This window comes from Paenibacillus sp. EKM211P (genome assembly GCF_011066175.1).
Taxonomy (GTDB): Bacteria; Bacillota; Bacilli; order Paenibacillales; family Paenibacillaceae; genus Paenibacillus; species Paenibacillus polymyxa.
In genome coordinates, this window is sequence record NZ_JAAMNS010000013.1 from 1 (window position 1) to 57,671 (window position 57,671).

52 protein-coding genes, 1 pseudogene and 1 riboswitch (1 of these 54 running past the window's edge) are annotated in these 57,671 nt (G+C 46.1%); of the genes and pseudogenes, 16 read left to right on the top strand and 37 right to left on the bottom strand.

The window, feature by feature from the left end; all coding sequences use genetic code 11:
- Nucleotides 1-391: 391 nt before the first annotated feature.
- The 4 genes from G9G57_RS17525 to G9G57_RS17540 all read right to left on the bottom strand — a co-directional run bounded on the left by G9G57_RS17525 (nt 392) and on the right by G9G57_RS17540 (nt 3,915).
- Nucleotides 392-1,762: an NCS2 family permease gene (locus G9G57_RS17525; RefSeq protein WP_016819288.1), complete on the bottom strand. Its 1,371-nt coding sequence runs from the start codon at nt 1,760-1,762 to the stop codon at nt 392-394.
- Between the two features lie 220 nt (nt 1,763-1,982).
- Nucleotides 1,983-2,372, bottom strand: coding sequence for a hypothetical protein (locus tag G9G57_RS17530; protein WP_102999196.1), 390 nt, complete (start codon nt 2,370-2,372; stop codon nt 1,983-1,985).
- A 37-nt stretch (nt 2,373-2,409) separates the two neighbouring features.
- The gene (locus G9G57_RS17535) at nt 2,410-2,883 is read right to left on the bottom strand and encodes a MarR family winged helix-turn-helix transcriptional regulator (protein ID WP_164965330.1); all 474 of its coding nucleotides are present in this window, start codon (nt 2,881-2,883) and stop codon (nt 2,410-2,412) included.
- Nucleotides 2,884-3,069: 186 nt separating this feature from the next.
- Complete coding sequence (locus G9G57_RS17540; protein ID WP_164965331.1) at nt 3,070-3,915, bottom strand: LysR family transcriptional regulator; 846 nt, start codon at nt 3,913-3,915, stop codon at nt 3,070-3,072.
- 129 nt (nt 3,916-4,044) lie between these two features.
- Here G9G57_RS17540 and G9G57_RS17545 point away from each other — a divergent pair, with 129 nt between their 5' ends.
- On the top strand, nt 4,045-5,175 hold the full coding sequence (locus G9G57_RS17545; protein WP_164965332.1) for a Gfo/Idh/MocA family protein: 1,131 nt from the start codon (nt 4,045-4,047) through the stop codon (nt 5,173-5,175).
- A 598-nt stretch (nt 5,176-5,773) separates the two neighbouring features.
- Here the strand turns inward: G9G57_RS17545 and G9G57_RS17550 are convergent.
- From G9G57_RS17550 to guaA, 4 genes are all read right to left on the bottom strand, one after another.
- Nucleotides 5,774-6,895: a DUF262 domain-containing protein gene (locus tag G9G57_RS17550; protein ID WP_164965333.1), complete on the bottom strand. Its 1,122-nt coding sequence runs from the start codon at nt 6,893-6,895 to the stop codon at nt 5,774-5,776.
- Nucleotides 6,885-7,505, bottom strand: a complete 621-nt coding sequence (locus G9G57_RS17555) for a hypothetical protein (protein ID WP_164965334.1) — start codon at nt 7,503-7,505, stop codon at nt 6,885-6,887. The genes G9G57_RS17550 and G9G57_RS17555 overlap by 11 nt, the downstream gene beginning before the upstream one ends.
- Before the next feature lie 18 nt (nt 7,506-7,523).
- Nucleotides 7,524-8,624, bottom strand: coding sequence for a DNA cytosine methyltransferase (locus G9G57_RS17560; protein WP_164965335.1), 1,101 nt, complete (start codon nt 8,622-8,624; stop codon nt 7,524-7,526).
- Nucleotides 8,625-8,844: 220 nt separating this feature from the next.
- Entirely contained in the window at nt 8,845-10,383 is a 1,539-nt protein-coding gene (guaA, locus tag G9G57_RS17565) for a glutamine-hydrolyzing GMP synthase (protein ID WP_017428420.1), read from the bottom strand.
- A gap of 145 nt (nt 10,384-10,528) precedes the next feature.
- On the opposite strand from guaA, the gene G9G57_RS17570 reads away from it, so the two are divergent.
- The 6 genes from G9G57_RS17570 to G9G57_RS17595 all read left to right on the top strand — a co-directional run bounded on the left by G9G57_RS17570 (nt 10,529) and on the right by G9G57_RS17595 (nt 16,961).
- Nucleotides 10,529-11,185 (top strand): DedA family protein, encoded by a 657-nt coding sequence (locus G9G57_RS17570; protein WP_164965336.1) that lies wholly within the window; start codon nt 10,529-10,531, stop codon nt 11,183-11,185.
- Between the two features lie 515 nt (nt 11,186-11,700).
- Entirely contained in the window at nt 11,701-13,242 is a 1,542-nt protein-coding gene (locus tag G9G57_RS17575) for a spore germination protein (protein WP_017428422.1), read from the top strand.
- On the top strand, nt 13,239-14,447 hold the full coding sequence (locus tag G9G57_RS17580; protein WP_016819306.1) for a Ger(x)C family spore germination protein: 1,209 nt from the start codon (nt 13,239-13,241) through the stop codon (nt 14,445-14,447). The genes G9G57_RS17575 and G9G57_RS17580 overlap by 4 nt, the downstream gene beginning before the upstream one ends.
- 5 nt (nt 14,448-14,452) lie before the next feature.
- On the top strand, nt 14,453-15,562 hold the full coding sequence (locus G9G57_RS17585) for a GerAB/ArcD/ProY family transporter (RefSeq protein ID WP_016819307.1): 1,110 nt from the start codon (nt 14,453-14,455) through the stop codon (nt 15,560-15,562).
- Between the two features lie 31 nt (nt 15,563-15,593).
- Nucleotides 15,594-15,830: a hypothetical protein gene (locus tag G9G57_RS17590; protein ID WP_016819308.1), complete on the top strand. Its 237-nt coding sequence runs from the start codon at nt 15,594-15,596 to the stop codon at nt 15,828-15,830.
- A gap of 15 nt (nt 15,831-15,845) precedes the next feature.
- Nucleotides 15,846-16,961 carry a GerAB/ArcD/ProY family transporter gene (locus tag G9G57_RS17595; protein WP_164965337.1) on the top strand — a complete coding sequence of 372 codons (1,116 nt, stop codon included), beginning with the start codon at nt 15,846-15,848 and terminating at the stop codon, nt 16,959-16,961.
- Between the two features lie 63 nt (nt 16,962-17,024).
- Here the strand turns inward: G9G57_RS17595 and bcp are convergent, their stop codons facing one another.
- The 4 genes from bcp to G9G57_RS17615 are packed head-to-tail and all read right to left on the bottom strand — an operon-like array spanning nt 17,025 to nt 20,164.
- Nucleotides 17,025-17,501: a thioredoxin-dependent thiol peroxidase gene (gene bcp, locus G9G57_RS17600; RefSeq protein WP_044788125.1), complete on the bottom strand. Its 477-nt coding sequence runs from the start codon at nt 17,499-17,501 to the stop codon at nt 17,025-17,027.
- Nucleotides 17,502-17,543: 42 nt separating this feature from the next.
- Entirely contained in the window at nt 17,544-18,332 is a 789-nt protein-coding gene (locus G9G57_RS17605) for an ABC transporter permease (protein WP_080902359.1), read from the bottom strand.
- 4 nt (nt 18,333-18,336) lie between these two features.
- Nucleotides 18,337-19,131, bottom strand: a complete 795-nt coding sequence (locus G9G57_RS17610; protein ID WP_016819311.1) for an ABC transporter permease — start codon at nt 19,129-19,131, stop codon at nt 18,337-18,339.
- The gene (locus tag G9G57_RS17615) at nt 19,124-20,164 is read right to left on the bottom strand and encodes an ABC transporter ATP-binding protein (RefSeq protein ID WP_107734909.1); all 1,041 of its coding nucleotides are present in this window, start codon (nt 20,162-20,164) and stop codon (nt 19,124-19,126) included. The genes G9G57_RS17610 and G9G57_RS17615 overlap by 8 nt, the downstream gene beginning before the upstream one ends.
- Nucleotides 20,165-20,267: 103 nt before the next feature.
- On the opposite strand from G9G57_RS17615, the gene G9G57_RS17620 reads away from it, so the two are divergent.
- From G9G57_RS17620 to G9G57_RS17630, 3 genes and pseudogenes are all read left to right on the top strand, one after another.
- On the top strand, nt 20,268-21,389 hold the full coding sequence (locus tag G9G57_RS17620) for an LCP family protein (protein ID WP_044788127.1): 1,122 nt from the start codon (nt 20,268-20,270) through the stop codon (nt 21,387-21,389).
- 82 nt (nt 21,390-21,471) lie between these two features.
- Complete coding sequence (locus G9G57_RS17625; protein WP_029514832.1) at nt 21,472-22,788, top strand: glutamate-1-semialdehyde 2,1-aminomutase; 1,317 nt, start codon at nt 21,472-21,474, stop codon at nt 22,786-22,788.
- A gap of 207 nt (nt 22,789-22,995) precedes the next feature.
- Nucleotides 22,996-23,945 (top strand): annotated as a pseudogene (locus G9G57_RS17630) (DMT family transporter).
- Between the two features lie 102 nt (nt 23,946-24,047).
- Here G9G57_RS17630 and G9G57_RS17635 read toward each other — a convergent pair.
- The 14 genes from G9G57_RS17635 to G9G57_RS17700 form a co-directional block, all read right to left on the bottom strand.
- The gene (locus G9G57_RS17635) at nt 24,048-24,449 is read right to left on the bottom strand and encodes a sensory rhodopsin transducer (RefSeq protein ID WP_025364029.1); all 402 of its coding nucleotides are present in this window, start codon (nt 24,447-24,449) and stop codon (nt 24,048-24,050) included.
- Nucleotides 24,450-24,501: 52 nt separating this feature from the next.
- Entirely contained in the window at nt 24,502-25,536 is a 1,035-nt protein-coding gene (locus G9G57_RS17640) for a glycoside hydrolase family 88/105 protein (RefSeq protein WP_025364028.1), read from the bottom strand.
- 73 nt (nt 25,537-25,609) lie between these two features.
- A complete protein-coding gene (locus G9G57_RS17645; protein ID WP_164965338.1) occupies nt 25,610-26,722 on the bottom strand; it encodes a rhamnogalacturonan acetylesterase in 1,113 nt (370 codons plus the stop codon).
- A 116-nt stretch (nt 26,723-26,838) separates the two neighbouring features.
- Nucleotides 26,839-27,678: a carbohydrate ABC transporter permease gene (locus G9G57_RS17650; RefSeq protein WP_013369435.1), complete on the bottom strand. Its 840-nt coding sequence runs from the start codon at nt 27,676-27,678 to the stop codon at nt 26,839-26,841.
- A 5-nt stretch (nt 27,679-27,683) separates the two neighbouring features.
- Nucleotides 27,684-28,592 (bottom strand): carbohydrate ABC transporter permease, encoded by a 909-nt coding sequence (locus tag G9G57_RS17655; RefSeq protein ID WP_016819319.1) that lies wholly within the window; start codon nt 28,590-28,592, stop codon nt 27,684-27,686.
- Nucleotides 28,593-28,782: 190 nt separating this feature from the next.
- The gene (locus tag G9G57_RS17660; RefSeq protein ID WP_016819320.1) at nt 28,783-30,075 is read right to left on the bottom strand and encodes an ABC transporter substrate-binding protein; all 1,293 of its coding nucleotides are present in this window, start codon (nt 30,073-30,075) and stop codon (nt 28,783-28,785) included.
- 174 nt (nt 30,076-30,249) lie between these two features.
- Complete coding sequence (locus G9G57_RS17665) at nt 30,250-31,809, bottom strand: response regulator transcription factor (protein WP_164965339.1); 1,560 nt, start codon at nt 31,807-31,809, stop codon at nt 30,250-30,252.
- Complete coding sequence (locus G9G57_RS17670) at nt 31,787-33,517, bottom strand: sensor histidine kinase (protein ID WP_238799317.1); 1,731 nt, start codon at nt 33,515-33,517, stop codon at nt 31,787-31,789. Before G9G57_RS17670 ends, G9G57_RS17665 begins: the two co-directional genes overlap by 23 nt.
- Nucleotides 33,518-33,688: 171 nt before the next feature.
- Nucleotides 33,689-33,925, bottom strand: coding sequence for a hypothetical protein (locus G9G57_RS17675; RefSeq protein WP_107734913.1), 237 nt, complete (start codon nt 33,923-33,925; stop codon nt 33,689-33,691).
- 37 nt (nt 33,926-33,962) lie between these two features.
- Nucleotides 33,963-34,829, bottom strand: coding sequence for an inositol monophosphatase family protein (locus G9G57_RS17680; protein ID WP_029514326.1), 867 nt, complete (start codon nt 34,827-34,829; stop codon nt 33,963-33,965).
- Between the two features lie 173 nt (nt 34,830-35,002).
- Nucleotides 35,003-36,004: a UV DNA damage repair endonuclease UvsE gene (uvsE, locus tag G9G57_RS17685; protein ID WP_025364023.1), complete on the bottom strand. Its 1,002-nt coding sequence runs from the start codon at nt 36,002-36,004 to the stop codon at nt 35,003-35,005.
- Nucleotides 36,005-36,143: 139 nt separating this feature from the next.
- Entirely contained in the window at nt 36,144-36,467 is a 324-nt protein-coding gene (locus tag G9G57_RS17690) for a hypothetical protein (RefSeq protein WP_016819326.1), read from the bottom strand.
- Between the two features lie 102 nt (nt 36,468-36,569).
- Nucleotides 36,570-37,658: a D-alanine--D-alanine ligase gene (locus G9G57_RS17695; protein WP_164965340.1), complete on the bottom strand. Its 1,089-nt coding sequence runs from the start codon at nt 37,656-37,658 to the stop codon at nt 36,570-36,572.
- Between the two features lie 73 nt (nt 37,659-37,731).
- On the bottom strand, nt 37,732-38,727 hold the full coding sequence (locus G9G57_RS17700; RefSeq protein ID WP_016819328.1) for an amidase domain-containing protein: 996 nt from the start codon (nt 38,725-38,727) through the stop codon (nt 37,732-37,734).
- A gap of 421 nt (nt 38,728-39,148) precedes the next feature.
- Between G9G57_RS17700 and acnA the strand changes: the two genes are divergently transcribed.
- Complete coding sequence (gene acnA, locus G9G57_RS17705) at nt 39,149-41,860, top strand: aconitate hydratase AcnA (RefSeq protein WP_016819329.1); 2,712 nt, start codon at nt 39,149-39,151, stop codon at nt 41,858-41,860.
- A 171-nt stretch (nt 41,861-42,031) separates the two neighbouring features.
- On the opposite strand, the gene G9G57_RS17710 is transcribed toward acnA, so the two are convergent.
- Nucleotides 42,032-42,868, bottom strand: coding sequence for a YitT family protein (locus tag G9G57_RS17710; protein WP_013369422.1), 837 nt, complete (start codon nt 42,866-42,868; stop codon nt 42,032-42,034).
- 506 nt (nt 42,869-43,374) lie between these two features.
- On the opposite strand from G9G57_RS17710, the gene G9G57_RS17715 reads away from it, so the two are divergent.
- Nucleotides 43,375-43,527 (top strand): hypothetical protein, encoded by a 153-nt coding sequence (locus tag G9G57_RS17715; RefSeq protein ID WP_010348453.1) that lies wholly within the window; start codon nt 43,375-43,377, stop codon nt 43,525-43,527.
- Nucleotides 43,528-43,734: 207 nt separating this feature from the next.
- Here G9G57_RS17715 and thiC read toward each other — a convergent pair whose 3' ends face one another.
- Together thiC and G9G57_RS17725 are read right to left on the bottom strand one after the other, a co-directional pair.
- Nucleotides 43,735-45,579, bottom strand: coding sequence for a phosphomethylpyrimidine synthase ThiC (gene thiC, locus G9G57_RS17720; protein ID WP_126666923.1), 1,845 nt, complete (start codon nt 45,577-45,579; stop codon nt 43,735-43,737).
- Nucleotides 45,580-45,765: 186 nt separating this feature from the next.
- Nucleotides 45,766-45,877, bottom strand: a riboswitch (TPP riboswitch).
- Nucleotides 45,878-45,994: 117 nt separating this feature from the next.
- Nucleotides 45,995-46,738, bottom strand: coding sequence for an IclR family transcriptional regulator (locus G9G57_RS17725; protein ID WP_016819332.1), 744 nt, complete (start codon nt 46,736-46,738; stop codon nt 45,995-45,997).
- 298 nt (nt 46,739-47,036) lie between these two features.
- Here G9G57_RS17725 and G9G57_RS17730 point away from each other — a divergent pair, with 298 nt between their 5' ends.
- Both G9G57_RS17730 and G9G57_RS17735 read left to right on the top strand, forming a co-directional pair.
- On the top strand, nt 47,037-48,074 hold the full coding sequence (locus G9G57_RS17730; protein WP_164965341.1) for an alpha/beta hydrolase: 1,038 nt from the start codon (nt 47,037-47,039) through the stop codon (nt 48,072-48,074).
- A gap of 250 nt (nt 48,075-48,324) precedes the next feature.
- Entirely contained in the window at nt 48,325-49,704 is a 1,380-nt protein-coding gene (locus G9G57_RS17735; protein WP_025677460.1) for a Fe-Mn family superoxide dismutase, read from the top strand.
- Between the two features lie 11 nt (nt 49,705-49,715).
- On the opposite strand, the gene G9G57_RS17740 is transcribed toward G9G57_RS17735, so the two are convergent.
- The 7 genes from G9G57_RS17740 to G9G57_RS17770 all read right to left on the bottom strand — a co-directional run bounded on the left by G9G57_RS17740 (nt 49,716) and on the right by G9G57_RS17770 (nt 55,257).
- On the bottom strand, nt 49,716-50,561 hold the full coding sequence (locus G9G57_RS17740; RefSeq protein WP_164965342.1) for a lipoate--protein ligase family protein: 846 nt from the start codon (nt 50,559-50,561) through the stop codon (nt 49,716-49,718).
- A gap of 198 nt (nt 50,562-50,759) precedes the next feature.
- Nucleotides 50,760-51,353: a GTP cyclohydrolase I FolE gene (gene folE / locus G9G57_RS17745; RefSeq protein WP_013369415.1), complete on the bottom strand. Its 594-nt coding sequence runs from the start codon at nt 51,351-51,353 to the stop codon at nt 50,760-50,762.
- Between the two features lie 54 nt (nt 51,354-51,407).
- Nucleotides 51,408-51,662, bottom strand: coding sequence for a YneF family protein (locus tag G9G57_RS17750; protein ID WP_013369414.1), 255 nt, complete (start codon nt 51,660-51,662; stop codon nt 51,408-51,410).
- 105 nt (nt 51,663-51,767) lie between these two features.
- On the bottom strand, nt 51,768-53,501 hold the full coding sequence (gene queG / locus G9G57_RS17755) for a tRNA epoxyqueuosine(34) reductase QueG (protein ID WP_102999208.1): 1,734 nt from the start codon (nt 53,499-53,501) through the stop codon (nt 51,768-51,770).
- A 95-nt stretch (nt 53,502-53,596) separates the two neighbouring features.
- Complete coding sequence (gene rnhA / locus G9G57_RS17760; RefSeq protein ID WP_016819337.1) at nt 53,597-54,034, bottom strand: ribonuclease HI; 438 nt, start codon at nt 54,032-54,034, stop codon at nt 53,597-53,599.
- Between the two features lie 93 nt (nt 54,035-54,127).
- Complete coding sequence (gene lepB / locus G9G57_RS17765) at nt 54,128-54,712, bottom strand: signal peptidase I (protein ID WP_016819338.1); 585 nt, start codon at nt 54,710-54,712, stop codon at nt 54,128-54,130.
- Between the two features lie 119 nt (nt 54,713-54,831).
- Nucleotides 54,832-55,257 (bottom strand): GNAT family N-acetyltransferase, encoded by a 426-nt coding sequence (locus G9G57_RS17770; RefSeq protein ID WP_013369410.1) that lies wholly within the window; start codon nt 55,255-55,257, stop codon nt 54,832-54,834.
- 521 nt (nt 55,258-55,778) lie between these two features.
- On the opposite strand from G9G57_RS17770, the gene G9G57_RS17775 reads away from it, so the two are divergent.
- Nucleotides 55,779-56,393 carry a superoxide dismutase gene (locus G9G57_RS17775; protein WP_016819339.1) on the top strand — a complete coding sequence of 205 codons (615 nt, stop codon included), beginning with the start codon at nt 55,779-55,781 and terminating at the stop codon, nt 56,391-56,393.
- A 137-nt stretch (nt 56,394-56,530) separates the two neighbouring features.
- Nucleotides 56,531-57,019, top strand: a complete 489-nt coding sequence (locus G9G57_RS17780; RefSeq protein ID WP_164965343.1) for a DinB family protein — start codon at nt 56,531-56,533, stop codon at nt 57,017-57,019.
- Nucleotides 57,020-57,104: 85 nt separating this feature from the next.
- Here G9G57_RS17780 and G9G57_RS17785 read toward each other — a convergent pair whose 3' ends face one another.
- A protein-coding gene (locus tag G9G57_RS17785) for a PTS transporter subunit EIIC (protein ID WP_016819341.1) crosses the window boundary here: on the bottom strand, nt 57,105-57,671 show its 3' portion. It continues 873 nt past the right edge of the window; 567 of the gene's 1,440 nt are visible here — the last part of the coding sequence; its start codon lies off the right edge, out of view; its stop codon occupies nt 57,105-57,107.

Here is a 57,671-nt window from a genome sequence, read left to right on the forward strand (position 1 = left end):
GCATGTACCAAAATTTCAGCATTGGATTTTATAAATAAAATCCGTACTCACTCGTTGTTCAGTTTTCAAAGATCAAAATTTATTTCGAATCAGCTTGTCGCTTCATCAACTCTTATATCCTACCACATCCCAACCAACTTTGCAAGTTTTGTTTCAAAAGTCTTTTTGAAACATTCGCTCACAACCTTGTGTTTCTTGGCCGGAATTAGAATATACCATATGTAATTTTAGTTTGCAAGTATTATTTATATAAATTTTCACAACACATATTTATTAATCGTTTTCTTTCATATATTAACTCTTTTGTTTTTACTCGTGCTTAACTATAAAAAAGAACCTCCTCCCTTTTAAACCAACAGGAAAGAGGTTAATGTATTTTATATCTACTGAATTATTCGGAGCCCATAAAGGCAAAGCGGATTACTACAATTATAGCAAGCACCCACATAAGCCAGTGAATTTTAACTTTATTGCTGGTAAACAAATTACTGAACACAGCCAGCACAACGTAAGACAGAATACCAGCAGAAATACCATTCGCAATTCCACCTGTAAAAGGCATCAAAACAATAGTCAGAAACGCTGGGAATGCCAACAGGAAGTTATCCCAGTCAATATTACGAACCTGACTCATCATCAACACCCCAACGATAATCAGAGCCGGAGCGGTAGCCGCAGAGGGCACAACCAGTGCCAGCGGCGCAATAAAGAGGGCCAACAAGAACAGAACGCCTGTCGTTACAGCAGTGAGACCTGTACGGCCACCTTCTTCTACCCCTGCGGAGCTTTCTACAAATGCTGTAATTGTACTTGTACCCAATACCGCACCAGTACTTACGCCAACAGCATCTACCAGCATCGCTTTACCGATAATTTTCTCGCCTTTTTTCTTATCTTTCATTATGCCTGCGCGTGTAGCTGTACCTACCAACGTACCGAACGTATCAAACAACTCTACAAATGTGAAGATGAAAATAATATCAAACAAACCAATATGCAAAGCTGCCTTCAGGTCTAGCTGACCTACTGCCAAATTGCTGAAATTTGGAATCCAGTGGCCTGTTGTCAAGCTACTCAGATTCGTTACACCCATCGGAATACCGATTAATGTAGTAGCTACGATTCCAATCAGCAATGCGCCTTTGACCCGAACGACCATCAACGCTGCGATAATGAGCAACCCGATTAGCGCCAGCAGCGCATCCTTTTGATGTACCAGGCTACCCAGAACCAAATTAAAAGCATGACCCGGAACCGGTTGACCAACATCTGTCCCTGGAACAATACTCACCATAACCAGATTACAAAGCTTGAAGCCAACAATTGTGATAAACAAGCCGATACCAACTGTAATAGCGGTTTTTAAATTTTCCGGAACTGCAACAAGCAGCATCTGTCTAACCCGGGTAACAGTTAAAATCAGAAAGACGATACCGGATATAAATACAGCGCCAAGTGCCGCTTGCCAAGTAATCATCCCATTAGAACTCAAGACTACAGTCATAAAATAAGCATTCAAGCCCATCCCTGGTGCCATACCGATCGGCACATTTACAAACAAGCCCATCAGAATGGTTACTAAACCTGCACCTACTGCTGTCGCAAAGAAAACAGCTTCACTAGGCATCCCCGCTCCAGTTGGTCCCAAAAAGGTATTGTTGACCACCAGGATATAAGCCATGGTCATAAAAGTAGTGATCCCCGCAATAATCTCGGTGCGGACGTTCGTGCCATGTTCCTTTAATTTAAAGAAACGCTCCATGAGTCGTAATTCCTCCTACGCAAAGCATACTCGTATTGTTGTCGTTCAATTGCTGTAATATTCGCCTTCATATACGCTATATTACATCCGTTATTTTAGGCTCTCGCCTACGGCTTGTCAACAGAAAAAACGAATGTTACAAATTGAACACATATGTATTGTTCGGAAAATAGATAACCCGCAAGCTATTATACAGCTGGCGGGTTATTATTTAGGATAATCAGATATTTTTATACTTATCAAAAGCATCCGCTGTATCTGGTATATTTTCCAGATAAACGATCTTCCCTTCTGTATCTAGTCGGGCTTTGTCCACTCCAGTAAGTGTATAAACTTCGCCTGTTACTTTTTTACCGCACACTGCCCATTTAGTTTGATAGGTATCAGCTTCTTCGGAAACAAGCTTCCACCCCTCATACATATGCTTGATTTCGAGCGTCCACTCGAAGAACATGTTCAAAAAGCTTTTCCAACTGTTCATGCCTTGTTTTCGATTACCATTCAATACAAACTCAATCTTCTCGGAAAAAAGGCTGATTAATCGTTCTCTGCTCGTCTCATCATCTTTTGCTAAATCATAGTAGTGAAAATAGTCTTCTAAAATCTTCATCGAGTGGCCTCCAAAATCATTTTGTCCTCGCATATTTTTACATATTCTTCACATTGCTAGACATACGATGTAGTGTATTTGTTAAAGCCACAATTTCCTCATCGTCAAACTTAGAAAGGAGCTTTTCTTGAAAGGCTTCTCTTTGCTCTGTCAAAACTTGCAGCTCTTGAACCCCTAATTCGGTTAAACGTATATAGGTCACACGCTTATCCTGCTCTTTTTTACTGCGTAAAATAAGACCTTCCTCTTCCAGCCTTTTTAAATGCCGGGTCACTGCTGCGCCATCCAAGACGAGCAGATGTTGAAGCTCCAGCTGACTTAGTTCCTGACGATGATTAATATGATACAAAATTTCGACCTTGGTAAAGCTGGTTTTTAACTGTGCTTCAAAAGCATTATTCATTTCTTTACATAAAAGATGCATGCGATAAAATAACTGGCTTTTTTCAGAGCAATGTTCGATGACTACCTCGCCTCCTTTTGATACTTGACGCCTCAATTGATATATCAAGTATTATACACCCTCACTATAAATAAACAAGCCATGAGACAAGTCTACATATACAAAAAAGTTGGGGCTATGGCTTTTCTCCATCACGCAATTCATATCCAAACGTAATGCTATCGCCCAAAAATACAGCATGGCTACTTTGGTATTTGCCTTGATTAATTGGCATTTGATGTCTCTCCTATTCTATTAGATCGTATTATTGATTTCGATAAATTTATGTTCAATTGCTGTCATTTTGTGATTGGGACGGGATATTAAATATGTATCCATGTAGCCAAAAACCGGAGGAACGAGTAGATAGGATGCTACTTTAAATTGCCGGGCCAGCTTTTTGGACATAAGGGTAATTCCCATTCCCATTAGAGCGAATTCCACCATCGTATCAAATATTCCAACCTCGACAACCTCACCATGGGTCAATTGCATGTCCTGATACATCTTCTCTAAATGCGTGAGGTATAGGCAGCTATCCGACAATATGATAATAGAAGCTCCTTGTAGTACTTGCTGGAGATCCGAACCTTCGTGTATACCTTTCCCCACCAGCACCAGCTCTTCACGGCATATTTTTTGATAATGAATATATGGGTTGGTAGGATATCCTGTAACAAAAGCAATATCAAGCTCTCCGTCGAGGATGAATTGTTCCATTTCCGTGGTGGTTCCCGTTTTTAATGTCACCGAAACCTGCGGATACATCTCATATACCTTCGTTAGCGCCCTTGTTGTTTCGCCTGCTACAATGGACTGCATCGTGCCGACGCGCAGTTTTTCCTCCTGGGGTCTCATTTTCATCTCCGTGTCTTGCCATAGCAGCAAAATTCGCTTGTACTGAGCGTATAAAATTTCGCCTGCGGGTGTCAGTTCCATACCACGAGGCTTTCTGTAAAATAACGCTGTGCCATAATAGGTCTCCAGCTTCTTTATTTTTGCCGTCATATTCGATTGCAGATGATTCAGCTTCTGGGCAGCTTCTGTTAGACTTCTAAGCTCTGCCACCGAAACGAATGCCTGCATATTTTGAATATCCACCGCTTTACCTCCCATCAAATAAAATGATATCTACATCATTAACAAGCATTATTCTTTATGAGTTAAGTGTATTATATTGGGCTTGAGCGTTATTTTCTACTCACATTTTAAAATTAGGAGGGATGGCACATGGTTAAACAGAAGATTCGTGCAGGTATCATAGGAGGTTCGATGAATAACAAATGGGCCAGCCAAACGCATATTCCTGCTTTGCTCAAGCACCCGAGCTTGGATATCACGGCCATCGGCACTTCCCGTATAGAGAGTGCACGAAAAAGTGCAGAGGACGTAGGAGCAACATTAGCTTTTGACGATGCCAAAAAGCTCACAGCTTCCGAGGATGTGGACATGGTCGTGGTGAGCGTAAAAGTTCCCCATCATTATGAGGCGGTGATGGCGGCTATTCAAGAGGGAAAGCATATTTTTTGTGAGTGGCCTCTGGGTGCCAACACTGCGGAAGCTACTGAAATGGCTAAGACGGCGGAACTGGCGGGCATCCATCATACCGTCGGCTTGCAGGCACGTCAGGATTTTGAGGTGCAAATGATGAAAAAGCTGGTGGAAGACGGGACAATTGGTGAAATAGTATCCTGTCATATGCAAGTAGCTACTCCCGGCAAAGGAGGACGAACAGATCAGGATACGGCTTATCTGCTGAATAGAGCCAGTGGTGCCAACCTACTGACCATTAACGGAGGGCATTCCTTGGATGCGCTGCAATACATCGTTGGCGAATTCCGTGAGCTATCGGCCATCACATCCTCCCGTTATAACGAAGCCACTATTCATGAAACGGGCGAAGTCATTTCCAAGGATACTGCCGATCAGATTCTGATTCACGGACTAATGGAAAATGGAGCACCGACATCCGTTCACATTCAAGGTGGAGTGAATTCTAAGTTTGAGCTAGAGATTCAGGGGAAAAAGGGCATTTTGCGTTTGTCACAGAATCCTTCGCTTGGGCATATTCAATTTGGGAATCTGACGCTTGAAAAACTGATACATGAGCCAAGTAATGAGCAGAGTCATGCGCCTAACGGTGATTTTGAAACAATCAGTATAGCTCATGAACCTGATAGTACCCTCTATTTCCCAAAAGAAGGGGTAACCCTGAATGTAGCCAAAGCTCATCATGTATTTGCCAGGGATATTTTGACGGACACCCGTCTCGCCCCCGATTTCAACCATGCCTTAAAACTACATCAGTTACTGGACCGCATCGAGGAATCGGCTGCAACCGGGAAAAGGATCGTATGGTAAAAGTAGACTCTCAGACATCATATATAATTTTTATAATGAAAATAGACTCTAACTCATATGATTTGATCAATTATCGAAAACATTATGTAAAATGATGTTTCGAGCAGGATTGAAAAACGGTTATCACCAAATTAACTTATAAAAAGAATGTAGATAGATACTCTCCTGTTTGAACACCTCTCTTTTTTGGGAGACTATTATTCACAAAAAATTTATAGTATTTGAAAGAAGAGAGACCCGGATTGGAGGATCATTATTTTAAATGAATTTTGATAGATGAAGCATTGAAAAAATGAAACAAGATCTCCTCTACGTAAATGGAATTGCTGATTATATATAATTAAGATATTCCCACTACAACAATAAGAGCCTTAAAAACCTTTATAGTAAGGGTTTTTTAAGGCTTTTTCACTTATGCCCACTCTTTCGTTGCTGGCAGTTAGGAGGTTATGCACGATACGGTCACTACCTTGACGATACAAACGGAGATTTTCTTTCAGTACGTCACAAGGAACGCCCTCAGTCGGCGTCATACCGCAATGGAGATTACCGAATATCTACGGTGTAGGAATACATTCATTAAAAACTAGTTTTATGATTATTTTAGTTTTTCATAAACTGAGTCCATTATTTTTTGGGGATATTCGTTTTCTAATAAAAACTTTTTCAAAACGTCAAATCTAGCAACTCTATTAGAAAATTTATTTATACCTTCTGAAGAAGCTTGTTTATATTTTTTGAACAAATCATATATTTTGTTTTCTTCACCATTAAGAGACAAGGCAGCAATCTCTTCATTTTTATATTTGTTATATATTTTAACAAAATTCTTGAATTTATCAATAATATCATTATTTATATGAATATCCTTTCTAATCATATAAAAACACACAGAAAAAATCGTATATATCTGAGTTTTTCTTTTTATGAAAGTTTTTGTATCTTCATCGTATAACTCCCATATCATTTCCATAGCTTTTATAATGTTATTATGGTCCCTCTCTTTATCGGGATAATTCACTTTAAATTCTTCATAGGACTTATTGATCGCTAAAGATGCATTTGACTGTTCTATTATTCCGTTTCTCCATAACAATATAATAGTCGCACTAAACTGAACATCGTTCATTCTTCTCACATCTTGCCCCGTAAAAAAATTTATGTCATTCCAAAAATTATTAGATGCTATTTCTTCTGCTAATTCATGAAATAACCCTTTAATAGCATTACGTTTTTCTTGCTCATTCAAAGTATATTCAGTTAGATTCAATCGATCAAACATTTTAATAATATCACTTTTTTTTGCCTCTAAATCAATTTCAATAACTGATAATCTATAATTCCAAATACTTTTTTTCTCTTCGTCATTTAAATCTCGGAAATATTTTTCACTAAAAGATTTTTTCATCGATTCTTCTAATAAAGAGTTTTCTTTCAAACAAAACTCATTATCAATAAAATTGATTATCGCTTTGATTCTTTGTTGTCCATCCACAATATGTGTTATGGCATCACCAGTATCAGGGTCAGTTTCGCTTTGCCAGAAGTAAATAGATGGTATTACAAAATTTAATAGCATTGTCTCTACCAATCGAATCTGATCTTTTTCTATCCAAACAGATCTTCTTTGATAAGAATTATCCACTATTAATTCTTTCTTTTTGAACATTGCATGAATCTCTCTTACAGATTTAGTATTCTCAGTAAATTTAAATTGCACAATTAGCACTCCTTGCTTTTTCGATACTAGTAAGTTGATATTCCTCCAAATCTTCCCATGACCTATATATTCTATAAGATATTGGATGAATAATTGATAACTCTTCTATTAATTCTCTATTAGTATTATTAATCATAGTTTCTATTTCAGAATTAAAGTTAGGCATATTCGTAAAATCTTTATCATTTATATATCCTAAAAACACTGAATTAGCAACTCTTTGGTAGTTTGACATATAGTAAGTTGATTTATATTTTCTCATCGCTCTCCATATCTCTTCAAATAAGGAGTCTGAGACTATTGCCAAATCTATATCAGAAACTTTGTCATTATCATTTATTGATTGTTTTACAAATTCACGAAGTCCTTTATGTGGAGACAAACTAAAACCTATTTTAGCACTCCCCACCATCTGAACACTATGAAAACTAATTTCAAAATTTTTTGTGACTATTTCTTTAAAAGTATCAATTTTCTCAGTTACTGTCTCGTTCTCGCCATTTGAATATTCTTCAAAATACCAGTTATATGATTTCACTATATACTTCATATAAAATTCAGCTGGTTTTAATTGTGTTAATTCACTTTTCATTAAGCTATATTCGTACATGTTGTTCGCACTCCAATATTAAAATATGTTAGAAATTAACTTATATAAACTCTTAGCAATTCCATGTGACATATAATACGGAACACCATTACCTATTGTTTTAAATTTATCTGTTAAAGTCATTGATTCAGGCAAAACGAATTCTTTTGGTAATGATTGAATAGCTAGTGCTTCAGATGCAGATATTCTTCTACTCTTATAAGGATGTAGATGTACTTCATTATTCCCGTAAGCCGCCGTTGGAGAATATCTCCATCTGTGCAACCGTTTAAAAGATTTTTTTGAAATATCTCCTTCTGAAATAGTATTAAATTTTTCTAAGGCCTGCCGAGGCTTGAAATAATCAGCTGAATTAAAATGATTATATACATCATTTTCTTTAAACCAATACTCAATAGTTAATTCAGGTCTAATGTTATTAGGCATATCTAAATCCTCGTCAACCAAATAATCGGAAAGATCTGGCCAGTTATAGTTTTTTATTTCTTCTAGATTATATTGCTTAACTCCCCATTCAAAATTCTCAATCAGCTTTTCAACTTTAATATAATTTTCTTTCAAAGATTTTTTTAAGAAGCCCACCATAAATATTCTTTCTCTATCCTGTGGCACCCCATATTGTAAAGCATTTAATAATCTATCCTGAAGAATATAACCATTCATATTAAGCATATTCTTCATTTCGTCATAAAAAATTTTATGTTTTTTTGTTCTCAATAGTCCTTTAACATTTTCAAACAGAAAAAAATCCGGCTTTTCTTTCACTATTAGTTCAAAGTAGGTTTTTGTCAATTTACCATTATCACCATCACTCCCCTTATTTTTTCCCGCCGAGGAAAAATCGGGGCAAGGGGGGCCGCCAATAAATCCAACTACTCCTTCTTTTCTCTCATTTATAATCTTTTGTTTCAAACTATTGCTATCTAAATAAGTACTAATATCTTCAGCATGATAACCATATTTAGGAGACTGTATTTGCATTTCTTGACGTGAAAATTTATATGCTTTTAAAAAAGGTTCATAAAATTCATTTACCTCAACGATTTTATACCCAGATTTTTCAAATCCTAAATCTAAAAATCCAGAACCCGAAAAAAAAGAAAAGATACTTACATTCATACTTATTACCTACTTTTCCCAATCATTTTATAAATAAATTTTAAGACACTGAAGAATAACCATCGCTTCAACCCATTAAATTATATATTTTATATATGATATTAGTCCATGCTAAATTCTATCTTCCAATTAAATAATTAGGAACATATGTTTTCAATGTATTAATAAAAGAGGTTAAGAACTTTGACTAAAAAAGTTCTTAACCTCTTAACTTTAGTGCCTATTCCCATTCGATCGTTGCTGGTGGTTTGGAAGTTACGTCGTACACGATACGATTGACGTTGTCCACTTCGTTGACAATACGAACGGAGATTTTCTCCAACACGTCCCAAGGGATACGTGCCCAGTCGGCGGTCATACCGTCGATTGAGGTTACTGCGCGAATACCTACAGTGTAGGAATACGTACGGGCATCGCCCATAACGCCAACACTCTTCATATTCGGCAGAGCGGTGAAGTATTGCCAAATCTCCCGATCCAGACCCGCTTTGGCAATCTCCTCGCGCAAAATAAAGTCAGAATCACGGACAATCTTGAGCTTGTCCTCTGTCACTTCGCCCAATACACGGATGGCAAGACCCGGACCTGGGAATGGCTGACGCCATACAATTTCGGCCGGAAGTCCACATTCTTCGCCGACTTTACGCACTTCATCCTTGAACAAAGCATTCAGTGGCTCGATCAGTTTGAACTTCATGTCTTCCGGTAAACCGCCCACGTTATGGTGCGACTTGATAGTTTGTGCCGTTGCTGTTCCGCTCTCTACAATATCTGTGTACAACGTGCCTTGTGCCAGGAAGTCAAAATCATCGAATTTAGCGGATTCTTCTTCAAAGACGTAAATAAACTCGTTACCGATGATTTTACGTTTTTGTTCCGGATCATCCACTCCTGCCAGTTTGGACAGGAAACGCTCACGTGCATCAATTTTGACAACTTTCATATCAAATTTACCAACGAACGTCTCCATTACACTTTCGGCTTCACCTTTGCGCAGCAGTCCGTGATCAATGAACATACATGTCAGTTGGTCGCCGATAGCTCTGTGAATAAGCATGGCTACGACGGAAGAATCCACGCCGCCACTTAAAGCGCACAGTACTTTCTTGTCGCCTACTTGCTGGCGGATTTCACGGATTTGCTCTTCAATGAACGATTCCATGGTCCAGTTGCCTTCACAACCACACACTTCATACAGGAAGTTGCTAATCATCTCATTACCTTGAACAGAATGACGCACCTCTGGATGGAATTGTACCGCATACAGATTCCGCTCCAGGTTACTCATCGCAGCAATCGGAGCACTCTCTGTTCCCGCATCCAGTGTAAAGCCAGTTGGCAGATCTGTAACGTGATCGCCATGGCTCATCCATACCGTTTGACGAGAATCCAGCCCTTTAGTCAAACGGGCATCCTCATTGAATTGCACGTCTGCTTTGCCATATTCACGCTTGCCCGCACGTTCTACTTTACCGTCCAGTTGGTGGGCCATCAGCTGCATGCCATAACAAATACCAAAGATAGGGATGCCAAGATCATAAATTGCCCGATCCACCTGAGGAGCATTGTCTGTGTATACGCTGGAAGGTCCGCCTGAGAAAACAATTCCTTTCGGCGCCAGCTCTCTCAGCTTCTCCGCAGGCGTATTGTATGGAAGGAGCTCGCTATATACGCCGAGATCCCGAATTCTTCTTGCAATTAACTGGTTGTATTGTCCTCCAAAATCGAGAACTACAACGATTTCATTAGGCTTATTCATTACCGTGCCTCCCTCAATTGTTCGTTTCATTATACGCAACGATAAAACAACACGTCAAGAAATCAACCATAGTTGAGTGGTCATGAAAAGATTGATAAAATAAATTGATTCTAAATTACTTAATCTGCCCGTAGGAGTGTACACGATGGATGTGCTGAAATGGATTGCGCAATTGTTCGAAGAATATGGATACGGCGTCCTTTTTTTCGGCTTGCTGCTGGAGTTTATTGCCTTGCCTTTTCCCGGGGAAACCACGATGGCTTATGCGGGATATCTCTCCTATGCCGGTGCTCTGGATTTCAGCAAGCTGGTGCTGTTAGCTTTTTTGGGCACAACCATCGGTATGACCATTACCTACTTTATTGGAAAATGGGCTGGACTTCCCTTTATTCAGAAATATGGCAAATGGGTTTTGTTATCGCCGGACAAGCTACAGAAAACACAAAAATGGTTTCAACGTTATGGATACTGGCTTATTTTCCTTGGATATTTCATCCCAGGTGTCAGGCATTTTACCGGCTATTTTGCTGGAATTATAGCTCTTTCTTTCCGTAAATTTGTCCTGTATGCTTACAGCGGTGCTTTATTCTGGGTCGTCCTCTTTCTAAGCATCGGCAAGCTGTTTGGCCCGCAATGGGATGCTATTTTCCATTTGGTAGAGCTGTACGCACTACGAATCGCAGCAGCGGTTGGATTCGTAATCCTGCTGTATTTTATATATCGATGGAGAAGCTTCCTGTTTGGATCGCTATACAAATCCAAAAAATCAGTAAAAACCAGCCACAAGGATGACACGGAATAGTTAAACTCCTTCAGCCGAGCCCACATTCGCGGCTCATGATTCGAGCTACCCCTGCTCCAAACATAGACAATCCGATGATACCTTGGTTCTACGTCGTCAGCATACCCAACAATGGACCCTGTAAATACAATGGGGTCTCCTGCATTAATAATGTTTCCAAATATGCGGGTAATAAGCAGACCCTCCGTAGATGACAGGACCAAAAAAGGAATCACCCACTAGACAGTAAGACACCTACGCTAAATCCCGAACCCATAAGCCGTTATATTAAAGCCAACAAAGCTATACGGAGAAACGCCCCCCCAATTCCATTAATGTTACCTGCAGCGAATAACTCCCTGTACTGCCAATCTACCATTCTAATCAGTTCTAATACGACAGACTCCATAAATTAAACAAAAATATAATTAACCATTTAGCACTAATCATCAGATTACTTTGCAGCCGTCAAGGCATAAATCCATATATTCAGAGCATACTAAGCCAACAAACTCCAATATCGGAGGATTTTACGTATGCCAAATCAGAATAAAAGTTGTCCACTTACTCATGTATCCTCTAACTTGAAAGATAATGTAAATCATATCGAGAGCTCCTTTGGAAACAGCGGAGATGTAATCATTAAAGAGCTATTATGGATGCAAAAATGGCCAGCAGCTCTGTTTTATATCGATGGTCTGGTCAACACTCAATTACTTCATGATTCCGTCCTGCGTTCATTGATGCGGGTAAACGAACATCATGTACCGGAGGACGTAGAGCCATTTGACTATTTAAAGGATCAGGTTTTAATTGCGGGTCACTCAGGTAGTGTGGATGAAATGGACGCCCTATTCAATCAAATGTTATCCGGCAGTATTATCATTTTGCTGGATGGATACGCAAAGGGCATATGGATTGATGCGGTCGGTTGGGAGGATCGCAATGTCAGCGAGCCCCAATCCCAGACTGTTGTACGGGGTCCAATGGAGGGTTTTACTGAAAATTTGCGTACCAATACAGCTCTAATACGTAGGCGAATCCGTGATCCGCGGCTGTGGATGGAAACAAGACAGATCGGTCAAGTGACTCATACCAATGTGTCCGTGATGTATATCAAAGGAATCGCTGACGAAGGAGTTATTCAGGAACTGAGAGATCGTTTGGACCGAATTGATATTGACGGAATCCTGGAAGGGGGTTACATCGAAGAGGAGATTCAGGATGAGACCTTCACTCCATTCCCAACCATTTATAACAGCGAGCGTCCGGATTCAGTCGCTGCCAGCCTGCTGGAAGGGCGAATTGCTATTTTGGTGGACGGAACACCATTTGTTCTGCTGATACCTGCATTGTTCGTTCAATTTTTCCAGTCGGCAGAGGATTATTACCAGCGTGCTGACATCAGCACTTTGCTGCGTATGCTACGCTTCTTTTCTTTTTTTATCGCTATGCTTGCGCCAGCAGTATATATTGCGGTAACTACCTTTCATCAAGAGATGATTCCTACAAACTTATTGGTCAGTCTCGCTGCACAAAGAGAAGGCGTACCGTTTCCGGCTTTTGTCGAGGCGATGCTCATGGAAATAACTTATGAAATTTTGCGTGAAGCAGGAGTTCGAATTCCCAAGACCGTCGGGCAAGCCGTATCCATTGTAGGTACACTGGTCATTGGACAAGCAGCCGTGGATGCAGGAGTGGTCTCGGCGGCTATGGTCATTATTGTGTCAATCACAGCGATCTCCAGCTATGTTATTCCAGAAAATGGTTTATCGATAGCGGTTCGTATTGTTCGCTTCGCCTTAATGATGCTAGCGGCAGCCTTTGGACTTCTGGGAATATTGATGGGGTTAATCGTACTTTTGTTGCACTTAACCAGTCTGCGATCGTTCGGAGTATCTTATATGAGCCCGTTTGGTCCCTATGTGGAAAGCGATATAAAAGATACGCTGTTTCGCCTACCTTGGCCTCGCATGAAGACACGGCCTCAATCCATCTCTATCCAAAATACAATTCGTCAAAAAACGAAAAAAAGACGGATTGGCAATAAATCGAAAACCAGAAGGGATCAGCCATGAAACAGACCATACATTTGTTCTTCGTCTGGGGACTGATTGCATTACTATTAGGTGGTTGCTGGGATCGTAAAGAATTAAACGAGCTGGGCATCGCTATTGGGATCGGAGTGGACATGGAAGGAGACCAATATCAGGTGACTGCTCAGGTGGTCATTCCTTCTGCTGTAGCCTCCAAATCCTCACCCAGCTCAGGCTCACCAGTTGTTACTTATGAGGCTACTGCGCCCACGATTCAAGAGGCTATTCAAAAAATGACGGATACAAGCCCGCGATCCATCTATTTATCTCATATTCGTATGCTGATTTTAGGTGAAGAGTACGCGAGAAGAGGAATTTCGGATGCGATTGAAGCCTTGATGCGAGAGCCTTTTACCAGAAGCGACTTTTATATTGCGATAGCTAAAAATAATAAGGCCTCTACGATGTTAAAGATCCCCACTCCACTGGAAAAGTTGCCAGCCAATAAAATGTTTGCTTCATTGGATACGTTAACTAAAACATGGGCTCCTGCCACCAAAGTAACCATGGATCAATTGCTGAGCGACTTGGCTAATCCAGACATCCAGTCCACTCTACCCGCATTGGAAGCAGTGGGGGATATAGAATCGTCCAATGAAAAAGGTGTAGATGCCACCAAAAGCATATCTCCTGGAACCATACTAAGGTTCTCTGGCATTGGTGTATTAGAGAAAGACCGCTTGCTGGGCTGGATCAATAATCAAGACAGCAAAGGGTTCAACTACATTCGGAATACAGTGGAGTCAACTACAGGACATGCCGACTGTCAGGGAGGGGGGAACATTGCCTTATTAACCTTAAGCAGTAACACCCAAAAAAAAGTGCTTATTCGCGATGGAGAGCCTGTTATCTCCATATCCGTTACTAACGACAGCACAGTACGAGAGGTCAACTGTAAGCATATGAAGTTAAGCAGTATGGCTGATATCAAAGAAATTGAGGCCGCAAGCAATGAAAAAATCGTTGAAATTATGAAGCATTCCGTAGAGACTGTTCGACGTGAGTTTAAGTCAGACATATTCGGCTTTGGTCAACTGATCCACCAGTCCAAACCAGAGCTTTGGAAAAGACTAAAAGAAGAAAAAGAAAATCCATTTATGGATTTACAGATTGAATACAAGGCAAAGACTACGATCAAAAAAATTGGTTCCTTGTTTGAATCGTTCCAAAAAGAAATAAAGGAGTGAGCTTGGTGGAGGAGAAAGGGCGTATCAGCATTACAAATATAGCCGTACTCGTATTTTTGAGTATTATTGGAGACTGTGTACTGGTATACCCCTCCCTCATTACTAGCATATCCAAGCAGGATGCCTGGATCAGCTCATTACTTAGCATCCCTGCAGGACTGGCTGTACTACTGTTACTCCTGCGGGTACATCAGCTGTATCCTGATCTCACCTTTGTTCAGCTCTGCCAGCGAATTTTGGGTCCGTGGCTAGGCGCCCTCATTTCAATATGGTATTTGTTCCATTTAATGATGAATTCAGCGATTTATTTAAGAGAAGTCGGAGATTTTATGAACAGTCAGACCTATGTGATGACGCCTCTTCCCGTGATCAATTTACTCTTCATCCTTGTGCTGATGTGGGGGATGTATATGGGATTGGAACCCATTGCGCGTACGGCTCAAATCTTATTTCCATTATGCTTGGCTTTTGCTTTGTTTTTAATCCTATGCTTGCTTCCCCAATGTGACAGTCAGCAGCTTAAGCCCATTATGGAGCAAGGTATTCCTAAAATTATGGAGGGCAGCCTATTTGCGCTCTCCTACCCATTCGGTGAACTAGCTTTTTTACTCATGATTTTTCCCTATGTGAGCAAAAAACCGGGTCTAAAAAAATCCGTTTTACTTTCCGGACTTGCTGCCAGTATTCTGTTAAGCGTACTACTCCTAGTTTCTCTCCTGGTGCTGGGCCCTTTTGTAACCGAACATAGCGTGTACACCTCTTATACGCTATCTAAAAAGATCAACATAGGAAATTTCTTGCAGAGAATTGAATCCATGATGAGTACTGCCTGGATTATCACTACCTTTGTTAAAACCATTTTACACTTCTATGCCTTTACCTTAGGAATGACTCAGCTACTGCGATTAAATAATGTTCGGACCTTTCTTGGTCCTAGCTTCATGATCCTGTTTGGTCTGATTATCGTGTCGGCGCCTAATATTACTTACTATCTGGATACGATCGTCCATGCCTGGATTTATTGGGATTTGACGGATTCTGTTGTCCTTCCTTCGCTGCTGCTTATCGTATACAAGTTAAGATCGAAAGGCCGCCACAGCCTGGAACCCAGTTGATCCACACCCTTTAACGGAAGGAGCCTTCACCGTGCTAATCACCACTGTTATTATCTGTATCGGTCTAGCCATTGCTGCCAAAGATTTGCCAGGCTTGTATCGAAAACATCGCTTTAAAGATATGTTCGTGTACATCATTATGCTCGGAATAGGCACATGGCTTAGTGTCCTTGCCGCTAAATCAGAGGTTACGCCAAGCCCGCTGGTGCTGATTGAAATCATCTACAACCCTGTTAACGCTTTTGTATCACATGTATTTGGTTTTTAGAAAGGAGACAGCCACATGTCAAAAAAAGCACGTATTAGCGTTCGGCAAGTGACTGTCCTGATGTTTATGAGTTTAATCGGGGATATGCTCTTAATCTATCCGACTATGATTACACATATTGCTCATCAGGATGCCTGGATCAGCTCCATACTGTCCATCCCGCTGGGCTTAATCATTATTTACGTGCTTATTCGCGTTCATGAACTCCACCCGAATCTTACACTTATTGAAGCGATTCGCAAAATTTTGGGGCCCGTGTTCGGAACCATTATCTCCTGCTGGTATTTGTTTTATTTCTTCATGGGTGTCGTCCTTAATGCGAGAGAGGTAGGTGATTATCTGACTACACAGATATTTGAGGACACTCCTTTGCGCGTTCTACTGGCGATGGAAGTTTTGATGCTTGTGCTTGCTGCATTAGCGGGAATTGAAGCCTTTAGTCGGGTTAGCGAGATTTTGATACCTGTGTATATATTCATTTTTAGTGGCTTGATCCTAGCGCTGCTACCACAAATTCACCTTTCTAATGTACGTCCTGTTTTGGAAAACGGGCTCGCTCCAGTTGCTAAAGGGATGGTTCCAGGCGCGGCAATGCCTTTTGCCGGAATGTCTATCATGCTCATGGTTTTCCCTTTTGTCAACAAAAAAGGTCATTTTAAAAGGGATATGCTGCTCGCATCGCTTCTAGGCGGAGTACTGATTAGCCTCTTTCTGCTGCTCTCCCTGCTTGTGATTGGACCCTTCGTGACCAACCACAGTCCATACATTTCATCTGCCCTTTCAACCAAAATTAATGAGCTGAATTATATTACACGCATTGAATCACTGGTTGCTTTGCTCTGGGCACTAGTCGCTTATTTTAAGGGAGTCATTTTCTTCTTTGCCTTTACTTTCGGTATAACCCAGTTGTTTCGAATTTCTAATGTTCAACCTTTTATTATACCTGCGGGGGCGCTTGTGTATGGAATGACCATTTTGGTAACCCCCAATGTGTTTTATTATGTAAGAACTCTTGTTTATCCCATGGCAGCCTGGCATTATACGAACGGCTTGATCATTCCACTTCTTTTATGGATTGTTTACCTCTGCCGGCAAAAGTGGAAGCAGCGGCAAAACATATCTAAACATTAACAAAAAACCTTCTGAAACCGACGCTTAAAAAGCATAACGCGATTCCAAAAGGTTTTTCATAACTTATGCCATGTCCTGAATGTAAGCCAGCGCAGCATCAATATGTCCTTTTACTCTTAAACCGCGCCATTCATGAACTAAAATGCCATTCTCATCAATAAGGAACGTAGAGCGAACAATGCCCATGTACTGCTTGCCGTACATTTGTTTTTGCTGCCATACACCATATATCTCAGCCACCTGATGCTCTTCATCAGATAACAACTGAAAAGGTAGACCGTACTTGGCAATAAACTTGTCATGCTGCTTAAGTGGATCAGGGCTTATGCCCATAATCACGGTGTTCAAACCTTCAAACTCTGAATGTTTATCTCGAAAATCGCAAGCCTGGGTCGAACAGCTAGAGGTCAAATCCTTGGGATAAAAGTACAACAATACTCTACTGCCTCGATAATCCGACAGCTTGACACTCTTGCCCTCACTTCCAGGCAGTTCAAAGTCTGGTGCCCCTTCTCCAATAACGGTCAATGTCGTGGACATCTTATCATCTCCTATCTTGTAGGGGTTCTTATATCATCCGCCCTATGAGCCAGCACCCCGGTAACGCCGAATCCCCCAGTTCCAAGCCAGTAAGCCTAGTGTGAGAAAGACAATTCCCATCACAGGAGTTAAGAGCGCCATATGGCGCATGTCCTCTCGTTGAAGGAACAGGGAAGCGGGATATACGCCAACAAAAGCAAAAGGCAGTATCCAAGTCAGCACAACCTGAATGGCACGGTTATAGATCGTTACCGGATAACGTCCGTAGCCCTGAATATTGTACATGAGCGGAATAATTCCTGTGGGCGCATCCGAAAAGAATGAAAGAGAAGTCAATATGGTGTATATACCCGTATAGATCGCCACGGCACTTAAACTCAAAACGATCAACGCTGGTACGAACCACCACTCCATAGCCAAATCCATCTGTGCGCCGCTGATCCCCATAATAATCAGACCAATCACTGAGCCAACCAGCGCGGGTGGGTCCACATTTTCAAGGAAAATCTGGAATAGATTATACGCAGGACGGGTCATTACTCGGTCGAGTTCACCTTTTACAATATAACGCTCGCTAAAGTTCCAAAGATTAACGAAACAACTAAACAGTCCGTAAGGAACCATAAAAAATCCATAAACGAACACGACCTCATTTTCACTCCAGCCACCCAAGCTGTCTGTATGCATAAATATAACTAAAATAAAAATAAGATTCGTGGCCTGAAAGAGCAGATCCGAAATGACTTCTACCCAAAAATCGGCACGATAGGTGAGCCGTGACTTCATGTAATTTTTCAAATATTCGCTAATGAGACCCAAATAGTACATCATCGGCTTACCCTCCCTGCACGAACAGACGTCTGCGCGCCAGCCGCCAAATGATGATCATCGGCACGAGCAGAACGACCAGCCAAATGATTTGAATACCCAGCACATTCCATATGCCAACGCCTTTTACACGTCCCGTAAATACAGAGCCCGGCAAATAAGTAATTGCCTGAAACGGCATCCATTGGGAAATTGTTGCCAGCCAGCCCGGAAACAAGCTAATTGGCAAAATCAACCCAGAAAACAGGTCTACGACTACGCGCTTCATACGCATCATGCCCTCATTGTTTTCGATAAAAAAGGCCGTCAAGCCCGTAATAATATTAATCTGAGTGTTGATCAGAAAGCTGAAAAACAGCATGACCAGAAAACCAATCCAGGCTACCGGGTCACTGGGAAGCTTCACGGGGAACAGCAGCATCGCAATCGCCATGCCCGGAATCATAAACAAGAGGAAGCGAAACATCCCCTCACCGAGTCCCTGCATAAACTTAACAAGTACATAGTTATAAGGTCGGATCATCTGAATAGCAATGCTTCCATCACGAATATCTGTCGATATTTCGCGATCCAGATTGTTAAAATAAAAGGCTCTCGCCATCCACGATACGGCTACATAGGTCGTCATCTGAGCAGCAGTAAAGCCTCCAATACTACCCGCATCGCCATATATCGCTTTGTATGTGAAATAATACACGCCGATATTCATGGAATAAATAAGTATGCCCGAATAATAGTTCACACGATAAGCAAGCATCGTGAGAAATCGGATACGAATAAAATCGGTATATACGCTAAGCATGAACTTTGGCCTCCACTAGCGGATTGCCTTGGCGTTCTGCCGAGCCAGACTGATAGATACTGCGAACGATATCATCCGTGTTGGTTTCAATGATTTTGATATCCGTAATGTCCGTGCGGCCAACTACGCTAGCCAGCACATCCGATACATTAATATGAAGAGGAATCCACACCTTGGCAGCCAAATCGTTATCCATAGTCCACGTCAATGGCATATCGGCTGTCCATGCCTGCAATTGCTCCAGCCCAGTCGTCGTACCAAATTGAAACCGTACTTCCCGACCTGTCCCCCAACGAGCCTTGAGATCATCCAGTCCACCATCATAAATGATATTCCCATCATCCAACATAATGACGCGCGAGCACAGCGCCTCAATATCCTGTAAATCATGGGTCGTCAGCAAAATAGTGGTCCCGTGTTCCCGGTTCATGTCCTTCAAAAACTCACGAATTTCGGACTTTACCATAATATCAAGCCCAATGGTCGGCTCGTCCAGAAAAACAATCGACGGATTGTGCAGCAAAGCAGCTACCAGCTCACAACGCATCCGTTGTCCAAGACTAAGTTTGCGCACCGGGCGGCTTAGCAAATCCTGCAATTGCAGCCTTTCTACCAGCTCATCCAGCCTGCGTTTGAAGTCCATAGCCGGAACCTGATATACTTTGCGCAGCAGTTGAAAAGACTCGATCACGCCGATGTCCCACCAAAGCTGGCTGCGCTGACCAAAAACAACGCCTATGTTACCTACAAACTTCTCGCGATCCTCATAAGGGACATAGCCCCCCACCTTGAGATGTCCCGATGTTGGCACGAGAATACCTGTCAACATCTTAATCGTGGTGGACTTTCCAGCCCCGTTCTCACCAATATAACCGCATATTTCCCCTTGCGGAATACGGAAGGATATATCTTTGACCGCAGCCACCTCGTTGTATTCGCGGGCGAATAAATCAAGGAAGGCGCCTTTTAAGCCCTCGCGGTTTTTTTGAACCTTAAATGTTTTGCGCAGATCCTGCACATCAATTGCCAGCATGTTATACCTCTCAATCAGGATTTGTAAAATCCATAGTTAAATTGATTGTGCTCCAAAAAGAAATTATAATGTAATGAACTGAAAAGCGAAAGGGAGAGCATCCATGACAAGCAGAACCAAAAGGACGATATGGTCGGTTCTAGCCGTGGTAATCGTCGCGATTGTCGGCTTTGCCGTGTACTATTTTACATCCATTTATAATCAGCTGGATAATCTGCATAAAGAGGGTGCTAACTCCCCCTTCAAAAATGTAAAGCAGGTCGATCAGGTTCGTACACCAGAACCGCCCAAGTGGGAAGGTACCGATATGGTCAACATTTTGCTGATGGGTGTCGATGGTCGTGGCATCCAGAAAGGGGAAGTCCCCCGATCGGACAGCATGATGGTTGTATCGCTGGACCCTGTGAAGAAAAAAATGCACCTGTTCTCTATTTTGCGTGATACGTACGTGGATATTCCCGGCTACGGAAAAAATCGGATCAACACCGCCATTACTCACGGACCCAATACGGCCATGAAGACGGCTGGCGATCTATTGGGCATCCCAGTGCAATATTATGTGTATACGGATTTCCAAGGCTTTATTAAACTAGTGGACGCTGTAGGCGGCATTGATTTTGAAGTGGAAAAGGATATGCATTATACAAGTAATGCGGATAAGCATGAATACGATATTGATTTGAAAAAGGGTATGCAGCATCTGGACGGTAAGACGGCGCTTCAATATGTGCGATTCCGCCACGATGCCATGTCCGACTTCTCCCGTTCCGGACGGCAACGGGCATTTTTGGAGGCTGTAGCCCAGAAAATGCAGACTACGACTTCCATTGCTAATCTGCCAAGCATTTTAGAGCAGGTTAACCCGTACATTGATACGAATCTCAGTGTTAACGATATGTGGAAGCTAGCGAATGTGGGGTACCAAAGCAGCTTTGCAGGCAGCGAACAGGTTCCACCGATGAAGCTGCTTGGCGAAGAAAATGTGGGCGGCGCGGCAGTTCTTACCGTCCGTGATCCGGAAGAACTGAAATCTTATGTACAGGATATATTTAATAATCCTCCTACACAAACACAGGAACAAAATAAGGATCAAAACGAAACGAAACAGCCGGATAGTGCATCGTCCTCCAAGACGGATAAAGCTTCCTTTACAGGAGGCAATAAAACCAGTACTGAGGATGCTTCCACACAATCAACAACAAAGACAGGACAAAAAGAGCTATAATGATGTATGCAGGGGCAGCCGTGAACGCTGCCCTTTGGCGTGTGTATACCCTATTTTAATGAACGGAAAGGAAGTTTTGATGATGAAACGGGAAAACTCCGAAGCACTATATAAAGAAGCCCTGGAGCATATTGTCGGGGGCGTTAACAGCCCTTCACGCTCCTTTAAAGCTGTGGGCGGTGGCGCTCCAGTATTCATGAAACGCGCCCAAGGCGCTCATTTCTGGGATGAGGATGATAATCGGTATATCGATTATTTGGCGGCCTACGGCCCTATTATTACCGGACATGCTCACCCCCATATTACCAAGGCCATCAGCGAAGCGGCTGCGAATGGCGTATTGTATGGAACCTCGACGGCATTGGAAATCAAACTGGCCAAGATGCTAAAAGAGGCCATTCCTTCTATGGATAAAGTCCGGTTTGTGAATTCCGGCACAGAAGCGGTCATGACGACGATTCGTGTGGCACGGGCCTATACTGGGCGGAACAAGATCATCAAATTTGCCGGTTGCTACCACGGTCACTCGGATCTGGTACTTGTAGCCGCAGGCTCCGGCCCTTCCACACTGGGCATACCTGACAGCGCAGGCATTACAACCAACATTGCGAGCGAGGTCATTACTGTGCCATTCAATGACCTTGACGCATTGCGCCAAGCTTTGGAGCGCTGGAGCGACGATGTGGCGGCAGTCATGGTGGAACCGATTGTCGGTAATTTCGGCATGGTGATGCCACAGCCAGGCTATCTGGAAGGGCTGTGCTCGATGGCGCGGGCGAACGGCTCCCTTGTCATTTATGACGAGGTCATTACCGCCTTCCGCTTCCACTACGGCTCAACCCAAACGTATGCAGGTCTGGACAATCATGATGCGATTCAGCCGGATTTGACCGCGCTGGGCAAAATCATGGGCGGTGGTCTGCCGATTGGTGCCTACGGCGGCAGCAAGCAGATCATGGAGCAGGTTGCCCCACTCGGCCCAGCCTATCAGGCAGGTACAATGGCAGGCAACCCGGCTTCCATCTCTTCAGGCATCGCCTGTCTTGAAGTTCTTCAAGGGGAAGGCGTGTATGAAGAGATGGAGCGTCTGGCTGTGAGACTGACGGACGGTATTCAGTCTTCCGCTGATCGCTACGGCGTGCCATTGACGATCAACCGCATTCGCGGAGCGTTCTCGACGCATTTCTGCGATCATCCAATCACGAACTATGCACAGGCGCAGGACACGGATAGCGAAGCGTTCGCATCCTTCTTCCGTCACATGCTGAATCGTGGTATCCATCTGGCTCCATCCAAGTTCGAAGCTTGGTTCCTCACAACAGCGCATACGGACGAAGACGTGGATGCCACGCTGGAAGCAGCGGACGATTCGTTCCGCGCGATGTCACAAGGTAAATAAGCAGAGCAGTAAGCGATAAAATATGAATAGAATGAGAGCTGGAAGTAGTCTTAAAGATGGGTATCCGACATCTGGGACTGCGTTCCAGCTCTTTTTCATTTCACAACTGTACCCGTACAGTTGTGAAATTTATGAATTGTATCTGGTTATACCATCCGGTTATATTGAGAGAACCACAAGTTGAGATCATGATTACGGAGGTTTATTATGCACAGTCGTTCCAGAAATGGGGTCGCCTATCTGGCAGCTCTCAGCTATGCAGCTATACTTGGCTTCTCATTTTTATTTGTAAAACTGACAGTGACGGAGGCAAGCCCACTGGATGTGATCGCCCACCGCTTCGCGTTGTCATTGATTGCTTTGACTATTCCAGTGCTGCTGGGTTGGATTAAAATCAATATCAAGTGGCGTGATGTGCTGCGTATCTTGCCATTGGCGCTGCTTTCACCTTTACTTTTTTCCCCTTACAAGCGTTCGGGCTGATGAGCACTTCTTCATCGGAAGGTGGAATTATTCAAGCTACCGTTCCTATCTTTACACTTCTGTTAGCCTCCTATTTTCTTAAAGAGCGCACAACAGTGCTTCAAAAGATTTCCTTACTACTCTCTGTCTTTGGCGTGGTTTTTATATTTGTGATGAAGAGCGGAGCACCGTTAGCTTCCAATAGCTTTGGCGGCATTGTTCTGCTCGTGCTCTCTGCTATATGCCTATCTGGCTATAACGTGCTGGCTCGTCCATTAACGCAAAAGTACAGTCCGATGGAGTTGACCTACGTTACCTCCATTTTAGGATGTATCGTTTTTAACCTGGCGGCCTTGGGGTATCATGCCATAGACGGCTCTATGAGCGCCTATACCGCGCCGCTGGTAAAGCCAGATTATTGGCTAGCACTGGCTTATCTGGGCATACTGTCTACCCTCGTCACCTCGCTGTTATCGAGCTTTGCCTTGAAGTGGATCGAAGCCTCCAAAATGAGTGTGATTGGTAATTTATCCACCCTTATCTCCATGATTGCCGGTGCTTACATTTTGAAAGAGCAGCTTGCCTACTATCACATTATTGGTGCTGTGGTGATTATTATCGGTGTAGTGGGCACCAATTTCGGAGGACGAAAAAGCTTCGCGCCGATCAAAACAACTTCGGCAAAATCCCAATAATGGACTAAGAGCAGGCACAAATCTTGTCTTAAAAAAGAAATCTCCAAGCTGGGCAATTCCAGCCTGGAGATTTCTTTTTTATCTTCTTTGCCCTTCGTCGGACTAGACCGGGTACGCCATGACACTCATTAATGCCAGTTCCGGCTGTGTGGTGTCCAGTCTACTATATTGTACAATGATGGGCACATCGCTAGTGACCGTAATTGCGTAAGGAATACCTGTCGGAATCCGTTCGCCGGACTTTTCCAGCGAGGCTGTTCGGATATGGCGGGTTCGTCTTCCTTCCACCACCTCGATCATTCCCTCCAACGGCTCGCGGTCTTCAAAATAAATGTCTATGCTCAGCTTTGCCGCACAGTTTCCACAGTTCAGCACACATATACTTTCATGACTGAGCAGCTCTCCCCGGCTTTCCGGTGGAATATACCCGTCGGGAATGACCCAGAATAAGCTTCCTTGCGGCTGATTAGCCGCCTTTTCCTGTGACCGTTCAGTATCTCCCATGCCAATGGCCTCCTTTCAGCTATGAATACTTTTACATCTCTATGCCTCTTTTCTACCCGTACGGATTCTCCTGGGTACGCAGCAGTTCAGCCAGAAAAGCAAGCGCCAAGCCCTGACCCCACCCCTGAATGCGTTTGTAGGGTACGTTTCGGTAGCCATCTATATCGTTCATTACAGCAGTTCCAGCGGATACGCCAGTCACTGTGCCGTCCTCTTTAATGCGGGAAAGGATACCGTCAATCGCCTTTTGCGTGTATTTGTTAAACAATCGGCCCTGCATAAGCAAAGCAGTCGCAATTCCTGCCGAACCAGAGGTTTCCAGATAAGAGGTATCATCGTTCAGCACCGTATGCCATAGCCCTTCGGGGGATTGCAGCCGCACCAGTGCATTGAGTTGGTCACGCAGTGAGCCGTCAATGATCATGTAGGATGGATGCTGCACCTCGACACATTTCAGCGCCTTGGCCATCGTGAGTGCTGCCCATGAATTGCCGCGCGCCCAGTATATGCCCGACATGCGGCTTTGGTTCGCATGATCCCAGCCATGGTAATACAAATTCGTATCCGGGTCCTGCAAAAATTCTTCATGCCCGTGATATTGCCGGATTCCATCCTCCCAATATGTCTTGTTGCCCAGCAAATGACCGATCCGCAGCAAATAATAACCGGCCATAAACATCGTATCCACCCATGCTTGCTGCGGAAATACATCATGTAGTGAATTCACGGTATGCTGGAAAATGCCGTCGGCAAACCGTTCAGCTTTTTTCGTCAAAAATTCTGCCATCTCGATAGCGATATCCAGGTATTTTTGCTCACCTGTAGCCTGATGTAGCGTCAACAAACAATGCCCGACAGAAACGCCGTTCACCGACAGTGGCGGAAGTCCATCCTCAATATTTTCGTCAACCCATTCTTTCAGCTTGGTCAAATACTGTTCATTGCCTGTCGCTTCATAGGCTTCGCATACTCCATAAAAGGCTACTCCACCTGGCCAATCCCAGCTATAGTGCATTTGAAACGTGCGTTCCACTACCCGGTCAATCACCTGTTTAATCTGTTCCTCATCAAAACTCAATGCGGGCATTTCCACGTCTCCTCCCTTGGTAAGCTTCACGCTAGTTGCCCTCCTTGCCACCTGTTCCAAAAAAGGTCATCTGTCAACGTAAGTACATGCGCAGCGGTTGCAAATCCAGTTCCTTCACAGCCGCCGTCACCATATTTGCAATCCGAACCGCGCCATTCTCATGAAAATGTGTATTATCCTCTAAACCGCCGGAAAAGTTCATATATTCCCCAGGCAGCAGCCACATAAAAAGCTCCTTGCTCTCTTCGGGGCCAAGCTCTTCATATAACTCCTGCGTGCGGGCAGACAGATCAATAAGCGGCACGTTCGCTTCTTCGGCCAGCTCGCGAACCGCCGTTATATAGTCGCCATGTGTGTCGGACAACGTACCGTCCACGTTAAAATAGCGACGATGTACAGGCGTAATCAGCACCGGGGTTCCGCCCTTGCTTCTCGCTCCGTCGACATACAGGCGCAGATGCTCCTTGTAGGTCGTAATAGGCTCCGTGGCCCGCTCCAGATCGGGCTTCTGATCATTATGGCCGAACTGGATGAACAGGAAGTCTCCTGTCTTCATTTCTTCCAAAATAGCGTCCAGCCGTCCCTCGTCCACGAAGCTCTTGGAGCTTCGCCCCGATACGGCGTGGTTATCCACGCAGACATCATGCTTGAACAGGGCCGGCAAAGCCTGTCCCCAGCCTGTGTACGGATAGCCGGACATCCCTTGATCCGTAACCGTGGAATCTCCGGCTAGGAATAGCCGGAGATTCTGTGGTGCTAGCACAATCTCCAGCGCATTGAGTCTCGGTGCGGTGCCAGATACGATGAGGCGCAGTTTACCATCCCGGATAGGCACTGTAAACATTGCCTCGGTGAACTGGCCTGGCAATGTGTGGACGGGAGGCAGCATATGCTTGCCCTCACCAGCCCGGAGCCGCGTGAGCGTTTCTGCCAGTGGATCGCCGAGCAATACGGTGACCAAAACTATTCCGTCCGGTACATCTGCAACAAACGAAGCGTTCAGTGGAATACAAAAGCTGCTTCGCAGCCGTGTATGTGCATCCTTGGCTGGATTCTGCCTTTGTCGGCCATACACATGCTCCGTAGTCTCGAAGCCATAGCCTTGCTCAGCCGTATATATGCAATCCGGGGACATGGCCTTGTAGCCCTCCGCAGGTTCCCCCGGACCAAAGTCAAACTTCCACATTTTACTCACTCCTCGGCCTTCACCCTTAAATCCTCACCATCAATTGTATGCATATCCAGATGCAGCCCATTTCTATGCGCGAGCTTTATATCCTCAGACTATACATTTTTTAGGTCTTATCCCTTCAGACCACTCGTGCTCATTCCTTCTACGATTTGCTTTTGGAAAGCGAAGAATACAGCGATGACAGGCAGCAGACTTAGGATGGACATCGCGAACATTCCTCCCCAGTTGGAGGCAGACTCACTGTCGAGGAACATTTTGAGTGCAATCGATACGGTATATTTCTCTGGCGAGTTCAGATACAGTACCGGGCCTAACAAATCCTCCCACTTCCAGTAGAAAGAGAAGATTGCCGCCGTAGCCAGCGAGGATTTGAGCAAGGGTAAAATAATTCGAAAATACAACCGGAACTTGCCGCATCCGTCAATCGTCGCCGCTTCATCCAGCTCTGCTGGAATCGTCCGTATAAACTGCACCATCAGAAAGATGAAGAACGGCATCCCGAAAAAGGATGGCACCACCAACGGTAAGATCGTATTGATCCATCCAAGCTTGGTGAAAATAATATATTGCGGTACCAGCACTACATCCCCCGGCAGCATCAGCGTCACCATCATCAGAGCAAACCACAAGTTACGCCCTTTGAATTTCAAACGTGCGAAGCCAAATGCGATCAATGAGGAGGAAAGCACAGCGCCAATCGTGGAAATCACTACGATCGTGAGCGAATTCAGAATATATGTGCCAAAGTTATAACCAGTCGTGCCTTTCCAGCCTGTTACATAGTTTTGCCAAATCCATTCTGTAGGGAAAAGCGAGGAGGCCGTGACGAATATCGTCCGACTTTCTTTAAAAGAGCTGAACAGCATCCAGAACACGGGATACAGCATTAGGAGCGCCAGTGCAGCAACCAGAATGTGATAAATTGGCCATTTGAACGTTTTCCATGCCATTGGTATCAGCGCCCCTTTTCCGTTTCATAGAACACCCAGAATTTGGATGTCATAAATAAAATCGCTGTCAGTATCGCAATCATAATGAGCATGACCCAGGCCATAGCTGCCGCATATCCCATATTGCTGAACATAAACGCCTGCCGGAACAGATACAGTGAATGCAGCATCGTTCCATCCATTGGACCACCCTCACCCTTGGAGATAACATAGGCTGGGACGAAGGTCATAAACGCACTGATCGTCTGCATAATCAAGTTAAATAAAATAATCGGACTCAGCAGTGGCAGCGTAATACTGAAAAATTTTCGTACTGGCGTAGCGCCATCTACACTGGATGCCTCGTACATTTCAAGCGGAATGTTTTTCAGCCCTGCTAGAAAAATAAGCATGGATGAACCAAATTGCCATACAGACAAGGTGATCAGCATCATGAGCGAAGCATTCGGATCACCAAACCATTTCACTGGGGTTGCCCCCAAGGCCGAAAGCAAGCTGTTAACAATGCCCTCATTACTGAAAATATTGCGCCACATGATGGACACTGCAACGCTACCCCCGATAATAGAAGGCAGATAATACATCGTCCGATAGGTGCCTACCATGCGTGACTTGGTATTCAAAATCATCGCCACAAACAACGCGAAAATCAGTCGCAACGGTACACCGACCAATACATACGTAAATGTGACCCTGATCGAATTCCAATATTTCGGATCACCTGTGAACATTTTTTCGAAGTTACCCAGACCAATCCATTTGGGCGGGGTGAACAGATTGTAGCTCGTAAAGGACAGATACAGCGAAATAAACATTGGAATTAACGTAAATGCCAGAAAGCCCACAATAAACGGGCTGATAAACGCATATCCGGTCATATTGGCTTTCAAGCTCTGATGATTTCGCAAGCTCATCAAGCCTCCCTTCTGTTGCATTTAAAAAAATTTCTAATTCAGAGATATTATATAGTCGTTGTTATACGAACTATATTGTGATATCTACAAAGGTTGCCTCTGCAATGGGTTCGTCGGATCAACCGTGCGCAAGTCATGCTTTGCACTACGCACGGTTAACCTAACGAATCGATCCTTCAACCCTGCATTATTACTGCTTGTTATTCGCAAGGATGGTATTCGCATCAGCCCGGAATTTGACCGCTGCGTCTTCAGGCGTCATCTGCCCGAAATTGACCTGCTCAATATAATCGGTCAAAGTAGCAATCACTTCCGGTGATCCGACTGGCGGAGGTGGGCTCATTGGAGAAGCTTTTGGCTCCATGGAAGCCACAAATTCAAACACCTGCTTCGTTGCCTCGCTCAACTCCGGCGCTACAGCTTCCTTGATTTTGGCGGAAATTGGTACTCCGCGTTCGCCTTTAATCAATTTATTCGCTTCTACATCGTTCATCCAGAAATCAATAAACTTTGCGGCCTCATCCTTCACCTGTGAACGGGAAGCCACCGCCCAATACATGGTAGGCTGCATATACACGCCTTTTTCCATATTCGGTCCAAACATCGGAGCAAGCGCCATTGGGCGATTAACGACCTGTTGTAAGCCCACATACTGATTGGACCACTGCCAAATGCCGATACCTGTTCCTTTTACGATATCCGATTCCTCAAGAATTCCCTTGGTTTGGTTCATGACTTCAGGAGTCGGTGTCGCCCCCTTCTTAATCAGCTCAGCTAAACCACCGAAGAAATCAACAAACAGCTTATCGTCATCATACCCCAATCCTGTTCCTTCCGTATTGTAGAGAGATTTTCCATGTGTCCGCAAATAGTAGTGGAAGAAAATATCCGCAGCCATGGAGCTGTCAAAGTAAACTTTATTGGAGGCTGCCTTCAAAGCCAGCTCTTTGTATTGGTCCCATGTCCAGTCATCAGGAATTTTGTCTATGCCCGCTTTTTTGAGCAGTGCCGGATCGTACTGGAAGCCCAGCACATTGACACCTGTTGGAATACCATATTGCTTTCCGGCAATGATTCCGGTTTTGAGTACATTTTCGTTTACATCAGCGACTTGGATTTTCTGATTCAAGTAAGGCGCCATATCTTCCAGCTGGCCGTTCTTCGCATATTGGCTAATATACGAAATGTCCATCTGCACGATATCCGGCAGTTGGTTTGCTGCCGCCTGCGGTGCGAGCTTCTTCCAGTAGTCATCAAAAGAGGCATATTCCACATCAATCGTTACATTCGGATTTTTTTGCTTATACAAATCGATAACCTTCTGCGTATATTCGTGGCGCGTATCCGATCCCCACCAAGCAATCCGCAACTTTACTTTCCCGTCTGCACTTGTGCCCGAATTGCCTCCACCGTCTGCTCCACTACATGCCGTCGTCAACACAAGCAGCATCGCTATGACCAGAAACCATCCCTTTTTGCCCACCTATCTCTCCCCTTTTCGCTGTTCTAGAAAGGAGCCTTATTATGAGTAACAATGTACTTACGCTTGTTTGATAGCGTTTACATTTGCTCCTGTTGTTATTTTCCCAAAAGCAGAGAAACATTGGAATACACAAATCAGATTTCAAAGGTTTAAAAAACAGAGGGACTCAGCAGCTCATCCCCGTTCGTGTGATTTAATGTACTCGGAGGGTGTCATACCTGCCCATTTTTTGAACACCTGGCTAAAATATTGCGCGTTCCCGCCGAAGCCGAACCATTCCGCCAGCTCAAACACCTTTACGTCTCCCGTCTCCCGAATATGCTCAGCCGCACGTTCGATCCGGTAACGATTGACGTAATGCGAAAAGTTTTCGCCTGTCACTTTTTTGAAAATTTTCCCTAAATAGTCGGAATTCATATAGAGCATTTGACCCGCCACACCGTTCAGCGAAAGATCGGATTTTCTATAGTTTTGCTCAATAATAGTGATCATTTTATCCACCGTGGAAGATTGGCGATATACATTGCTTTTATAATAAATTGTGGTCATTCGTTCGGCGGCTTCCTGTACAAAAGATTTGAGGCATGCCAATGTTTTTTGCTCTGCCAGCACGACCATTCGACTCGTGAACGCCGCACGCTCTTCTTCAGGACATATACGAATCATGGCCGCATATAGCTGTAGCACATAAGAACGGGTTACGGAGATTTCCAGCTTCATACGGGACAGGATGCCGAACAGCCGATCCACTTCCTGTGCAACTTCCTCCCTATTTCCAGCCTTGATCAGCAGACCGAACTTCTCTTCGTCCAGTTCCAAATCTGCCATCTCCCGGGTGTCATCAGCCGCCAAATCTTCCTTCGTAATGAGGCTGCCCTCCCCGGTGTAAAAGCGGTGATTCATACAATGCAATGTCTCCCGGTACATCCCCCGCGAATGCTGCATGCTATCCGACTCGCTAACTGCGACGGTCACCTCTAGCTTATAAAAACGGTGGAACGTCGTACGTACCGCTTCAATCTGTTTCATAAACCCAGACGTGTCATCCGCACTTTCCAGCACAATCAGCAGCTGCCCTTGCATCGTCGTACTGAGCAAGACATGATCCATTAAATCCCCTGCTATATTTTGCAAAGCAAACAAATGCTCCGGCTCATGGGACTCCTCTACCCGCAGCAGCAGCATTCGAACCTGCTTATCTTGCAACTCCAGACCGAACAAACGCTCATAAAAAGCGATATCACGGCTACCGTAAGTCTTATAGGAAATAAACTCCTTCAAAAAATGCTCCTTCACATGCGGTAGCATACGCTGAAAATCAAGCTTCATCCGGTTCACAAACTGCTTGCGTTCTTCCTGTTCCTCTCGCTCCTGTCCCAGCTCAGTCAGAGCCTCATGAATTTGCCGCTCATTGCAGGGCTTCAACAAGTAGTGCTTTACCCCGTATTGCATGGCCCGACAGGCATAGTCAAAATCTTTGTAGCCAGACAGCAGAATAAAACGAACATCTGGAAAATGCTCCGTCGTTTTGGCAACGAGTCCGATACCGTCCAGTCCTGGCATGGAAATATCGCTGATCACAAAATCAGGCGGGCTCGCCTGGATCTGATCATATGCCTCAATCCCATTACGCGCCGTACCTACCAGCTGTGTTCCGGCCTTGCCCCAATCAACTACCTGTGATATGCCTTCTAAAATCATACGCTCATCATCAACCAGTAGCACCTTGTACACGACCCTGATCCCCTTTCACATATGGAATACAGACATGAATTGACGTTCCTGTTCCTGACTCGCTGTGCAGTTCTATCCCCCAAGGTGTACCAAATGTCAGGTTAATCCGTTCCTGAATATTCGCAAGTCCAATGCCCCGCCCACGGGTTGTGATCTGACCGTTGCGTAGCTTTTCCAAGAAATCCGGGCTCATTCCAGGTCCGTCATCTTCAACCCGCAGGAACAGCGCTCCCTCGCTTTCTCTGGCCACAATCGTGATCCGACACGGTTCAATACGCGGCTCCAGCGCATAATGGATCGCATTCTCCACCAAGGGCTGAAGCGTTAGCTTCGGAATTTGTGCATCCATCAGCTCTTCCGGGACATCGAGGTGGAAATCGAGGCGCTCATCAAAACGTGTTTTTTGGATCGTTACGTAGCTCCTCACGATATCCAGCTCTTTTTGAAGCGGAATCAACTGCTCTTCAAAACTGACCGTGCTGCGTAGTAGAAAAGCAAGGGCTTCCACCATTTCTGAAATCCGATCCTGCTTGTTGGCCTTGGCGAGCCAGTTCACAGATTCTAACGTATTGTATAGAAAATGTGGATTAATCTGTGCCTGTAGCGCCTTTAGCTCTGTTTCCCGCAGCAATAGCTGCTTGGCAACATTCTCATTAATAAGCTCGCGGATACGGCGGATCATCTTCTTATACGTCCGATGCAAGAGACCAACCTCATCCTGTGTGGAAAGGGGTACCGCCCCAAGCGCTTCCTCTTCCAGACGGTCGAGGTCTCCTTTTTCTATTTTACGCATGTTCTGGATCAACTGAACAATCGGTTGAGTAATGCTGCCCGACAGCCTCGCGCCCAGCGCCAATGCAATAAGCAGCATAATGACAAAAATAACGCTTACAATTTCTTTGATTATCGTAATACTGCGGAACATATCATCAAAGGGAGTCATATGTAAATACGTCCAGCCCGTATATGAGGATTTGATCTGAGCAGCAAAAAAGGTTCCGCCTGTATAGGTAGCGATCCCGTAAGGCTGCCTCCGCCCAAGCTCTGCCTGAATATCGCTCTCACTCAAAAGCGGTGTTTCGGGATAAATCATCCGTCTTCCGTCTGTAATCATCAACTGTCCGTCACGGCCGGAGGTCTGCACACGATCCGCTACAATCCGGTCAATTCGTACCCGAATCGCAAGCGTGCCGAGCCCGTTCAGCGTAAAATTGGAATCGGTAAAGGATTTGAATTGCCGGGCTGCCAGCAATGAGGAATGACCTGCCGCATACCATGCATGGGAGCCGTCATATTCGTCTGCCAACTCCGACAGGGTGGATCGAAGCTCTTGGGGGATACCTTCGCGGTTGCCCGCACTCATGACCTGTCCCTCTTTGTCGATTACCATCATAGAATAGACATAGGTTTCAGAGCCGGCGAAGGCAATAAGCCTATTCGTTATTTTTTTGCGCAGTACTGTTTTGACATAAGGTGATGTTTCCTTTTCCAATTGGAGCAAATAACGCTGAAGCTGCTCGTCCGTTATTACCTTAAACGTAACTTTTTCAACATCCTTCAGTTCATTTTCAATGCCAATCGAAGAAATATTGAGCACCTCGGATGTCTTTTTATACATTTGATTATCATAAATATGAAATACGTATTTAAGTATGACTGCAACAACCGCAAAATTAACCAGCATGAGCACCGTAATGAGCAGTACCATCTTATGATGGATTCCGGCATTTTTGTAAGCGCTCTTAAAATAGGTAATCAGTACACGTCGCCTCCTTCGCACGTCCTGCCCGTCCAGCTCAAAATGGAGAAAACTCTATATATTATACAAAATACCCCATGCCTTGGTCATTCGGCAAGAGGTATTTGGGCTTGCTTAGCGTTAATCGTTTGCTTTCGATTTGTCCGCCTTGCTCATATATTCATCATATCGATCATCAAGCTCACGTGCCATACTCCGGTATTTACGCGTCTCCTCGACAATAGGGTCCATTTGAGTCTGAACTCGCACCTCATATTTGGGACTGAGTCGTTCCCGTTTTTTGGCCTCATTCTCACGAATTTCGCCTTCCGTCAGCAGTTCACTGAGCTGGCGTTCCAATTCTTCGGACTGGCTCATCGCGATTTCCTCCTTCAGGATGATGGTGTACGTAGTATTATAACCCGGTTGCGTCTGCTTCTTTCAGCACTTGAATAAGTTGAGAATGAATAGCTGTATTCGTAGCTACAATATGCCGCACACTCAGGTCATAAGGTTGGCCCAATGTGTCCGTAATAGTACCTCCTGATTCCTGTACCAGCAAAGCGCCCGCGGCCACATCCCAGGCATTCAAACCGATTTCGCAATAAGCAGACAAACGTCCCGACGCCACATAAGCCAGATGCAATGCTGCCGAGCCGAGCGCCCGAATGCCGCGTACCTGAGGTGTAAGAACCTGCGTAATTTTCATATTCAACGGTTGTGCATACGTACGATCCGGCGGGAAACCGATGCACACCAAACTATCTCCCAGCGTCTCTTCTCTCGATGCTTGCATGCGATTGCCGTGGACATATGCGCCTTTTCCTTTTTCCGCTACAAACATTTCATCACGGGACGGATCATAAATTACCCCGACAATCACTTCACCACGATGAGCCAAGGCAATAGACACACTGTAGTACGGCAGACTGTGCACGAAATTGGTAGTGCCGTCTACCGGATCAATAATCCATAAATATTCCTCTTCACGGGCAGCTTCTAATGCTCGGGCTGAAGCTTCGGCTCCCGGCTCTACCCCTTCTTCACCCAAGATGGCATGATCGGGAAAATGGGTGAGAATGAGTCTACGAATCATCTGTTCTGCACCTTTATCTACCTCGGTCACTAGATCGGTCGGCGACTGCTTGGTATTCAATTGTTCAACTGTGCCCAGCCTGCTTTTAATCCATTCCCCGGCTTTGGATGCCGCATTAATAGCCACGGCCGTATAGCTTTTTCCTGATACGATATAGGGAACCTTTTCGTTTTCATGTTCGTTCAACGTGTTCACTCTACTTTCTATATCATTGTTACGTGGTTTACGAGCCTGCCCAACAGACATTCTCTTAACCATCTCTGTTTCAGTACAAGTTTGCTAGTTTACACATTCTAGTATACACAATAAGCTTCATAAAGTTTCTCCATATGGAAGCTTTATCCGCGAAATACTGCTTTCTAAGGCGTAATTTCTATGGAAGCCCCATCCAACACTTTGACCCCGTTATCTTCCTGAAGACGCAGTTCATTCATTAATCCGAACAACGCTTCATCCTTAAGTTTGGCTTCAAGCATGACATCAATCCGATCCGTATATCCAGCAATATTACGCAGAAAGGTCAGCAATGGCTCCACCAGAACACCGTCTGCATGACCACGAGGGTCTTTTTCACTTTTGGGACTGGACGCATGAATTTTGGGCGGCAATGGATGATCCGCAGAAGATCCGGCTTGGGCCAATTCCCCTTTCCAGGTATCCAATATATCCGGCCAAAGCTCCCACGGCTTCTCTCCCTCGTTATTGACCCATTGATGATGAATATCAAGAACCATTGGTAAGCCTGTTATTTTGCAAGCTTCCAGTGTTTCCACCGCATTGAACGTTTTATCATCATTTTCCAATGTTAACCGTTCTCTTAATGAAAGATCCAGCGCACTAACCTGCTCTACAAAACGCTGACCTGAGGTCACCTTATCTCCGTATGCACCACCAATATGAATGTTGTTCTTGGCTTCGGCACTAAGTCCCATAGCCTCCAGCATCGCCACGTGGTACTTCAGATCATGAATAGAGCTTTGCAACACTTCAGGACGGGGAGTGCTCAGCACTGTAAAATGATCGGGGTGAAACGATACCCTCATCTTATTCGCCTTGACATAGTCCCCCACCTCTGCAAAATCAGCAGCAAGCGCCTGAAATGGGTCCCAATCCCTCAGATCTTGATGGGTCGCAAGCGGAATCAGCTTGGATGAGAAACGATAGACCTGAATATCACTCGCACGATTATGACGCAGCAGCCTCAATGTATTGTGGAGATTTTCGGCTGCAATTCGTTCTAGCTTGCGGATCGCGGCTTCTCGGTCTCCGATCTTGTTAAAGCTGGCCATAGTCATGGTTTTAGAAGGGGATGCATTTTGCACGGTGACCGACATGGCAACATAACCGAACCTTACGATCATAGATGTCCTTCCTTTCAGCAGTTCGAAGTAGATGGCAAGGCCGCTTTCATTATGTGACCTAAACCCCTTTTCTACTGATCATACCCGGAAAAGCACCTGCTGATTCGGTGTATTGCACAAAACTGTAAGAAACAAACAGCTAGGATTGCTGCTGTGCTCCAAAAAACATTTCATCCGCCAATGCGGTCTGAATTCTCGATTCTTCTTCGTTCAGCTTACGAATAAGGGTCATTTCTACCTCGGTCACTTCGTCACCTTGGAAATTGATTTCGGCGATACAGCCCACAATCTGAACGATGGCTACTGCCACGTTGTCCACGCTGTAAGCGATGACCTTCTGTCCTGTCGGAAAAACGCGCAGGCCGGATTTAACCATTTTGCCACGTCCATATTCCAGCAGTTCATAAAGTTCTTGTTCACTCTTGAATTTGCACACCGAGTTAAATTCAGTTTGAAAGCCCATGTCTAGCCGCCACCTTTCATATTTAAGGGTTTGGTAAAATGCTCAAGTCTATCAATGTATATGAACAAAAAGGAGAGTGATCAGCTCCCCTTCGTTTTTCGTTTATGAGTTCTCATAGTGCAGTGCCGACCTGCGCTCATAACGCTCCAGTGCAAGAGCAATCATGCGATCCAGCAGACTTACATAGGATACGCCGGTTTCTCTCCACAATAATGGATACATGCTGAACGGTGTAAAGCCAGGCATTGTATTCACTTCATTAATAAGGATATGTCCATCTGAGCGTCTGACGAAGAAATCGGCACGGGAAATCCCGCAACCTTCCAGAGCACGGAAAGCTTGCAATGCGGCTTCACGGATACGATCTGCCACTTCCTCGTCCAGTGGTGCCGGAATGAGCATTTCCGATTGACCATCGGTATATTTGGCAGCATAGTCGTAGTAATCACTCGACGACACAATTTCACCCGGTACCGAGGCAATCGGCTCGTCATTGCCAAGTACGCTGACTTCAATCTCACGGGCATCGACGTACTCCTCCACAATCACCTTCAGGTCAAATTGCAGAGCCAGATCAATAGCCTTTTCCAGTTCTTCTCGGTTACTCGCTTTGGAAATACCAACACTCGATCCCAGATTGGCTGGTTTGACAAAGCAAGGATAACCCAACTCAGTCTCTATGTTACGCACCAAGTCATGACCGGTTTGTGCCCACTGTGTACTATTAAAATAGCAGTATTTCACTTGTGGCAATCCTGCATGCTCAAACAGCTTCTTCATGACGCCTTTATCCATACCTGCTGCCGAAGCCAGCACGCCTGCCCCGACATAGGGCATATCAGCCATTTCGAACAGACCCTGAATCGTTCCGTCCTCGCCAAAGGTGCCGTGCAGCAGCGGAAACAGTACATCCAGCGTCTGCTCTCCATATAACTTGCCGAACAACGTATCTAATGCCGCCTTGGTGCCGCCCTCAGCGTGCTCCAGCTTCAATTGGTCTACAGTAGTCAGAGGCGCACTTAACAGCGTCCCTCTACGCCAATCGCCAGCCTTCGTAATATAAAAAGGAATAATCTCGTATTTCTCATAGTTAAAAGCGTTCATTACCGCATACGCCGTTTGCAGCGATACCTCATGTTCGCCCGATTTACCACCGTACACCAGCCCTACGGTCAATTTTTGATTTGCCATGCCTATCCTCCGCTTTCCTGCTTTCGTCATTGTGCCTGATTTGCTTCACTGTACCTGTTATCCATCATCTCATTTAAAAATAGTCGGCGATGTGATAAAAGCGATATACCGTATTGTCCGTCCACGCATACGAATTTTTATAGTCCCAATAACGATGTCTGGAGCTTACCGTATGTGCATTGACTAGCGGCATGCCGCCAGCATCAAAGGCCGTTACCACCGTGCTGTGCTGGAAAGTTCCGTCACCATCCCAATCATAAAAAATGACGTCCCCCAGCATGAGCTGCTCCGGTCGACTCACCTGCTCTGCGGTCAACCCCCAGGAGCTGGAGCCCAAATACCGCTCCAGACTGTTGGAAACCGCCCAGCTATAGCTCCACAGCTCACGTCCAGCGACCCGTCCTTTATACCACCAGCCCGATTCTCTTTTACCAGTATAGTGGATCGGTGCACCACCTGCAAAGAGGCACTGCGAGATATAATTGGTGCAATCCACGTCAAACGCCTCAAACTCCGGGTTAAAGCTATCCCACCACTGATCTGCATAGGCCGCTGCTTCTTCACGGCGATATCGACTGGGGCGTGCTGATGAGCCGAAGCCCAGCACACCACGATTCAATAGCGGCAGACTTCCTCCCTGATTAAACGACGCTTGTTCAAAAGGAACCTCTCCTCCCGCCGGCTTTCTTTCTGCCGGATCGCGCTCGATCCTCGTCACCTGCCAGGCTTCGCCCTCGCGTGTAAACGTTAGACGCTCCCGTTCAATCCGATCCTCCCGGTGCGTCATCCCGCCCTTCTCATAAAAGAGCCTCACATGCAGTTGTACATCGACCACTGCCTCATCCGGGGTATCCTGCACTATTCGTAGAGGCTTGGCGCGTGTCTCGCTGCGCAGGGGAACAGCGTCCCGTTCGTTGTACCACTGCTCCAATCTGGCCGCACGTGCCGCCCGCTCCATTCGCTGGCCCACCTCCAGGTACTCATCCGGCTGTGGTACACCATTTACCTCACTGCGATTGTACTGATTCACATAAGCAAAAAGGGCCTGTTTCCATTCCCGCTCCCCCATCCCTATCCCTCCATTTTTCGTCTCGCTATCCTTATTCGGGGATAACCACGCTGATATATAACTTCCTTCTTTCCTCTCTGGTCGGATATGCTCTCTATCTATAAGTATGAATCTCTAAAGCTTGGTATGAACATCGAAACGCGGGGGAACGGAACGTTTTATTTTCCAGTCTGAACACGCATAATTTAGGTCAAAAAAACTTTACGGAACCGTCTGAAAACGGTATACTTAATCCAAAAGCAATCATTTTGAAATCATGTTTCATCTAATGAAACGAATTACATTCATCTCAACCTCTTAACTTACGATGAACCACTGAAGATGAAATTGAGAACGCAACCAATTAAAACCAAATGTGCAAGACGTCGAAAAAAGACATCCCTATTTTCCCGCAAGCATCCACTTCAAGGAGGTAATACTTATGTCAGGAAAAGATCAATTCTCCATTGCCCGTAGCTTGGAAGTTAACGGGAAGCCTTATCGCTACTACAGTCTTAAGGCACTGGAGGAACAAGGAAAAAGCGGTGTTGCCAAGCTGCCTTTCTCCATTAAAGTGTTGCTGGAAGCTGCGGTTCGCCAGTTTGACGGACGCGCCATTACTGAGGAACATGTGCAGCAGCTGACAGGCTGGGCTGAGGATCGTGACACCAACAAGGAAATTCCGTTCATTCCTGCACGTATCGTGCTTCAGGATTTTACAGGCGTCCCGGTGGTTGTCGATTTGGCGGCCATGCGTGATACGGTGAAAAAAGCGGGCGGCGATCCGAAACAAATCAACCCGCTCGTTCCCGTCGATCTCGTAATCGACCACTCGGTTATGGTTGATGCTTTCGGTACTAGTGACGCGCTGGACTACAATATTAATGTAGAGTTTGAACGCAACGAAGAACGGTATCGTTTTCTGCGCTGGGCGCAAACGGCATTCAATAACTTCCGTGCGGTGCCGCCGTCCACTGGTATCGTTCATCAGGTTAATCTAGAGTATCTCGCCTCCGTAGCCGCGACCAAAACCATCGATGGCGAAACCGTGGTCTTCCCAGATTCCCTCGTGGGAACGGACTCCCATACGACGATGATTAACGGACTCGGTGTCGTAGGCTGGGGTGTCGGCGGGATCGAGGCAGAGGCGGGTATGCTGGGGCAGCCGCTGTATTTTGTCACTCCCGATGTGATCGGCTTCAAGCTGACAGGTAGCCTGTCGGAAGGAGCTACCGCTACCGACCTGGCGCTGACAGTCACGCAAATGCTGCGTAAAAAAGGCGTGGTCGGCAAATTCGTAGAATTTTACGGCCCAGGTCTGGCCAACATTAGCTTGGCTGACCGTGCGACCGTGGCCAACATGGCACCGGAATACGGCGCAACGATCGGCTTTTTCCCGGTTGATGCCGAAACGCTAGCTTACCTGCGCAGCACTGGACGTTCCGATGAGCAAGTCAGCCTCGTAGAGGAATATTACAAAGCTCAAGGCATGTTCCGCACATCCGATACCCCAGACCCTGTGTTCAGCGATACGCTTGAGCTAGACCTGGCTTCGGTTGTACCGAGTCTCGCAGGACCCAAACGTCCGCAGGACCGTGTTGAGCTAAGCCGCATGAAAGAAACTTTCGAAGGCATTATCCGTACCCCGGTAGACAAAGGCGGCTATGGACTGAGCGATGAAAAGATCGCACAGAAGGTTCCACTGACCCATCCGGACGGCTCCACCAGCGAGCTGGGTACTGGCTCAGTCGTGATTGCAGCGATTACAAGCTGCACGAACACCTCCAACCCGAGCGTTATGCTAGGCGCGGGCTTGCTCGCCAAAAAGGCAGTACAGCGCGGGCTCAAAAAGCCAGGCTATGTTAAAACAAGCTTGACACCAGGCTCCCTTGTCGTGACGGAGTACCTGCAAAAAGCCGGGCTGATCGAACCGCTTGAAGCCCTCGGCTTCCATGTGGCAGGCTATGGCTGCGCGACCTGTATCGGTAACTCTGGACCCCTTCCTGACGAAGTGAGTCAGGCCATTACAGACAATGATCTGACCGTTGGCGCAGTTATTTCCGGTAACCGGAACTTTGAAGGACGTGTGCATGCGCAAGTCAAAGCCAACTATCTCGGCTCACCGCCACTGGTAGTCGCTTATGCTCTCGCCGGCACGGTAAATATTGATTTGGTGAACGAACCACTCGGTTACGATCAGGACAATCAGCCTGTCTACCTGAAAGATATCTGGCCTACTTCCGAAGAAATCAAGGAAGCGATCAGCCTGTCTCTGAGTCCGGATATGTTCCGTCGCAAATACGAAAATGTATTTACGGCCAACGAAAAATGGAATTCCATTCCGGTTCCTGAAGGCGAACTGTATGAATGGGATGAAAACTCAACTTATATTCAAAATCCGCCGTTCTTTGAAGGGCTTCAGGATGGTGTGCAGGATATCAAGGAAATCCGTAATGCCCGTGTACTTGCCTTGCTGAATGATTCGGTCACGACAGACCACATCTCACCAGCAGGCAACATCGCCCCTTCCAGCCCGGCAGGACTGTACTTGAAGGAGCATGGTGTAGAGCGCAAGGACTTCAACTCCTATGGCTCCCGTCGCGGTAACCATGAAGTCATGATGCGCGGTACATTCGCCAACATCCGTATCCGCAACAATGTAGCTCCAGGCACCGAAGGCGGTGTGACCAAGTACTTGCCTACAGATGAGGAAATGTCCATCTATGATGCGTCCATGAAATATCAGGCAGCCGATCAGAACTTGATCGTCATCGCCGGCAAGGAATACGGCACAGGCAGCTCTCGTGACTGGGCAGCCAAAGGTACGCTGTTGTTAGGTGTTAAAGCCGTCATTGCAGAAAGCTTCGAGCGGATTCACCGCAGTAACCTGGTCGGTATGGGTGTACTGCCACTGCAATTCCAGGAAGGCTACGGCTGGTCCAGCCTGGGTCTCAACGGTCGCGAAACCTTCGACATTCTCGGCATTGACAATGACGTGAAACCAGGTCAAGAACTTACGGTTGTAGCCAAACGCGAGGATGGCACCAAGTTCGAATTCCCGGTCACTGCTCGTCTGGACAGCACCGTCGACATCGACTACTACCACAACGGTGGTATCTTGCAAACCGTACTGCGTCAAATGATTCAAGCGTAACGATATAGCATCATATATACAACACCCCTGATTGCAGATTCATCTGCGATTCAGGGGTGTTTTTTATCTGTATGAGGCCCTATGTAAGGCAACAAACAGGACAAAAAAAGTCGATCCTCTCAGGACCGACTTCTAGCCACGTTCTCTTATAACCTTAGCTTCACACGCCAATTACTTCGAAATATCCAAAAAGCCCTCTCCGAATACATCCCGTACGTCATGAATGGTGATAAATGCTGCTGTATCGATAGCTTTTACAATCTTTTTAAGCGCCGACACCTCTTGTTTGCTAATGACGATATATAGGACCTCTTTCGGATTTTTGGTGTAATATCCGTGGCCTGACAGGACGGTAACTCCACGGTCCATCTGCGTAATGACCATCTCAGCAATTTTGTCTTGATGCTCCGAAATAATCATGACCGCTTTTTTCGGATTCAATCCTTCAATCATGAAATCCATAACTTTCGTACCGACGTACAAAATAACGATAGTTAGCATTAATTTTTCCGGGCCAATAATAAAGTAGGAAGAGAAGGCGACAATCAGATCAAAAAACAACAAAGCATAGCTGATATTCCAATCCAGATACTTGTTGGCAATCCGGGCTAAAATGACTGTTCCTGCCGTTGTACCACCGACCCGTACAATTAAGCCAATGCCGACCCCTACCAAAACTCCGGCAAATACGGCATTAATCGTCGGCTCATGCGAATCAATCCGCCAGTTGACTGTTAAATGTAAAAACAGCGAGTTAAAAGCGACCGCAATTATAGTATACAGAGTCGTTCTCTTGTCCAAAAATTTATATCCGACAATCAGCAGCAAGCCATTAATGACCAGATTGACGATCGAGGGAGACCACTGAAACAGGTAGTACAAGATGATCGTGACCCCTGTAACGCCCCCCTCGCCAAATTCATTCGGGATCACATACAGATTAACAGCCAGCGCGAAAAAAAACGCACCCAGAATAATAAATACGATATCTGCAATACTTTTTTTCATATATGCTCTAATCCTCTCTCTAACATTTCAACGGATGAATTGCCAGATGGATTGGCTGACTCTTCTTGCCAAAATACGCTGACAACCAGTTCATGGTATCCACTACCCAACATAAAGTCAATACAACTTTGACACTTTAATTCGCCACCAGACTGCCTTAGTCCAACCTTAGAATTCCGCAAAATTCCGCTAATACAAGGTTATTCGACAAAAAAACACAATCCCGACTACTAAACTGAGAAAACGGGCCTCTAGCCCTTGTTTAGGCCCTAGGCACATTTTCCCCTAAAATGACCATCCTCCTAATACACATTTTGGACACATACGACCATCTTCCTGTTTTATGTCAAAAGCGTTTTACTTTGGATAAATGCGGGTATAATGATTGAAACATTACCAAGCAACCTACACGGTATTACGACATCAAGTACATATACATAGTCCTATACAGACGTCCTAAGCAACTCAATCTGAATTTGACAAAATGGAATTGGAGGAATGACCACATGAATACAATGAACTTAACTGTCCACACCCTGATGCCTTTTCACCACCAATACCAACGTGCCAACGCGGTGAGTATGCAGAAGAAAGAAGACAGCTCGGAGAAGAAGCTCAGCTTTCAGGACATTTTGAATGAAAAAATGGGTAAAAAATAAAGCTCCGTTAATCCGGTAGCATGATCCCGCTTTACATAAGTTGAAAAGCCGTAGTTTTCTACATCGACTGTAGAGAACCACGGCTTTTTGTTACTCACGTGTTTCTAAACCTTGCTCATACGTTTATGGAAATAAACCTCTGACGAGTTTAACTGTACTTTTCGTTGAGGCTTCCCAGTTGATTGACTTTTGTATCGCTACCGATTTTTACTGCCCAGCTTCCCGATACTGCTCTGCCTTCTCTCGCATCCCGGCGGCAACGGCTTCCTCAGTATTCAGTCCCTTATCGGCCGCATAGGCACGAATGTCCTGCGTGATACGCATACTGCAAAACTTGGGACCGCACATCGAGCAAAAGTGGGCTTCCTTGGCCCCCTCTGCTGGTAGCGTTTCATCATGGTAGGACAATGCCCGCTCAGGGTCAAGCGAGAGATTGAACTGATCGCGCCAGCGGAATTCAAAACGCGCCTTGGATAAAGCATCATCCCGCTGCTGTGCCCGCGGATGACCCTTCGCCAGATCGGCAGCATGTGCGGCAATTTTGTAGGTAATAACTCCTTCGCGGACATCATCCTTGTTCGGCAGACCCAAGTGCTCCTTCGGCGTAACGTAGCACAGCATGGACGTCCCGAACCAACCGATCATGGCTGCCCCGATAGCTGAGGTAATATGATCATATCCTGGTGCGATATCCGTCGTCAGCGGCCCTAAAGTATAAAAGGGGGCTTCCTTACAAATCTCCATTTGTAAATCCACATTCTCCTTGATTTTGTGCATAGGGACATGTCCTGGCCCTTCAATCATGACCTGGACATCATGCTTCCATGCAATTTGCGTGAGCTCGCCCAACGTCTCTAGCTCTGCAAATTGTGCTTCATCATTCGCATCATAGATACTCCCTGGACGCAGACCATCCCCGAGAGAAAAGGCCACATCGTAGGCTTTCATAATTTCACAGATTTCTTCAAAATGCGTATACAAAAAATTCTCCTGATGGTGTGCAAGGCACCAGGCTGCCATGATCGACCCGCCCCGGGATACAATTCCCGTCATTCTGTTCGCCGTCATCGGTATATATCGCAGCAATATACCCGCATGGATCGTAAAATAGTCCACTCCCTGCTCCGCCTGCTCAATCAGCGTGTCTCGATACAGCTCCCACGTCAGCTTCTCAGCTTCGCCGTTCACCTTTTCCAGTGCCTGATATAGCGGCACCGTTCCAATCGGTACGGGAGAATTCCTGATGATCCATTCGCGCGTTGTATGAATATTCCGGCCTGTAGACAGGTCCATGACGGTGTCTGAGCCCCAGCGCACAGCCCAGGTCATCTTCTCCACTTCTTCCTCGATGGAGGACGTAACTGCGGAATTCCCAATGTTCGCATTGATCTTTACGTGAAAATGGCGTCCAATGACCATGGGCTCGCTTTCCGGGTGATTGATATTTGAAGGTAAAATAGCTCGTCCAGCCGCCAGCTCCTGTCGTACAAACTCGGGCTCTACGCCTTCGCGGATCGCCGCAAATTCCATTTCAGGCGTAATGATCCCTTGCCGCGCATAGTGCATTTGCGTCACAGTACGCCCTTGCGAAGCCCGTAGCGGACGGTTGGTCACGCCGGGAAATTCCACTGTCTCCCGTTTGGAGCCGGGCTTCATCCCGTTATCCTCTGGCTTGACGGCGCGGCCCTCATAAGCCTCCACATCTCCCCGTTCCAGTGCCCAAGCTCGCCGTAATGGTGGCAATCCCTGACGGATGTCGACCTGGTAGGCTTCGTCCGTCATCGGACCGCTGGTATCATACACACGCAGTGGCTCATGATGCTCGGTGCCCTGCGGCGTATGTGTGGGTTGTAGCGCGATTTCACGCTCAGGCACAGCAATATCCGGCCGAGAACCTTGAATATACACCTTACGGCTCCCCGGAAAGGGCTTTAGCCCACTGGCTTGCTCCGCTTTGGCCTTCTCTCCCTCTACTTCTATTATTCCCGCCAATCCTGCATCTGCTGATTTCATTCCTGTTTCTTTTGTTCCTTTTGTTTCTGTCGGTTTCATGATCCATTCCTCCCGTATCGTGAAATGACACACCGATCCGGAACCATTCCCAGGGTGGCGCTGATCTATGCAAAAAAGCCGGTTCCCTAGGGAACCGGCTAATCAAACGAGACAGCTATCCAAACCGATCGCACGTGGAATAATCATATTCCAATGCGCGGTCGTAGACAGCAGCTGCGTATACATTTCAATGGCCGATTACTTCCCTACGCTGGTATGATCCAGATCAGGTGCAAAGGGTCCGGAATCTTGCCTGATTCCATCTCAGCCCGCATTACAGGCTCCCCCAGTAACTGTGATACTTTCTATTCACATGAATTGGTGGCTATAACAGACATACCGCCATCTCTATCAGACTACTTTAAATTTATAGCTTTGGCAACCCTTGTATAATTTCCTTTTGTATTGATTACTGTCACGGAAGCATAAGCCCCATTTCCTTGGCTGCTTCGATCAAAATCGGTGCAAACTCATGCAGCGTCTCGGGCGCAAGTCGACTGACCGGGCCGGATACAGATAAAGCCGCCGTGACCTGTCCCTTTCGGTTCACAATAGGCGCGGCCACAGCCGCAGCTCCTGGCTCACGTTCTTCATAGCTGGTCGCATAGCCCTTCTCACGAATGTCCTGCAGCTGGGCTTTATAAACCTCCGGGTCTACCGAAGGTGGCCATTCTTCACTGCTTAGCAACACCTCCAGCTCCTGTGGTGGCATAAAGGCCGCCAGCACCTTGCTGGAGGCTCCCACAGCCAGCGGCATACGCGCACCTACAGGCGCAACCCTGCGGATCGCCTGATTGCTCTGCACGGCTTGTATGCGAATACGCATGCTTCCATCCCGCAGGTACAAGCTGACCGTTTCCCCTAAGCGATCACGCAGTCCTTCCATTGCAGGCTGTAACAACACCGCCGGCTCATCGCTTTGGGACAGATGCGTGGACAGCTCCCATATGCGAAAACCAAGCCTATATTTTTCCGTTTCGGCATTCCGAACGACAAATCCCCGATCCTCCAGCGTAGTCAAAAGACGATGAACAGTGCTTTTATGTAGACCAATTTGGGAGGCAATCTCCGTTAGACCAAGATCAGATTCTGCGGTAAAACACAGCAGTATATCAAGTGCACGCTCTACAGCGCGGACGGTTAATTTACGGTCTTCCATCGTGAACCGCTCCTCTTGTATCCATATTCGTTTCACACTATGAAACATGGTTACATAAATTATATAGAATAGTCGCGGCTACTGTAAACCGATGTTTTTGTGACAACCATATTACAGAACAAGAACAAACATCGACAATTCTTTGCATCATTTTTACTTTTCCGGTTCAGGCGTTGACTTTGGATAATAGCCATCATACGATAATAGGTATCTATACGGACATACCCTACTATTTTCAAGTGGAATTATACCTAAATTTTATGATTCGAAGATCAATTTTATATAAGGAGGCTCTTACATGATTTCGACATCCCAGCGCAACGCTCAGCTACAGACCGCTGTTCAGGAGCCGTCCACCCCACTCTTTAATCCCCGTATGCTGCGGTTCAAGCACGTTGTGATTGCTCTGCTGCTGTCGGTCTTATTTTTTCTGTTGTTTTGTTTTATTGCCTTGCATGCTTACATCGCCTGGGTGCTTACGAATCCCACCGTCGCGCCATTATACTCTAATCCGATGCAAGCCAAAGGTATGCCTTATGAGGAAGTCAGCTTCCCAGCCAAGGATGGTAGCCGCATGGTACAAGGCTGGTATATCCCGGCAGATCAATCGCGGAAAACCATTATTTTCAGTCATGGCTATGGAGCCAACCGTGAAGAAAGCTGGATTCCCATGTATGATCTGGCGCATTATGCCCATAGCTTGAACTTTAATGTGGTCATGTTCGATTACGGATTTGCGTCACAAAACAGCAAGGCCGTCGCAACCGGAGGCAAGGCAGAATCCCAACAGCTTCTTGGGGCCATCCAGCTTGCAAAACAACGCGGCTCGTCGGAAATTATTGTATGGGGCTTTTCTATGGGAGCAGGAACCGCTCTTCAGGCGGGTTTGCAAACCAAAGATGTGGACGCGATGATTTTGGACAGCACCTTCCTACTGGAACCGGATACGCTGTACCATAACATTCACAATCAAATTAATTTGCCGAGACATCCATCTTTGGAAATACTGGAGTTGCTGTTTCCAGTCTTGAACGGCACCAGTTTGCATCAGATTCCATATCAGGAGGTAAAAAAGGAGGACTATCCGTTTCCAATCATGTTTGTACACGGTACACAGGATGAAAAGGCTCCTTACCCCATTGCGGAAAAGCTTGCTGCCAATCAAACCAACCCGCTTTCCAGTGTATGGATTGTCAAAAACGGGATACATGAGCTTATTTTCAGAGAGCATCCTCGTGAATATTTACGACGGGTATCGACATTTTTAAGCAGTGTACAGGAGCTGGAGGACAAGAAAACCACGGCTGCTGCCCATAAACAAACGACTACGCAGTAAAGAATTATTTTCGAATAAGCATTCATCGCCTTGAAGAAGCTTGCCTATGGACACTTAACCCGTGCCGTAGACAGGCTTCTTTTTTTATTTTCCACGATTAATTATTGTTCTGTGCAAAAGGTATAACCTGATGAAGGAAGTTCATAGACATATTCCCGATGGGACGGCGAATATACTGGGTACATATGCATCCAGGACAGATCTGCTAGATCTGCTGGATAGCCATAGTGGGATACGGGAGGTAAAAACGATGCTGAGTACTTATGGGTCTTTCCTGCCCTTACGTGTGCTGGAGGAAATCCGTCATTGGAAGCAGCAGGAAAGTTGGCATGTGGAAGTGATTAAATCCGCTACTGAAGGGCTAGAACCTGCTTATGTGCGGCTACTGGATGATTGGCGAACCGTATTTGAACAAACGGAACGGGCCGCCATAGAGCTACTTGAAGAGCAACGGAGCGCGCTTGACCCGGTAGAACAAGCATGGCAACATCAGGAGAAAAAAGCGTCGTCTGCTCCCCAAGCTCATACACACCAGCTGGATGAATCATCAGCCCATTCAAGGGGATCAGACGCATCAGCAACTGGAGAGAAACCGTTGTCCGAATCAGGCTTGAATTCACAGCCTGCCTCTCAAGAATTAAATCGTCGACTGGACGATTTGCTGCAAACTGCGAACCGTCAATCACAGGAATATGTACGGCAGCTAGGTTTGCTGACCGAGCACAGTCATGCATTGCGTCAACAGCCAAAATCCGCCGGAGTTGTAATACACGCAGCACATGAAAGTCAATATTTCCTGATTTCGACAACTCCCTTTCAAGAGCCCGGCTCCATCGCACGAGCCGCTGGGTTGTATCATGTAGCGGCAGAGGGTGAGGATTACCCGGAGCAAGCGTTTCGAGAGAGGCATGCCAGCATGAGAGGAGAAGGTTCTGGGGCTACTAAAGGCGTCCAGTCCGGTCAGACGCAACCTTCAGCAGCGGAAAAATCCTTAGTCGGTCGCCCGGTCCCTATTGGGGGACATCGGCTCCCTCCGCTTCCTTACCCTTATAATGCGCTTGAACCGTACATTGATGAAAAAACGATGCGTATTCACCATAACAAGCATCATTTGAGCTATGTGAATGATCTGAATAAAGCGGAAAAGAAACTGGAAGAAGCCCGAAAAACAGGTGATTTTGACCTCGTAAAGCATTGGGAACGTGAACTGGCATTTAACGGGGCAGGTCATTATCTGCATACTCTTTTTTGGACGATCATGAGCCCTCAAGGCGGTGGAAACCCAAGCGGACCGCTGGCTGAACAGATTAAAAAGGATTTTGGCAGCTACGATGCCTTCAAAAAGCAATTTAGTTCGGCAGCCGAAAAGGTCGAGGGCGGCGGCTGGGCTATCCTGGTATGGAGCCCGCGCGCCGGGCGGCTTGAAATTTTGCAGGCCGAAAAGCACCAGAACCTGACTCAATGGGAGTCTATTCCGCTGCTGGCGATCGATGTGTGGGAACACGCATATTACTTAAAGCATCAGGCCGAACGTAATAAATACATCGAAGATTGGTGGCATGTCGTCAACTGGCCTGAGGTGGAGGCGCGCTATGCTCAAGCCTCCAAGCTAAGATGGCAACCATTCTAAGCTAAAACAAACTACACCTGCAAATCGTACCGCTCTCTGAGCGCTGCCATCTGTTCTGCCAATCCTTCCGGTTGCACCAGCGAGCCATCGGCAGGCAAAATGGCAGCCCGGCTCTCAACTACACGGCGTAGCGATGCTGTATACGCCTCGACAGACGGCACACCAGCCAGCTCTGCCAGGCTGCCCATCGTTGCCGGATTCACTCGGGGATAATCCGGCTCCTGCACGCCTTCAGGCGTACCCCCGGCCGCCTCTCGATAAAACTGCTGCACCGCCTGTGCACGCTCTGCTCCGCGGCCCTCAATCATCACAAAGGCTGTGATGATATACGCCTTGGCTTGACGCCGCTGCGCAATGCCGCAAAACTTGCGTCCCCCAACGCTCACATCGTAGTCCCCGGGACAGAAGGACCCGGTGATTTCTCCGGTCTGCGCCTCGACAGACCACGGGGCCAGCGCATCGGCAATCAGCCCTGCCATGAGCCGAAAATCCTCATGCAGGCTGATGGCCCGCTGCGGATTCGGCAGGATCAAGGACAGGTTCAGTACCCCCCTGTCCAGCATGACGGCTGCTCCGCCTGAAGGACGCACGCATACCGACGTTCCTGAGCTGCGCACCCGCTCCATCGCCTGTGGGGCGTTGGGAAGCCTGCGGTCCCGGTGACCAATCACAAGCGCCCCCGGATGCCGCCATAAATGCAAAATAGGCGCAGCTCCTTTCCCAACTTGCCGACAAGCTAGCTCCTCCCAAGCCAGCGGAAACAATACGTCTTCCTGCGTAGTCGTCAGTGGCGCTTCCAACCATTGCAACTCAGGCAATGCTGTTGTTATTTCTGTTGAGCTATGTATATGGTCCATACGTTATCCCCTATCTTAAAAATAACTGTTATCCATAGGCTAATCGTAATTTTCAAGGCAGCATGCTGCTATTTTTTTATTTCATCTTCTTCACAGTAGCTATCCCATTGTCACTATTACCGATGTTAACAAAAAAAGGCGGCTACGCCTATGCGTAAACCACCCTTTTTTTATCACTAACCATTGCATTCTGTTCAATTATTCCTTGATCAGGGACAAGAACTCTGCGCGTTGTGCTGCATTATCACGGAACGTACCGCGTACGGCAGACGTTACCGTTTTGCTGCCAGGCTTTTTGACACCTCTGGCACACATGCACAAGTGTTCGCCTTCCACGACCACCATAACTCCGTGAGCGGAAACCGCTTCATTTAAAATATCAGCGATCTGCGATGTAATACGCTCTTGTACCTGCAATCGGCGGGTCACCGCCTCCACCAAACGGGCTAGCTTGCTTAGTCCTACAATTTTACCGCTGGGTACATAGCCGATATGCACTTTTCCGAAGAAAGGAGCCATATGGTGTTCACACTGACTGTAGTAGACAATATCCTTCACGATTACAAGCTCCTCGTGATTCTCGTCAAATGTCACACCCAGCGCATCTCGTGGATCAACCTCATAACCCGCAAATATTTCCTCATACATGCGCGCAACGCGTGCCGGTGTTTCCAACAAACCTTCACGCTTGGGGTCCTCACCGATCAGTTTTAAAATCTGCTCCACATGGTACTCGATTTTATCCCGGTTATCCGCAGCTTTGCGGTTAATATAATCTTTTACGCCAGCCACAGTAATCCTCCTCTATGCAGCAACCTCATGCGGCATCCGTGCTCACGTTGCTCATTATTTCCGACGGCCCTGATTTTTACGCGCACCAGGCTGATTTTTGGAGAACTGTTGGTTCTTCATCATCTGCTGGGCTTTTTGCATTTGTTTCCCATTCAGGTTGTAGCCCATCTGTTTGGCCATTTTTTGCAGCGTTTCAGGGTCGTTCTGCATCTTTTCAAGCTGTTTGCGAAGATAATAAGCACCGATGAAAAATCCCCCGACCAAGCCAACAATCAGGGTAATAATCGGAATGACAATATTCCACACCACGAAGTCGTCACCTCTGTATATTTATATGAGACATCTTGAATTACACGAACCTATCATAGCAAAACATGGGACAGCTAGCAAATTACTTTTTGCAAACATATGTCCTTATTCCTTCTCCAAATCCAGCAGCTTCATTTTGACTGGCAAGCCTCCGGCATAGCCAACCAAACTACCGTTTGCACCCGATACACGGTGGCATGGAAACAGGATAGGCAATGGATTTTTGTTATTGGCTTCGCCGACAGCACGTATCGCCTTGGCTCGTCCAATCGATTCTGCAATATCTTGATAGGACACACTTTGTCCGTACGGAATATTTTGCAGTGCGCGCCATACCTGCTCTTGAAAAGGAGTGCCTCTCAAATCATAGGCTATACTGAATTCCCGTCGTTCTCCCGCAAAATATTCACGCAGTTGTTCTGCAGCTTCGCGCAGCTTTTCCGGCTCCTGTACATAGACATATTCCCCGACCCATGTCCGGGCCCATTGCTGAAGCAGTGCTTCCTTCGCATAAAAAGAGCCATAGTCAATTCGGCATAGCCCTCGATCCGTAGCACACAGCGTCAGAGTGCCCACAGGCGTCTCCATTTCGTCATAATAAATCTTAGTTGGACCCTGTGAATCCTCCGTCTTTAATTCAGCAGAAGTTTGCTGCTCTGGCTGCTCTTGTTCCGCTAGCTTGGAATGCGCCTGCGCGATCATTTCGCGTACTTGCTCATGTTGTTCCTTCTCTGATGCTTGCTTGATCGCTGTCATAGCGTTTTCCCCTCCTATTCGACTCAAAGCCCACGCCGCCGTGCCTCGCAGCTCGGGACGCGGATCATCCAATAAAACCTCCGTCAATTTGGGCACCGCGCTAACATCTTTGAAATTGCCAAGACCAATGACTGCATTGCGTTGAATCGGCTTCTTCCCCCGCCAAGCCGCCGCACTTTGACCAAACCGGTCTTTGAATTCACGATTGCTCAAATCCAGTAACGGTAACAGCAACGGCTTCACAATTTCAGGATCGGGTGTAAGCTCGGGATGATGATCCCAGTTAAGGCCTCGATTTTTGGGACATACGATTTGGCACGTATCACATCCATACAGCCGATTCCCTATTTTCAGCATAAACTCCTCGTCCAAAAAGCCCTTGGTTTGCGTCAAAAAGGACACACACCGCTGGGCATTCAGCTGTCCCGGACCTACAAGCGCACCGGTAGGACATGCATCCAAACATTTGGTGCACTCTCCGCAACCATCCGTAACCGGTTCATCGGGCTGGAAGGGAATGTTCGTCAACAGCTCCCCGAGATAAATCCATGACCCCAGTGTCGGTGATATCATCATCGTATTTTTGCCGCTAAAGCCAATCCCTGCGCGTTCCGCAACGGCTCGGTCCGACAATTCTCCGGTATCCACCATGTTTTTCAACAGTGCATCAGGTACCCGCTCACTTATAAAAGCCTCCAGCTTTTCCATCGCTTCCCGCAGTACCAGATGATAATCTTTGCCCCAGGCTGAACGCGCCATAATACCACGGTATTTGCCCTTGTCCGACTTCGGCGGGTCCTTCATTTTCGAAGGATACGCCACCGCAATGGCAATCAGGGATGCGGGCTGCGAGCCATACAGCTCTGGATAGATACGCTTATCAATATCGGGCTCCTCAAAGCCGGATTCATAGCCTTTAGCACGGTGCTCTTCCAATATAGCTTTCAGAGACAGAAAGGGATCGGCGGATGCGAACCCGATGGAATCAATCCCCAGCCCTGGAGCTGCCTCAATAATTTCCTGCTTGAGCGAAGCCCAAGTCGAAGCCGTTCCGGTCGCCGTCCGAGTTAGTTCGCGTTGCATCCGATACTCACCTCTCTTTCACAATTCTTCGTGACAATAGGAGAATGATGTATCATTCTCCTATCTCAAATTTCAACAGAAAATAGCAGCAGATGCTACCGTAAATTTTTAACAGCACTCGTCGCCAGAAAATCACAGCGATTATTCAGTTCGTTGTCACTGTGGCCCTTCACCTTCACATATTCAACCTCATGCTTACCCATTAGTGCCCATAGTTCTTCCCAAAGTTCCTTGTTCTCCACCGGCTGATTTTTACTGTTGCGCCAGCCATTACGGAGCCAATTCTTAATCCAGCCTTGTTTGAAGCAATTGACGACATAGGCAGAGTCACTGTGTACTTTTACACGGCACGGCTCCTTGAGCAGCTTCAGCGCTTCAATCACCGACTTGATCTCCATGCGGTTGTTTGTCGTCATCTTTTCGGCACCCGACAGCTCCTTACGATGCTCTCCATACAGCAAAACAATCCCCCAGCCCCCTGGGCCCGGGTTCCCCGAACAAGCACCGTCGGTATAAACCATCACTTCTTTCATCGTCCTCTTCCTTTCCTGATTGGGAATCGCTGATCCGTTGTAGCTCTGATCGGGTCGCACGTATTCCGCATTGCTTTCAGACTCATAACTGCTCTATAGCCACTTCCACTCCGAGATCGGCCAAAATATAAACTCTGCACGTCCCAGTAAATCTTCAGACTTAACGCTGCCAAAGTACCGGCTATCCTTGCTTGCAGCCGTATGGCGATTATCTCCCATGACAAAGAAGTGTTCTGGCTCCACCGTAAAAGGACCGTAATCACCATCCTCCACGTCCGAGTTGGTGTACGGTTCATTTAGCAGCTCACCGTTTACATATAAATGATTATGCTCAATCCGAATGACATCTCCGGGAATACCTATGACTCTTTTCACTAAAAATCTTGGGCTGGACAGTTTGGAATCGGGATCTTTTAAAATCACAATGTCCCCTCTTCCCGGATCATGAAAATTATAAACCAGCTTGTTAACGAACAAATGCTGGCTTTCCATTAGCGTCGGCTGCATCGAATGTCCTCTGACCGTAGACAAGTTAAATACAAACAGGTTCAGAAGCAGCAAGACAACCATCGCGATCAGCAGAGTGACTAACCAATCGCGTATGTAACCAGAGCGACCTGCCTGTTTGGACGTTTCCGGTGAAGGAAGCGGGTCTGACGAAGGAGCCAAAGCGTCCATAATTAACCTCCTCAACCCTGTTATAAATAGAAAAGCATATCCCGTACCCGATTGCAACGGTTACTCAGATATGCTCTAAATGTAAATATTATACTTCGTTTCTGTATATCGAATACCGATTAATGAGGTGCCAAAATACTCAGCTTCTGAAACGCCTGTAAAATCTGGCTTGCTCCGTAGCCCATAGCTTCGTACAACGGCATGGCCGCACTGTTATGCTTGTCCCCTGCTACCCAAATACGGCTAACCTTACGTTGCTGAAAACGCTGCTCCATGGACTCCACAAGCGATTTCCCGATTCCCATCCGACGATGATCCGGGTGAATAGCAATACGATAATAACAACCATGATTCTGATCAATCGTGCCAATCAGGGCACCAACAATTTCTCCCTCTTCTTCGGCAACGACGATCAAACCGGAATCCCACGAAAGCTGACGGGCAAAAGCACCCACCGTCTCTTTGTAGCACTCCTCTGACAAGGCAATTTGCATGAGTTCCGTTACTGAATTCACATCACTTAATTGAAAGGAACGAACGTGCATAAGTAATATCTCCCTTTTCGTAAGCATAATAAAAAAATTGAGACAGCACCGTCATTTTTACATAAATCCATAAAGCGCTTATCATGGTGTTAATCACAAGGCATTATGATAAAAATGCATACGATCTGCTATATATGAAATGAAGAACAGGAAAAGGGTGTGTGCCCTCAAGTTCGTCATGTCATAGACATGACAGCTTATAGCAGACGACAAAAAAGCCCAAAATTCTGCTTCCTTGACCATTAAACCATACTTTTTGACGGAATACATCCTTTTTTCTCATGTAAGCGCTGTATATAAAGCGTTTACATTTTTGAGGGGCAAATTTACCTCTTATTACCTATGTATTACGTATTCCAATCGGGTTTTTGGACATGCTAGCTACCAGGCCCTATTGCTCAGTTTGGTATTTTACAAACAAAAATGTTGAAAAAATAGGCCGAATGCGGTTTAATATAACTATCGAGGGTATTATTACATAGGAACACTTACCCAACCATATAACCAGGAGGGATTTTATTATGGCATTTCAATTACCAGAACTTCCTTATGCAAAAGACGCACTGGAACCACACTTTGATGCACTGACAATGGAAATTCACCATGATCGTCACCATAACACATATGTTACGAACTTAAATGCAGCTCTGGAGAGCGCTCCTGAACTGCAAAGCAAAAGCCTGGAGGATCTGATCTCCAATCTGGACAGCGTTCCTGAAAGCATCCGCACTGCGGTTCGCAATAACGGTGGTGGACACCACAACCACAGCCTGTTCTGGGAAGTTATCGCTCCTAACGGCGGTGGACAGCCAACAGGTGCAATTGCTGAAGCCATCAACAACGAACTGGGCGGCTATGACAAATTTAAAGAAGACTTCACTAAAGCAGCTACAACTCGTTTTGGTAGCGGCTGGGCTTGGCTGGTTGTCGGCAAAGACGGCAAATTGGCGATCACTAGCACTCCGAACCAAGATAGCCCGCTGTTCGAAGGTCTGACTCCAGTGCTTGGACTGGACGTTTGGGAGCATGCTTACTACCTGAAATATCAAAACAAACGCCCAGACTACATTGCAGCTTTCTACAATGTAATCAACTGGGATGAAGTTAACAAACGTTATGCGGCTGCAAAGAAATAAGCCAGTAACAACATTCTTATCCTAAATCATGAAGGGCTGTCTCTAAAGTAGATTTTCTACGAATGAGACAGCCCTTTTGGCATTCTGTGGTAAACTGGTGGAAATCATTCTTTATTACAGTCCCAGGAGGGTAATGGATGCAGACTTTTTTTCGTTATAACTGGATGGTTCGAGAACAATGGTACCGCTGGTGTGAAGAGGTGCCGCAGGAGGAACTGCTGAAAGAACGCATCGGCGGGGCTGGCGGCATTCTAAAAACGCTCTTTCATATCGTTGATGTAGAATGGAGCTGGGTTCAAATCATTCAAGGCAAACCTGATTTCCAGGAGGACTTCTCTCAGCATAATACGCTGGATAAAGTCCGCGAGCTGGACTCGAAGTTTCGACTTGATGTGGAGCCGTTCGTCCTCGCCTGGCATGAAGGTCTGGAACGAAAAAGGTTTGAAGATCACCGCCCGGACGGCAGAATTGCGATTGATGCCTGGGGCGAGGTAATGCGCCATGTCATTGCCCATCAGATTCATCATATCGGGCAGTTATCCGTATGGTCGCGCGAGCTCGGCAAGCCTCCGGTATCAGCCAATGTAATCGGCAAAGGGCTGATTGAGAGCGATCCCTCCCTATAAGTACGATACCCCCAAATAAAAAGGAGTAGAAAAGAGCCTGCAAGCTCTTTCTACTCCTTTTTATTCATAAACTTCGATTCATTCCTTAAGATATTACTTTTGACCTCTTGCTCTTGATCATACCGTAAGCCAATGTAAATAATGCTCCGCATAACAGGGCAATCAGATGAGCAACAAGATAATTGATATGACCGTGGTTATCTGATGCTGCAATTGCAAAGCCAGGAAGAGCCGTGGTTCCGAATCCTATGGCTGTCAGCTTGCTTAAATATACATATGCCCCTGCAACCATTCCTCCAAGGCAACCAGCAATTAAAGGGAATTTATACTTTAAAGTGACCCCGAAGATGGCTGGTTCCGAGATTCCAAAAAGTACAGACCCGAATGCAGAGTAACCCAGTTCTTTGACCTTGGTGTCTTTGCGATTCAAAAGAACATACCCCAAAACGGCGCCCCCTTGAGCCATCAAAGCTACCGATGCCAACGGATTAATAAAATTTCTGCCTGTGTCAGTTAACAGCTGCGCTTCTACCGCGCCCATAACATGGTGCAAACCCGTAATAACGATGATCTGCTGAATACCTGCAAAAAACATAAAGCCGAATATCCCTAGGTTTTGCGTCATCCAGAGCAACGAAACAGTCACCAGACT

Bases quoted from the DNA above. Each gene is read 5' to 3' on its own strand.
- G9G57_RS17525 (WP_016819288.1), bottom strand. From the start codon at position 1,762: ATGGAGCGTTTCTTTAAATTAAAGGAACATGGCACGAACGTCCGCACC.
- G9G57_RS17530 (WP_102999196.1), bottom strand. From the start codon at position 2,372: ATGAAGATTTTAGAAGACTATTTTCACTACTATGATTTAGCAAAAGAT.
- G9G57_RS17545 (WP_164965332.1), top strand. From the start codon at position 4,045: ATGGTTAAACAGAAGATTCGTGCAGGTATCATAGGAGGTTCGATGAAT.
- G9G57_RS17555 (WP_164965334.1), bottom strand. From the start codon at position 7,505: ATGTACGAATATAGCTTAATGAAAAGTGAATTAACACAATTAAAACCA.
- G9G57_RS17560 (WP_164965335.1), bottom strand. From the start codon at position 8,624: ATGAATGTAAGTATCTTTTCTTTTTTTTCGGGTTCTGGATTTTTAGAT.
- guaA (WP_017428420.1), bottom strand. From the start codon at position 10,383: ATGAATAAGCCTAATGAAATCGTTGTAGTTCTCGATTTTGGAGGACAA.
- G9G57_RS17570 (WP_164965336.1), top strand. From the start codon at position 10,529: ATGGATGTGCTGAAATGGATTGCGCAATTGTTCGAAGAATATGGATAC.
- G9G57_RS17575 (WP_017428422.1), top strand. From the start codon at position 11,701: ATGCCAAATCAGAATAAAAGTTGTCCACTTACTCATGTATCCTCTAAC.
- G9G57_RS17580 (WP_016819306.1), top strand. From the start codon at position 13,239: ATGAAACAGACCATACATTTGTTCTTCGTCTGGGGACTGATTGCATTA.
- G9G57_RS17595 (WP_164965337.1), top strand. From the start codon at position 15,846: ATGTCAAAAAAAGCACGTATTAGCGTTCGGCAAGTGACTGTCCTGATG.
- bcp (WP_044788125.1), bottom strand. From the start codon at position 17,501: ATGTCCACGACATTGACCGTTATTGGAGAAGGGGCACCAGACTTTGAA.
- G9G57_RS17605 (WP_080902359.1), bottom strand. From the start codon at position 18,332: ATGATGTACTATTTGGGTCTCATTAGCGAATATTTGAAAAATTACATG.
- G9G57_RS17610 (WP_016819311.1), bottom strand. From the start codon at position 19,131: ATGCTTAGCGTATATACCGATTTTATTCGTATCCGATTTCTCACGATG.
- G9G57_RS17615 (WP_107734909.1), bottom strand. From the start codon at position 20,164: ATGCTGGCAATTGATGTGCAGGATCTGCGCAAAACATTTAAGGTTCAA.
- G9G57_RS17620 (WP_044788127.1), top strand. From the start codon at position 20,268: ATGACAAGCAGAACCAAAAGGACGATATGGTCGGTTCTAGCCGTGGTA.
- G9G57_RS17625 (WP_029514832.1), top strand. From the start codon at position 21,472: ATGAAACGGGAAAACTCCGAAGCACTATATAAAGAAGCCCTGGAGCAT.
- G9G57_RS17635 (WP_025364029.1), bottom strand. From the start codon at position 24,449: ATGGGAGATACTGAACGGTCACAGGAAAAGGCGGCTAATCAGCCGCAA.
- G9G57_RS17640 (WP_025364028.1), bottom strand. From the start codon at position 25,536: ATGCCCGCATTGAGTTTTGATGAGGAACAGATTAAACAGGTGATTGAC.
- G9G57_RS17645 (WP_164965338.1), bottom strand. From the start codon at position 26,722: ATGTGGAAGTTTGACTTTGGTCCGGGGGAACCTGCGGAGGGCTACAAG.
- G9G57_RS17650 (WP_013369435.1), bottom strand. From the start codon at position 27,678: ATGGCATGGAAAACGTTCAAATGGCCAATTTATCACATTCTGGTTGCT.
- G9G57_RS17655 (WP_016819319.1), bottom strand. From the start codon at position 28,592: ATGAGCTTGCGAAATCATCAGAGCTTGAAAGCCAATATGACCGGATAT.
- G9G57_RS17670 (WP_238799317.1), bottom strand. From the start codon at position 33,517: ATGGTACTGCTCATTACGGTGCTCATGCTGGTTAATTTTGCGGTTGTT.
- G9G57_RS17675 (WP_107734913.1), bottom strand. From the start codon at position 33,925: ATGAGCCAGTCCGAAGAATTGGAACGCCAGCTCAGTGAACTGCTGACG.
- uvsE (WP_025364023.1), bottom strand. From the start codon at position 36,004: ATGATCGTAAGGTTCGGTTATGTTGCCATGTCGGTCACCGTGCAAAAT.
- G9G57_RS17690 (WP_016819326.1), bottom strand. From the start codon at position 36,467: ATGGGCTTTCAAACTGAATTTAACTCGGTGTGCAAATTCAAGAGTGAA.
- G9G57_RS17695 (WP_164965340.1), bottom strand. From the start codon at position 37,658: ATGGCAAATCAAAAATTGACCGTAGGGCTGGTGTACGGTGGTAAATCG.
- G9G57_RS17700 (WP_016819328.1), bottom strand. From the start codon at position 38,727: ATGGGGGAGCGGGAATGGAAACAGGCCCTTTTTGCTTATGTGAATCAG.
- acnA (WP_016819329.1), top strand. From the start codon at position 39,149: ATGTCAGGAAAAGATCAATTCTCCATTGCCCGTAGCTTGGAAGTTAAC.
- G9G57_RS17710 (WP_013369422.1), bottom strand. From the start codon at position 42,868: ATGAAAAAAAGTATTGCAGATATCGTATTTATTATTCTGGGTGCGTTT.
- G9G57_RS17715 (WP_010348453.1), top strand. From the start codon at position 43,375: ATGAATACAATGAACTTAACTGTCCACACCCTGATGCCTTTTCACCAC.
- thiC (WP_126666923.1), bottom strand. From the start codon at position 45,579: ATGAAACCGACAGAAACAAAAGGAACAAAAGAAACAGGAATGAAATCA.
- G9G57_RS17725 (WP_016819332.1), bottom strand. From the start codon at position 46,738: ATGGAAGACCGTAAATTAACCGTCCGCGCTGTAGAGCGTGCACTTGAT.
- G9G57_RS17730 (WP_164965341.1), top strand. From the start codon at position 47,037: ATGATTTCGACATCCCAGCGCAACGCTCAGCTACAGACCGCTGTTCAG.
- G9G57_RS17735 (WP_025677460.1), top strand. From the start codon at position 48,325: ATGCTGAGTACTTATGGGTCTTTCCTGCCCTTACGTGTGCTGGAGGAA.
- G9G57_RS17740 (WP_164965342.1), bottom strand. From the start codon at position 50,561: ATGGACCATATACATAGCTCAACAGAAATAACAACAGCATTGCCTGAG.
- queG (WP_102999208.1), bottom strand. From the start codon at position 53,501: ATGCAACGCGAACTAACTCGGACGGCGACCGGAACGGCTTCGACTTGG.
- rnhA (WP_016819337.1), bottom strand. From the start codon at position 54,034: ATGAAAGAAGTGATGGTTTATACCGACGGTGCTTGTTCGGGGAACCCG.
- lepB (WP_016819338.1), bottom strand. From the start codon at position 54,712: ATGGACGCTTTGGCTCCTTCGTCAGACCCGCTTCCTTCACCGGAAACG.
- G9G57_RS17770 (WP_013369410.1), bottom strand. From the start codon at position 55,257: ATGCACGTTCGTTCCTTTCAATTAAGTGATGTGAATTCAGTAACGGAA.
- G9G57_RS17775 (WP_016819339.1), top strand. From the start codon at position 55,779: ATGGCATTTCAATTACCAGAACTTCCTTATGCAAAAGACGCACTGGAA.
- G9G57_RS17780 (WP_164965343.1), top strand. From the start codon at position 56,531: ATGCAGACTTTTTTTCGTTATAACTGGATGGTTCGAGAACAATGGTAC.